At 41.4% G+C, this 57,671-nt stretch carries 41 protein-coding genes and 1 pseudogene (1 of these 42 only partly in view); 18 read left to right on the top strand and 24 right to left on the bottom strand.

The window, feature by feature from the left end; genetic code table 11:
• From AACS98_RS18410 to hemW, 6 genes and pseudogenes are all read right to left on the bottom strand, one after another.
• A protein-coding gene (locus tag AACS98_RS18410) for an alkaline phosphatase D family protein (RefSeq protein WP_066382497.1) crosses the window boundary here: on the bottom strand, positions 1–1,056 show its 5' portion. Its footprint begins 501 nt before the window's first position; 1,056 of the gene's 1,557 nt are visible here — the first part of the coding sequence; the start codon lies at positions 1,054–1,056; the stop codon falls past the left edge of the window.
• A 180-nt stretch (positions 1,057–1,236) separates the two neighbouring features.
• Positions 1,237–3,888: pseudogene (locus AACS98_RS18405) on the bottom strand (non-ribosomal peptide synthetase); the annotation flags it as partial.
• A gap of 171 nt (positions 3,889–4,059) precedes the next feature.
• The gene (locus tag AACS98_RS18400; protein ID WP_066382495.1) at positions 4,060–5,445 is read right to left on the bottom strand and encodes an ATP-grasp domain-containing protein; all 1,386 of its coding nucleotides are present in this window, start codon (positions 5,443–5,445) and stop codon (positions 4,060–4,062) included.
• 3 nt (positions 5,446–5,448) lie between these two features.
• Positions 5,449–6,282 carry an O-methyltransferase gene (locus AACS98_RS18395; protein ID WP_066382493.1) on the bottom strand — a complete coding sequence of 278 codons (834 nt, stop codon included), beginning with the start codon at positions 6,280–6,282 and terminating at the stop codon, positions 5,449–5,451.
• The gene (locus tag AACS98_RS18390) at positions 6,279–7,517 is read right to left on the bottom strand and encodes a sedoheptulose 7-phosphate cyclase (protein WP_066382488.1); all 1,239 of its coding nucleotides are present in this window, start codon (positions 7,515–7,517) and stop codon (positions 6,279–6,281) included. Before AACS98_RS18390 ends, AACS98_RS18395 begins: the two co-directional genes overlap by 4 nt.
• A 1,268-nt stretch (positions 7,518–8,785) precedes the next feature.
• Entirely contained in the window at positions 8,786–9,964 is a 1,179-nt protein-coding gene (hemW, locus tag AACS98_RS18385) for a radical SAM family heme chaperone HemW (RefSeq protein ID WP_369815997.1), read from the bottom strand.
• Positions 9,965–10,215: 251 nt separating this feature from the next.
• Between hemW and AACS98_RS18380 the strand changes: the two genes are divergently transcribed.
• A complete protein-coding gene (locus AACS98_RS18380; RefSeq protein ID WP_066382486.1) occupies positions 10,216–11,292 on the top strand; it encodes a PIN/TRAM domain-containing protein in 1,077 nt (358 codons plus the stop codon).
• Between the two features lie 5 nt (positions 11,293–11,297).
• The gene (locus tag AACS98_RS18375; RefSeq protein ID WP_082803658.1) at positions 11,298–11,486 is read left to right on the top strand and encodes a hypothetical protein; all 189 of its coding nucleotides are present in this window, start codon (positions 11,298–11,300) and stop codon (positions 11,484–11,486) included.
• Positions 11,487–11,552: 66 nt separating this feature from the next.
• On the opposite strand, the gene AACS98_RS18370 is transcribed toward AACS98_RS18375, so the two are convergent.
• Positions 11,553–12,206, bottom strand: coding sequence for a PAP/fibrillin family protein (locus AACS98_RS18370; protein WP_231866920.1), 654 nt, complete (start codon positions 12,204–12,206; stop codon positions 11,553–11,555).
• 91 nt (positions 12,207–12,297) lie between these two features.
• On the opposite strand from AACS98_RS18370, the gene psb34 reads away from it, so the two are divergent.
• The 6 genes from psb34 to AACS98_RS18340 all read left to right on the top strand — a co-directional run bounded on the left by psb34 (position 12,298) and on the right by AACS98_RS18340 (position 19,444).
• Positions 12,298–12,468, top strand: coding sequence for a photosystem II assembly protein Psb34 (gene psb34 / locus AACS98_RS18365; protein ID WP_156481550.1), 171 nt, complete (start codon positions 12,298–12,300; stop codon positions 12,466–12,468).
• Positions 12,469–12,808: 340 nt separating this feature from the next.
• A complete protein-coding gene (locus AACS98_RS18360) occupies positions 12,809–15,040 on the top strand; it encodes an Hsp70 family protein (RefSeq protein ID WP_066382482.1) in 2,232 nt (743 codons plus the stop codon).
• Positions 15,037–15,519: a LysM peptidoglycan-binding domain-containing protein gene (locus tag AACS98_RS18355; RefSeq protein ID WP_066382481.1), complete on the top strand. Its 483-nt coding sequence runs from the start codon at positions 15,037–15,039 to the stop codon at positions 15,517–15,519. The genes AACS98_RS18360 and AACS98_RS18355 overlap by 4 nt, the downstream gene beginning before the upstream one ends.
• Positions 15,519–18,245: a tetratricopeptide repeat protein gene (locus AACS98_RS18350; protein ID WP_066382480.1), complete on the top strand. Its 2,727-nt coding sequence runs from the start codon at positions 15,519–15,521 to the stop codon at positions 18,243–18,245. Before AACS98_RS18355 ends, AACS98_RS18350 begins: the two co-directional genes overlap by 1 nt.
• Positions 18,246–18,258: 13 nt before the next feature.
• Positions 18,259–18,873, top strand: coding sequence for a molecular chaperone DnaJ (locus AACS98_RS18345; protein WP_066382479.1), 615 nt, complete (start codon positions 18,259–18,261; stop codon positions 18,871–18,873).
• Positions 18,866–19,444, top strand: a complete 579-nt coding sequence (locus tag AACS98_RS18340; protein WP_232317176.1) for a nucleotide exchange factor GrpE — start codon at positions 18,866–18,868, stop codon at positions 19,442–19,444. The genes AACS98_RS18345 and AACS98_RS18340 overlap by 8 nt, the downstream gene beginning before the upstream one ends.
• A gap of 220 nt (positions 19,445–19,664) precedes the next feature.
• Here the strand turns inward: AACS98_RS18340 and AACS98_RS18335 are convergent, their stop codons facing one another.
• From AACS98_RS18335 to AACS98_RS18320, 4 genes are all read right to left on the bottom strand, one after another.
• Positions 19,665–20,219 (bottom strand): RNA 2'-phosphotransferase, encoded by a 555-nt coding sequence (locus AACS98_RS18335; RefSeq protein ID WP_066382478.1) that lies wholly within the window; start codon positions 20,217–20,219, stop codon positions 19,665–19,667.
• Between the two features lie 190 nt (positions 20,220–20,409).
• A complete protein-coding gene (gene gloA2, locus AACS98_RS18330) occupies positions 20,410–20,796 on the bottom strand; it encodes an SMU1112c/YaeR family gloxylase I-like metalloprotein (RefSeq protein ID WP_066382476.1) in 387 nt (128 codons plus the stop codon).
• A 4-nt stretch (positions 20,797–20,800) separates the two neighbouring features.
• The gene (locus AACS98_RS18325; RefSeq protein WP_066382473.1) at positions 20,801–22,084 is read right to left on the bottom strand and encodes a vWA domain-containing protein; all 1,284 of its coding nucleotides are present in this window, start codon (positions 22,082–22,084) and stop codon (positions 20,801–20,803) included.
• Positions 22,085–23,338, bottom strand: coding sequence for a vWA domain-containing protein (locus tag AACS98_RS18320; protein WP_066382471.1), 1,254 nt, complete (start codon positions 23,336–23,338; stop codon positions 22,085–22,087). It lies immediately after the preceding gene.
• Positions 23,339–23,587: 249 nt separating this feature from the next.
• Between AACS98_RS18320 and AACS98_RS18315 the strand changes: the two genes are divergently transcribed.
• The 3 genes from AACS98_RS18315 to AACS98_RS18305 all read left to right on the top strand — a co-directional run bounded on the left by AACS98_RS18315 (position 23,588) and on the right by AACS98_RS18305 (position 25,916).
• The gene (locus AACS98_RS18315; protein WP_066382469.1) at positions 23,588–24,250 is read left to right on the top strand and encodes an ATP-dependent Clp protease proteolytic subunit; all 663 of its coding nucleotides are present in this window, start codon (positions 23,588–23,590) and stop codon (positions 24,248–24,250) included.
• A 151-nt stretch (positions 24,251–24,401) separates the two neighbouring features.
• Positions 24,402–24,995 carry an ATP-dependent Clp protease proteolytic subunit gene (locus AACS98_RS18310; RefSeq protein ID WP_066382466.1) on the top strand — a complete coding sequence of 198 codons (594 nt, stop codon included), beginning with the start codon at positions 24,402–24,404 and terminating at the stop codon, positions 24,993–24,995.
• A 291-nt stretch (positions 24,996–25,286) separates the two neighbouring features.
• A complete protein-coding gene (locus tag AACS98_RS18305; protein WP_066382464.1) occupies positions 25,287–25,916 on the top strand; it encodes a J domain-containing protein in 630 nt (209 codons plus the stop codon).
• Between the two features lie 79 nt (positions 25,917–25,995).
• Here AACS98_RS18305 and AACS98_RS18300 read toward each other — a convergent pair whose 3' ends face one another.
• Positions 25,996–27,327: an aromatic ring-hydroxylating dioxygenase subunit alpha gene (locus AACS98_RS18300; RefSeq protein ID WP_066382462.1), complete on the bottom strand. Its 1,332-nt coding sequence runs from the start codon at positions 27,325–27,327 to the stop codon at positions 25,996–25,998.
• A gap of 243 nt (positions 27,328–27,570) precedes the next feature.
• Between AACS98_RS18300 and AACS98_RS18295 the strand changes: the two genes are divergently transcribed.
• Positions 27,571–27,831, top strand: a complete 261-nt coding sequence (locus tag AACS98_RS18295; protein ID WP_066382460.1) for a MoaD/ThiS family protein — start codon at positions 27,571–27,573, stop codon at positions 27,829–27,831.
• A gap of 124 nt (positions 27,832–27,955) precedes the next feature.
• On the opposite strand, the gene AACS98_RS18290 is transcribed toward AACS98_RS18295, so the two are convergent.
• The 5 genes from AACS98_RS18290 to AACS98_RS18270 form a co-directional block, all read right to left on the bottom strand.
• Positions 27,956–30,739: a DUF11 domain-containing protein gene (locus tag AACS98_RS18290; RefSeq protein WP_066382458.1), complete on the bottom strand. Its 2,784-nt coding sequence runs from the start codon at positions 30,737–30,739 to the stop codon at positions 27,956–27,958.
• Positions 30,740–30,754: 15 nt separating this feature from the next.
• A complete protein-coding gene (locus AACS98_RS18285; protein ID WP_066382448.1) occupies positions 30,755–34,510 on the bottom strand; it encodes a hypothetical protein in 3,756 nt (1,251 codons plus the stop codon).
• Positions 34,507–36,066 carry a DUF11 domain-containing protein gene (locus AACS98_RS18280; protein WP_066382446.1) on the bottom strand — a complete coding sequence of 520 codons (1,560 nt, stop codon included), beginning with the start codon at positions 36,064–36,066 and terminating at the stop codon, positions 34,507–34,509. The genes AACS98_RS18285 and AACS98_RS18280 overlap by 4 nt, the downstream gene beginning before the upstream one ends.
• A 118-nt stretch (positions 36,067–36,184) precedes the next feature.
• The gene (locus AACS98_RS18275; protein ID WP_066382890.1) at positions 36,185–36,751 is read right to left on the bottom strand and encodes a DUF11 domain-containing protein; all 567 of its coding nucleotides are present in this window, start codon (positions 36,749–36,751) and stop codon (positions 36,185–36,187) included.
• Between the two features lie 8 nt (positions 36,752–36,759).
• Positions 36,760–39,330, bottom strand: a complete 2,571-nt coding sequence (locus tag AACS98_RS18270; RefSeq protein ID WP_066382444.1) for a beta strand repeat-containing protein — start codon at positions 39,328–39,330, stop codon at positions 36,760–36,762.
• 643 nt (positions 39,331–39,973) lie between these two features.
• Here AACS98_RS18270 and thrC point away from each other — a divergent pair.
• A complete protein-coding gene (thrC, locus tag AACS98_RS18265) occupies positions 39,974–41,278 on the top strand; it encodes a threonine synthase (RefSeq protein ID WP_066382442.1) in 1,305 nt (434 codons plus the stop codon).
• 90 nt (positions 41,279–41,368) lie between these two features.
• The gene (locus AACS98_RS18260; RefSeq protein ID WP_066382440.1) at positions 41,369–41,644 is read left to right on the top strand and encodes a MoaD/ThiS family protein; all 276 of its coding nucleotides are present in this window, start codon (positions 41,369–41,371) and stop codon (positions 41,642–41,644) included.
• Between the two features lie 228 nt (positions 41,645–41,872).
• Here the strand turns inward: AACS98_RS18260 and AACS98_RS18255 are convergent, their stop codons facing one another.
• Together AACS98_RS18255 and AACS98_RS18250 are read right to left on the bottom strand one after the other, a co-directional pair.
• Positions 41,873–45,007 (bottom strand): esterase-like activity of phytase family protein, encoded by a 3,135-nt coding sequence (locus AACS98_RS18255; protein ID WP_066382438.1) that lies wholly within the window; start codon positions 45,005–45,007, stop codon positions 41,873–41,875.
• Positions 45,008–45,486: 479 nt separating this feature from the next.
• Positions 45,487–47,673 (bottom strand): tetratricopeptide repeat protein, encoded by a 2,187-nt coding sequence (locus tag AACS98_RS18250; RefSeq protein WP_066382886.1) that lies wholly within the window; start codon positions 47,671–47,673, stop codon positions 45,487–45,489.
• A 220-nt stretch (positions 47,674–47,893) separates the two neighbouring features.
• On the opposite strand from AACS98_RS18250, the gene AACS98_RS18245 reads away from it, so the two are divergent.
• The 3 genes from AACS98_RS18245 (at position 47,894) to AACS98_RS18235 (ending at position 50,770) form a co-directional block, all read left to right on the top strand.
• On the top strand, positions 47,894–49,936 hold the full coding sequence (locus tag AACS98_RS18245) for an FAD-dependent oxidoreductase (protein ID WP_066382436.1): 2,043 nt from the start codon (positions 47,894–47,896) through the stop codon (positions 49,934–49,936).
• A 175-nt stretch (positions 49,937–50,111) separates the two neighbouring features.
• Entirely contained in the window at positions 50,112–50,438 is a 327-nt protein-coding gene (gene clpS, locus AACS98_RS18240) for an ATP-dependent Clp protease adapter ClpS (protein ID WP_066382434.1), read from the top strand.
• Between the two features lie 5 nt (positions 50,439–50,443).
• Positions 50,444–50,770, top strand: coding sequence for a DUF2103 domain-containing protein (locus AACS98_RS18235; RefSeq protein WP_066382432.1), 327 nt, complete (start codon positions 50,444–50,446; stop codon positions 50,768–50,770).
• A gap of 47 nt (positions 50,771–50,817) precedes the next feature.
• On the opposite strand, the gene AACS98_RS18230 is transcribed toward AACS98_RS18235, so the two are convergent.
• The 5 genes from AACS98_RS18230 to AACS98_RS18210 form a co-directional block, all read right to left on the bottom strand.
• Entirely contained in the window at positions 50,818–51,147 is a 330-nt protein-coding gene (locus tag AACS98_RS18230; RefSeq protein ID WP_066382431.1) for a hypothetical protein, read from the bottom strand.
• 222 nt (positions 51,148–51,369) lie between these two features.
• A complete protein-coding gene (locus AACS98_RS18225) occupies positions 51,370–51,828 on the bottom strand; it encodes a DUF3592 domain-containing protein (protein ID WP_066382429.1) in 459 nt (152 codons plus the stop codon).
• 178 nt (positions 51,829–52,006) lie between these two features.
• Entirely contained in the window at positions 52,007–53,110 is a 1,104-nt protein-coding gene (locus tag AACS98_RS18220; RefSeq protein WP_084386936.1) for an EAL domain-containing protein, read from the bottom strand.
• Positions 53,111–53,859: 749 nt separating this feature from the next.
• Positions 53,860–55,026 carry an ABC transporter permease DevC gene (gene devC / locus AACS98_RS18215; RefSeq protein WP_066382427.1) on the bottom strand — a complete coding sequence of 389 codons (1,167 nt, stop codon included), beginning with the start codon at positions 55,024–55,026 and terminating at the stop codon, positions 53,860–53,862.
• Between the two features lie 78 nt (positions 55,027–55,104).
• Positions 55,105–56,301 (bottom strand): ABC exporter membrane fusion protein, encoded by a 1,197-nt coding sequence (locus tag AACS98_RS18210; RefSeq protein WP_066382425.1) that lies wholly within the window; start codon positions 56,299–56,301, stop codon positions 55,105–55,107.
• 279 nt (positions 56,302–56,580) lie between these two features.
• Between AACS98_RS18210 and AACS98_RS18205 the strand changes: the two genes are divergently transcribed.
• Complete coding sequence (locus tag AACS98_RS18205; protein ID WP_066382424.1) at positions 56,581–57,198, top strand: TetR/AcrR family transcriptional regulator; 618 nt, start codon at positions 56,581–56,583, stop codon at positions 57,196–57,198.
• Positions 57,199–57,671 lie beyond the last annotated feature (473 nt).

Here is a 57,671-nt window from a genome sequence, read left to right as displayed (position 1 = left end):
TTGTGATTTGTCGAGTCCCTGAAGTAGCCAACGTTCCTGTTTTGCGCCTGTCATCGTCGCCTGGGAATCTAAAGCTGCATCACACCGGGGTTTGAGTCCGTCATTACAAGGTTGATCTGTACGGTACTGGCGAGTATCTAGAACATTAAACTCTGCTAAGTCCCCGAAAGTCAACCGCCGATATAGCAGCATACTAGATTTATTCGGTAGGGATGATAAACGCAACGGCATATTCTCATAATATGCTTGATAAGCGTTGACTCGGCGCGTGATAAATGCTTCTCGACTTTGATTATTTTCGGGGATATAGTTGGCGTAATTGTTTTCTACTTCATGGTCATCCCAAGTGACTATCCACGGGAATTTAGCATGAACCGCTTGTAAATTTACGTCGGTTTTATACAAAGCGTAGCGGTTGCGGTAGTCATTTAAGGTAATAATTTCCTCGCCAATGTGCTGGCGTGGCGTATCAGAGTTAGCCCCGTATTCGTAAATATAATCACCGAGATGTACAATTAAATCTAGGTCTTCTTCAGCCATGTTTTTATAAGCTGTGTAGAAGCCGTTTTGCCAATCTTGACAGGAAGCAAAAGCAAAATTTAGCTGTTGAATAGAATTATTCGGTGCGGGTGCTGTACGAGTGCGTCCTATGGGGCTAACTTCATTACCTACTTTAAATTGATACCAGTACCAACGGTTAGGCTCTAGTCCCCGGACATCAACGTGTATAGAGTGGGCGAGTTCTGGGGTGGCTAAAACTGTGCCTTTTTGGACAACCTGAGTCATTTTTTCGTCCCGCGCAATTTGCCACTCTACGGGGACGTTTACGGGTTGCATTCCGCCACCATTCAGGGGTTCGGGTGCGAGGCGAGTCCATAATACTATACCATCGGGGAGAGGATCACCAGAGGCGACACCAAGCTGAAATGGGTAGTTAGAAAATATAGGTTGAGCTATTACAGGCCAGGTTTTGCTAGCGATGACTAAGCCTGTGAATAGTCCTGCACCGAGTAGAAAGTTACGCCGATTGAGTAGGCGATCGCCATTATATTGCATACTTACCCCTACTATGATTTAACAGCTTTTATGTAAACTACCAAATCCGAATCATAGCAGGATTAAGAAGATGTTAAGTCTACAGTGCAGGAAAAATATTTGAACGCAGATGCACGCAGATATAGCTTGCTTCCCGTAGGGTACGCGGATGAATCTGCGATAAATCTGCATTTTTATTCCCTACTCTCTCCGATGAAGGCACGTTTTTAAACTTTGAGCTAAAACCTGGACATGGGGTTCTAATACAAACGTATAATGATTTCCGGGAACATCAATAATATTGATTTCTTCAGCCGCCATTACAGAAAATAATTCTACCCAAACTAAAGTCGGATCGGGTGCCATGATATGTTTTTCTCTGGCTCGAAAAACGGTGACTTTCCCAGGATATGGCTGTCGCTGATAAGAATAGGTGGCTTTTAAAGTTCCGACTAATACATCTAAAATCCGACGATTATTTTGACGTTCCACGCCAGGAGGAAAGATTTTCGCTTTTCTGGCTTTATCAATAATGTAATTGATTTTTTCTTCTAAACTTAAATGTGCGATTTCTGCGGGCGTGACTAGATTATCTAGTCCAAACATTCCTCCGAATACTCTCGAAAGTACACCCACTAAATAAACATCATCAATTGGTTTTTGTTTATCTAATAAAATGGGTACGTAAGAATCAAGTATTGCCAGCAAAGATACTTCTTGTCCTTGGCGTTTTAGCTGTTGTGCGACCTCATAAGCAACCACTCCCCCAAATGACCAACCACCGAGTTGATAAGGGCCTTGAGGTTGAAATTCCCGGATGGTTTTGACATAGAGGCTAGCCATATCTTCGACTTTGGTTAAGGGTTCTTCTTCCCCATAAAAACCTTGCGCCTGTAAGCCATAAAACGGGTGTTCATTACCGAGGTAATGGGCTAATTTAAAATAGCATAAAACATGACCACCAGCAGGATGAATACAAAAGAAAGGCTGTTGATCGCCTTGTGGTTGAATTGGTACTAAAGGCGAGTTATGAATCAGATTATTATCATCAATTGCTGCCGCTAAATCCCTAATGACTGGATTTTTTAACAGTGTCGCCAGAGGTATTTCTTTGTGAAAATGTTCTTCAATTTTCGAGATTAAATGCAAGGCTTTCAGGGAATTACCACCTAACGAGAAAAAGTTATCTTTAACTCCGATTTGTGGTATGCTTAAAATGTCTGACCAAATTTTAACTAATTCTGCTTCTACTGCATTCCGAGGAGCGACAAATTCATTAGTTTCAATGAAATGAGAAATATTCGGTTGTGGTAAAACTTTACGGTCTACTTTTCCACTAGGAGTTAAAGGTAAAGCTTCCAGCATCACAAAAGCGGCTGGAATCATAAAATCAGGTAGTTTTGTTTTCAGAAAATCACGCAAATTATTGATTGTTGGTTTTTCTGAATTATAGGTAATATAAGCCACAAGTTGTTTTTCTTCATTGTGATCAGCACGCGCCAAAATCACAGCTTCTCGCACTTGTGGATGTAAGCAGAGAACATTTTCAATCTCGCCAATTTCAATTCTATAGCCTCGGATTTTTACTTGATAGTCTACTCTGCCAACATATTCAATATTACCATCAGGTAAATAACGGGCTAAATCACCAGTTTTATAAAGCCGTTCCGAGGCTGATTTGGAATTTTTAAAAGGATTAGAAATAAATTTTTCTTGTGTTAATTCTGGACGATTCCAGTAACCACGCGCCACACCTACACCACCGATGTAAATTTCACCGATTTCACCCACATCAACAGGTTGTAAATTAGCATCAAGGATATAAATTTGGGTATTAGCAATGGGACAACCAATTGGTACTGTTGTTAAATTACTATCTTTTTGACATTGCCAAAAAGTAACATCAATAGCTGCTTCTGTAGGGCCATAAAGGTTATGTAATTCGCAGTCAAAATACTCGAAGAATCTATTTTGTAAATCTACAGGTAAAGCTTCACCACTACAAATAACTCGCTTGAGAGAAGTGCATTTTTCCACACCACGACTAGCTAGAAATATTTGCAGCATGGAGGGGACAAAATGCAAAGTCGTAATTTGTTCTTGAATAATTAAATTAATTAAATAATTACTATCTCGATGTCCACCAGGTTTAGCAATTACTAACCGTGCGCCTGTTAATAAAGTCCAGAAGAATTCCCAAACCGAGACATCAAAACTAAAAGGGGTTTTTTGTAAGATACTATCTGTAGAATTTATCTGATAAGTTTCCTGCATCCACAGTAAGCGATTACATATACCCTTATGGGTATTCATTGCACCTTTAGGTTTACCAGTAGAACCAGATGTGTAAATCACATAAGCCAAATTATCTGGTGTTACGCCACTGTCCAAATTAGTATTTGGTTGTGTAGAAATCTTCTCCCATTCTGCATCTACACAAATAGTATCAGCTTGATGCTGGGGAATTTGACTCAGTAACTTTTCCTGAGTTAATAATACATTGACCTGAGAATCTTCTAACATATAAGCGATGCGTTCTTGGGGATATTCTGGGTCAATTGGTACATAAGCACCGCCAGCTTTCAGAATTCCCAATAAACACACAACCATTTCTACAGAACGTTCTACACAAACACCAACTAATGTCTCTGGTTTGACTCCGAGTGTTTGTAAATAATGCGCTAGTTGGTTAGCTCTAGCATTTAGTTCTTGATAGGTTAATTGTTGCTGTTCAAAAGTTACAGCGATGGCGTTAGGGGTGCGTTTTACCTGTGCTGTAAATAAGTTATGTAAGCCTTGAGAAAGGTCGTAATTTCTTTCTATACCGTGGGGATTTATTAGTGTAGTTTGCATTTTTCAATATGAAGAATAATGTTAGTTAATGGCGTTGTGGAAGTGGAAGAATTTACTCACGCAGAGGCGCAGAGACGCAGAGAGTAAGAGGGAAGATTTTGAGGAGTCCTTAAAAAATAGGGTTTTAAGTTCTCCTCCGCGCCTCTGCGTCTCTGCGTGCCATAAAACCTCTTAATCTCCTCCCAATTCCACCAACTTACCGATGTTGAAATCTATCCGCGTCCAACCTTTGAGTTGACGGAGGTTGTTCAATAACAACAGAGGAATTTGCCAATGATGTACCATTAAGAACGGTAGCGGGTCATTTAACTGTAAAATCGCATCAGTTCCCCGCCAAATGTTCGCTAACCATTTCTTTAGCTGGGTGAAGGAACGAATACCAGTCAAACGCCAAACTTCGTGATAAGTCCAATAGGTTGGTTTGCTGGTTGGTAATGGTTGTAAGGTTTGTGTGAATGGTGTTTTACCAATGTAAGCTTCTGCAACTTGGGGGTGGTTGTAGAAGGTGGTAATTGCTGAGTGTGTGCGGGGGTTACACTCGATGACGTATACTTGTCCGTCTTCTGCTTGGATGAAGTCAAAGGAAATTTGTCCTGTTAGCTTCTGTTCTTTGACAAAGTGCTTCACCCATGCCAATATTTCCGGGTTGTCAACGTTTTCATAGTTGACTTGAAATGCTGATGACTCACAGCAACAATGTAGTCTTATTTCGCCATCCCTGACTGTGCTGTGGGTGCAGAATTCTTTTCCGGGAATGAATTCTTGCATAATCCACGGTTTTTCGGGAGTTATGGGTAAACTTCTGACGAATGCTGCTGTTTCTTCGGGGGTGGTGCAGGGGAGTTTGGTTAAGTCCAAACGTCGCACTGAGTCGTAAGGTATGCTTTTGAGGATGTATTTCCGAGTCTCGTCGGAAAAGTCGAAGTTGATGACTTGTTCGGGTGAGGTGATTTTAAAGGATTTGGGTACTGTTAAACCAAGCGATCGCGCTTTCTCTGCTAGTGCAAATTTATCATCCAGCATTTGGGTGATATCTGCATCAAAATGAAATACTTCGCAATAACGCGATAACTCTGGTTTGGCTAGGGAGTCGTAATAACTCCCGACGGGACTGGTGACGGGAATATATACATCAATGTTTTCTCTCTGGACTATATCTACTAAAGCTTTGATATAGTCTTCTGGTTGTTTTTGCGGTGCGGGAACTGTGTAAAATTTATCCACCGCTTGAGAAAATCTATGTCCCGTCAACCAATATTTATGAGTTTCCAGCAGTACCACCCGATGTCCTGCGGCGTGAAATGACCTGGCTAGTTGCAAAGCTTTGGTCATTTTTCCGCCACTGATGAGGATATTTTTTGGGTTGCTGGTTGTCGCGGTTTGGGGACGAAAGATAGCACCCAAAACCAAGTATATGAAAACAATACTGGCATTGATGGGCAATGCTAAAAATAGCACAGCCAAAGTCCCAATATTTTGCATGATTGCGGCTATTTTCGCCTCTAAACCTAGAGACGGTGTAGCCGGTGAGGAGTCAAGAGAAATTGATTGTGTCATAGTTTACACTCTGCGGATAATCGTCAAACCATCGCGCAGGGGGAGTAAAACCTGTTCAACACGGGGGTCTTGGGCTACGGTACGATTAAAGTCAGCAATAGCTTGGCCGTTAACACTGCGCTTTTCAGGAGGTAAATAAACTTCTCCTTGTAGGAGTGTGTTATCTACACAAATAAATCCCTGCGGTGCTAACAAGTTCTTGTCCAGCAGCATTTGGAAGTAAGTAATGTACTCTTTTTTATCGGCATCGATAAATACTAAGTCAAAACTTTCTCCACTGGCGGCTAATTTTTCTAGGGTGGCTAAAGCTGCACCTAGTTCTATCTGTATCTTGGCACCGTAGGGAGATTGGTTAAAAGCTGTCTGTGCTACCTTAGCCGCGTAAGGGTCTACTTCACAAGCTACTAATTTACCATCTTCTGGTAAGGCTTCCGCCATTGCTAAGGCTGAATAACCTGTGAACATCCCAATTTCTAGGGCTTTTTTGGCTTTGGTCATGTAGACAAACATCTTTAAGGTTTGTCCTTCGATATGACCAGACAGCATCTCTTGTTCTAGAGGACGCACTGTTGCACCTTGGGTAAAGTGTTCACCCCAAGCTTCTTGTGCGGTGGTTTTCGCCAGTGCAGCCAAGACGTTTGATTCTTGGGTGGTGCATTCTTCTAGATAAGGGTCGATACCTGCTGCTAATTCCCATGCTTGCTGAATTTGGTCTACTAATTCAGCAGGTAAGTTTTGCTGTTGCTTGACTTGTTCAACAATGGCTTCTAACTTCTGGGTTAAAATTCCCAAGGGTGTGACAGGTCTAGCTGTCGGTTTTGTGATTATATCAGTCATGCTGTAGCACTCCCTACAAGTTCTTTCTGGCTGCTGAGGGGATACATATCTACACCCTCGCCACCACGGGGATATGTGCTGCAAAGTTCTTTATGTTCTGCTAAAGCTGCGGCGGACTCGTCTTTTGTCAGGTCGTTGACGAAGAAGCATTCACCGATGGGTTTGGGCATGGCGGCTCTGAGTAAACCGTCTCTGGTGAGTGTGATAGACTCAGTTGCACGCCATAATAATTCTGCATCTAGTAGGGGATGGTCGAGGGCTAGACCGATGCGACTCATTAATCCTAAAATGCGATCGCGCTCTTGATTAGTAATATAGCCTCTACGTGCTGCCATAGTTGCAGACAACGCCATGTCAATATTCACAGCATGACCGTGGAACATGGGGATACGTGGCGCAAGTTCTAATGTCGGACTCCAAGTATGTCCATAGGCAATTACCCTGTCTAGGTCTAACTCATGCAGGTTGGGAACTTCCAACTCCAACATCTTTTTAATCGCTTTGTAGGTGACTTCGTTGGCTACTGCTTTGATTTCTGGCGTAGCATCAATATTGCCGAAATGCGTATGTAGTAAGTCTTCGCCGTACTTCTCCAACAACTCAAACACTTCTTTGTGTGCAACTACGGCAATTTTGACTAATTCCGCCATACCGTTACGCACTTGGTCTGTTGGTAGAGTCCCCAAGAAGGAGAAGTCTAAGAACACTTTGCCAGAAGCATGGTAAGCACCTAAACGGTTTTTCAGCTTCTTATGGTTAACTGCGACTTTGATGGCAACACTAGCATCAATTAATCCGATTAATGTGGTAGGAATACGGATGTAATTACTGCTGCGGCGGTATGCAGAACAAGCAAAACCGACAACATCTGTAATCAAACCACCACCAACTACTAATACTGGTTCTTTGCGAACTAGCTTGAAGTCTGCAAAGACATCTACTACTTTCTCAAATGTTTGAATTGTCTTGTTTGGTTCGCTAATAGTAATCGGAAAGAGTGTCAGATCAATATTGTGATATTGGAAATATTTTTGAATTTGGGTGCTGTATAGCTGACTCACATTAGCATCGACTATCGCCAAGCATCGCCCAAAATTTTTGTAGACTTCTGCCAGTTCTGGATTCTTAATCTCAAAAACACCATCTACATAAACTAAGTCGTACTCAATTTTTTCGTAGCCTTCTACATGGAAAGATGTTTCTTTCGCTTCTAAGGTGGTTTGAACGATGCTCATATTTTTTGCCTTTTAACTGCAATGAATTACTGTATGCGTTGCCTGAAACCTTGGGAAAATCCAAAAATGGTGAAATCACCAATACAGACTTCAGTCAATTAATCAGCAGCCTAATTTACTCTGATTTTTACTCAAAAACAGAGGGAATAACTGGCAGCATTTGAGGTGGTCAAAACTTAGCTGCACCAGAAGATAACGCTTATTATGTATAGCGTCTGGCTTTCGTATTTAGGGAAACATCTATGAGTCTTGGTTAAACTTTAAGACTCGGCAAATACGAGCAACATTCATTAACTTTCTCCCGTGTTTTAGTAGTGTTACTAGATGGAGTCCAATAATTATTGGGCTGATCGTAGACGGGTATATTATGTCAGTGGTTAGCAGGATTTGTCTGATTTGCTCAAGGAGCTTAAGGTTTTCTTCACATTCGTAAACATAACACTATTTGCGGAATAGTTGCAATATTTTGGAAAAAAATTTCCAAAAAATATCAACTTTGGGCTGAAACTTAGTTTACATAAGCATCATAGTTTTTAGATTGAACTGCCAACCCAATAAATTAGATGTAAGTTTGATATTCATTTCCATGTTCCGTCTCAACACTACTACAAAACTATCAATCCCATGCAATACCCAGGCAAAGATTTCCTGAATTCTTGAGCCAGAATAGGAGTCTAAAAGGCAAATTTAGAGATAATTGTTGCTTGCTAAAAACGCCAAAGTGGAGTGCTAACTATATTGCACTTCTACTTTTATCAGCGCAGCAAAAATGTCTTTGGTTTGGTTGAACCTTAAGGCTGCTACCAACACCTACAACAAAACTTCATGAATTTGCGCTTATTTTTAAGTTGGTAACACCACCGCAAGTCCTAAGTAATAGCGGACTTTTTGCAGTTGGGCAATAGGTTACAAGCTATTTTGAGCAGTTATCTTACTTGCTCCAAAGCTTAAACCATACTTTACATTTCTCAATGTAACATCCTTTGTAAAATATTGCACCTAAACTAAAGATATATTTTTAATCTTCTATGGCTGTTGACTAGATGAAAGGGAACAGGGAAAACTAAGCCACCCACAAGGGCTGGGGTTTCTACCAGCCTTGGGAAATAAGGATTTTTTCTCTGACGAGACGCTACGCGAACGCCCACAAGGGGCTTAGTAAAAGTTCTTCTCCCCTGCTTCTTCCTCTCCCCTACCTCCCCACTGCCTGTGTTTCTGAGGAGAAAAATTCATTAGTCCAGTAAAATTACTGATTGACAAAATGGTTTTTATCCTAGTTGATTAAATAAGTCAGCTAAGACCACATTAGAAAATAAAAACCCCTCTGGATCACACAGGCGTAATCTTTCGTTGACTACTTCTACCCAACCTTTTGTGAAGTAAGGTTGTAGACATTTGTAAACTGCTGCGATTTTCTCTTGACCAAATGTCTCTGTGAGTGATACCAAGTTTACACCCTCAGCCAAACGTAACCCCAACATTAAAGTTTCTAATAATCTGTCTTCTAGGGGTGTGATATCACAATCAATGACACAGCCAGTCTGTACCCATTGGTAATATTCTTTTGTGGTACGGGGACGAGTGAAGCGTTTACCATCTATATAACTGGCTGCACCCATACCAAAGCCATAATAGGGGCGATTTTCCCAATAAACTCGATTATGTTGACATTGATACCCTGGTTGGGCATAGTTGGATATTTCGTAATGTTCGTAACCTACAGATGTTAAAACTTGCTGTGCGGTTTGGTACATTTTGACAGTGGTTTCATCTGTGGGTAGGGGACTGTCACCGGGTTTGTAGTAACGACCGAAGGGGGTTTTTGGTTCAATGGTGAGATCATATATAGATATGTGAGTGGGTGCGATCGCTATTGCTTTTGTAAGAGAATCTTGCCATTGCTCTAAAGACTGATGCGGCAACCCAGAAATTAAGTCTATGCTAAAGTTGGGGATTTCGGCTTGGTGAATTAATTCTACAGCTGCAAAAATGTCTTCGACCGAGTGCGATCGCCCAGCTACTTTTAACAATTCCCCTTGCAACGCTTGTACACCCAAACTGACCCGATTCACACCCGCATCACGATAACCTGTAATATGGGCTAAATCAAATGTCCCTGGATCTACTTCCATAGAAATTTCCACACCCGCACTCATCCCAAACCGCTTGTCTAACACCGCTAAGATTTGTTGTAACTGGTTTGGGGATAACAGCGAAGGAGTCCCACCACCAAAGAAAATTGTCTGTAGTGGTTGACTAAAAGCTGGTGTCATGATGATTTCTTGACACAGCACCTCGACATAATGGGAAATAGTACCAGAATTTTCACCCCGCAGGCGATCGCCCACCACCGACACCGGAAAATCACAATAAAAGCATCGCCGTCTACAAAAGGGAATATGTACGTAAGCAGAACTCACAACGGCTAAATCATTAACTTTTTGCATAATCGTGAACAATAATAAACTTAACTAACAGAAAATTAGAAATAATGAAAATAAGTAGTTTATTTACAGTTATTATCTTTTGCTGACGAAACTATGAAATATCGGAAGAGAAAACACTTTAGTTATAATGTTTGCAGACATTGCCTGCATAAAACCCTAGTCTAAGTCAATATAAGTTAGTCTCTCTTACCGATGAAATTCAAAACTCTCGACTTTATCGGGTAAAACACTCGCAGGAATCAATCAAAACCATGCTTGATGCCATTATTATTTTCTCATTTATCCTGGCAGCAGCAGGAATAGGATTCTACAGCACCGATCTATTACCCAATGGTACGTTAGATCAGGTGACGAATCTAGAAGCTTTACGCTTAACTGTTGCTGTCTTTGCTGCTATTATTGGCGGTGCGATTGGCTTGAGTTTCCAAACGACATATCGCCGTTTAGAAGCACAAGTCCGAGAAATGCCACTGGAAGTTATTTTAACCCGTGCCATTGGCTTAGTAATCGGGTTATTGCTGGCTAACTTAATGTTAGCACCACTATTTTTACTACCGATCCCCACAGACTTTAGTTTTATTAAACCATTGGTGGCAGTTGTCGGTAGTATTATCCTCGCCGTCACCGGGATGAACTTAGCCGACACCCACGGACGGGGTTTATTGCGGTTCATTAATCCTAACACTGTAGAGACAATGGTAGCTGAGGGAACACTCAAACCCGCCAGAACCAAAGTTTTAGACACCAGTTGTATTATTGATGGTCGCATTGAAACGCTGCTAGACACGGGATTTTTAGAAGGACAAATCATCGTTCCCCAGTTTGTCTTGCAGGAGTTACAACAAGTCGCTGACGCAAGCAAAGATCAAAAACGAGTCCGGGGAAGACGGGGACTGGAAATCTTGAACCGTATTAAAGAAGCATATCCCGACAGAATTATCATCAATCCATCGGATTATGAGGATATTCCCACAGTAGATGCTAAATTAGTGCGTTTTGCTCAAGAAATCAACGGGACTCTCCTCACAAACGACTACAACCTATCTAAAGTCGCTAGTGTGCAGAAAGTACCTGTTTTAAATGTGCATGACTTAGTTAATGCTGTCCGTCCTAGCTACTTACCTGGAGATAACCTGGACTTAAAAATTCTTAAAGAGGGTAAAGAACCAAGTCAAGGTATCGGCTACCTCGATGATGGCACAATGGTTGTTGTCGAAGAAGGTAGTAGTTATGTGGGTGGTGAATTACGGGTAGTAGTCACCAGTGCATTACAAACCTCAGCCGGACGGATGATATTTGCTAAACCCCAAGCTTCAGCATTGACGTGAGGCAAATGTCTGCTGTAAATCGAGTTAAACTATGCTATCGGTGCAGTCAACCTGCACCGCTTTTGTATCGGGTGAAATTTGAAGAAAACGGAAAGTGGGTTTTCGTTTGTCCTCAATGTTGGACTGGTGTCAGCGAAAATAACCCATTTTATGTTTATGGTGGCACTTGGAAGGCGAGAAAGCAAAGAAAGTAATAGCATTTCTTAATGAAGATGCCCTTGATTCTGCACTGTAGAGACGTTGCATGCAACGTCTCTACATTATGGGCGACGAAACACAAACATATTACCCGTTGCGCCTTTTCCCACCCTGATTTCATCGTCTAAATATGACGTTATCCATACAGCCTGTTTTCGCAAAAATTCTAAGACTGGAATTGTTAACTTTGGCAAATTTAAGCCAGATATCCCCAAGGGTTTGACAGCTTGCACAGAAAAGCCATGAAAACTCACCATTGCTTCCTGTTGATTATCTCCCCAAGTCCAAATTCCGTCAGCCGAGATTTGCCAGTTTCCTAACAAGGGTAATTGTAACTCAGCACCATTGCTAGCACAGATGTGGTTGCGATCGCCTACAACCAATTTTTGCCACACCCGTTTAATCTTGATTCCACCCCACACCTCAGAAATTGAAGCCAACGGACGAGTAACCACCGTTCCACGAGAAGCATACACCAACTGCCAATTCCCACATAAATCATCTACGTGATTCACACTCAGGGGGTTAGGGATGGGATTGAGCATTTCTAACTGTTGCACCAGTTGATCAATCTTCGGTTCTGGTGATGGAAATAAAGCTTGCTGTACATCTAAGGCTGCTACTCGCTGCAATAGCTCATTTTTTAAGCCGAGTCTCCCGCCATCATTCTCCATTATCTCTTGATATCTCCCCTGATAAGTGAATTTTATCAGCATTATCACCCTTTTCTTGTCAAGTCAGCTTGACAGTTTGTAACATTATTGTTAAATTTATTTACATAAGTTAACAAAAGCTAGAAAAAAAACTATGTATACCACCATCAACGAAGACGGCATCCTGAACAACTACGCAACTGAACCAGAAATGTACTATGCTACCTATCCCAACCAAGAGGAGCAACGCCGCTACAGACTCCAAGGAGCATTTGCTACATTGCTTGTCACCACTTTAGTTTTAGTTGCATTGGGTGTTAGTTAAAATTTTTACTTTTTACTAGGTTTCTCATCGTCATTCGGACTTCTCCTTATTACCCCAGCTTGGCGGCTGGGGTTTTTTGTTGCGGATAAATATAGGATCAGCATTGGTGAACCCCTAATTACCATGACCAAATATCATGAACAATCAGCAATATTCCTACTTATTCCCGATTTTCAGCCCAATATACCAGTAATTTTACTGAGGTATTATATGGCTAAATTTGCGTAATATTGGTTTAATTACGCCTAAGCTGCCTAAAACAACTCTAATTTATACAAGTTATGTTCATGTAAAAGCTTAGGTGTATCAATAATTTATACAAATCAGTATTGGGTCAGCAATGGGTAAGGCAATCGGTATTGATTTAGGAACTACTAATTCTGTAGGTGCTTTTAAGTTAGCAGAAGTAGAGGTAGTGACAGCTAATGACAACACACCACCAGATAGAAAACTGACGCGATCGCTCGTAGCTTCCGACCAAGATAAATTATTAGTGGGGGATCAAGCCTACAATCAATTGCGGGCTGATCCAGAAAATGTGATTATTTCCATCAAACGTTTGATGGGTAGGGGTTTTAGTCACCCAGCAGTACAGGAACAAAAATCAAAAGTGGGTTATAAAATTACCGAACCCAGCCAAGGCACTGATAATAGTATAGCAGTTTGGCTAGGTGGCAAAGAATACAGCCCAGAAGACATTTCCGCCGAAATTCTCAAAAAAGTGGTACGAAACGCCCAAGCTTATCGTCAGGGAATTGGTAAAACCGACGAAGTAATTGATCAAGCGGTAATTACTGTCCCGGCTTACTTTAATGATCAACAACGCTATGCTACTCGTACCGCCGCCCTAAAAGCGGGACTCACTCCCTTAGAATTATTACCAGAACCTACGGCTGCTGCTATCTCCTATGGTTTTTCACCAGATAGCGATGATGTCAAGACAATTTTAGTTTACGACTTTGGCGGTGGGACATTTGACGCATCTCTGCTGACATCTGCTGGAACTTCATTTATTGAACATGGCAAAGCTGGAGACTTATGGTTAGGAGGGGATGACATTGATACTCGACTGATGAACTTTGTTAAAACCCAAGTCGCCACAGAAGAAAAAATTGCTGATATTGAGGGCTTAATTGCCAAAATGCCCTATTATCAACGGGTAAGATTTAACGCTGACCTGAAAATAGCTGTAGAACGTGCCAAAATTGAATTGAGTAGTTCTCAGGTAGCGCGAATTAGTCCAGCTACTCAGTTATTAGATGAATTAGGAATTGCTATCCCCATTGAGGTAGAAATTACCCGCGAGCAATTTGAGGCGATGATTAGCGATTTGGTAGAGCGTTCGGTGCAAATTTGTCGCCTAGCGGTACAAGATGCCGAATATCATTTAGAAATGGTGGATATAGTCCTGTTAGTCGGGGGTTCTGCTCAAATTCCCTTAGTACAACGCAGGGTAAAAGAAACTTTTGGGGCTGATAAAGTAGTTTTGCATCCGCGCCCGATGTATGCAGTGGCGGAAGGTGCAGCGATCGTTGCGGCTGGGCAAACAGAGAAAGTTACAACAGTATCCCGTGATTATTATATCAAATTAGTAGACGATAAGTATTTAGCAGACTTTAAGTATAAAGTCATTAACCGCAATGATATTCTGCCTGTGCAGAAATCCTACACCTTCAAAACTGTGGCGGATGGACAACGGTTAGTTCATTTTAAGTTTTTTAACCCTGATCAGGTGAGACAAGAATTAGATGGGCTAGATGCAGAGGACAGTATCGGGGATATGTGGTTGGGTTTAGATGAGGTTTATCCCAAAGGAACGGAAATTTTAGTCAATTTAGAGTTAGATGAAAAAAATAGCGATTTGAAAATGACAGCTACTCTCAAAAATGATCCTGCTGTGAAAGTGAGTTGTACGTTTTCGCGGGGTCGTGCAGATGAGAAAATTTACAAAGAATTAGAAACTACCATTGCTAAACTCAACAGTCTAGACCTAACCCAAGTTGGTGTAGAAGCAGCATTGAAATTAGCAGTTCCCATAGTCCAATCAGCTAATCAAATTATCGATTATAAAACAGGGCAAGAACGCATTGATTTACGCGATCGCGCCAAAGCCAGTTTACAAACATTGCAAATTTCTATGTCTGAGGAATGTTTGGAAGCAGAATATTTAGCGGCTGAATGCGATCGCCTCCTGAAATTATGTCATTTTCTCATCCCCGAACCACAGCAGCAAAGATTAGAAAAACTGACTGAAAATTTGCTATCGGCAATTAATGCCAATGACCTATCTAGAATGGAATCTTACAGCGAAGATGCTCGCAAAGAACTGAAAAATTTACCAGATGAAGTGCAAATGATTAAAATTTGTTTGGCAGCTATTCGCCAAGCTCAACAAATTGCACCCACCCAAGCTAGTGCAATGTCTAACAAACTCTCTCGTCTACTCGACGCAATGGCAAGAGAAAATCAACAAGAAGCTCAACGTTTGTGGGAAGAACTACTTCCAGATGTTGAACGTTGGCTAGATCATGATTTACCCAGTAACATAATTGTCACCGGACTTAGCCGATGAAGATTAATCTTAATTGTCCTGTGTGCAGCTACCAAGGTATTACAGGTGATATTTGTCCTAATTGTGATGCTGACTTGAGTTTAATTCGGATGCTACAAGAATTACCTCAACAGCAAACTAGAGCAGTTTTCTCCTGGAAAATTATCTTGTTGATGTTGCTCATTGGTTTAGGTTTAGGATTAGGAACAAGCATGATATTTTCACAACCCCAGTTGAATACAGTGGTTGTTTCTCATCCCATTCCCATTGAGCGCACTAAAACTACTCCTCCCGTTGTTGTCAAACCCCAGCCACCACCAGCACCAACGACATACACAGTAAAACCGGGAGAGCATCTGAGTGCGATCGCAGAAAAATTCTGTGGTAAAAATACTTCTTGGCAAATCATGGTAAAAGCCAACCCGCAACTTCAAGGTAGGGAAGATTATATCAATGTGGGAGAAGTATTAAAAATTCCCAATTGTCAGGAGGGGATTTAATGAACCTTCTGGAAATTATCAATCAATTCACCAAGAATATTTTTGGCATAGGAATTGTTGACGCTTGGCAACAAGCACCACAAACTAAACAAGCTAGTCAAAAAGCAGCAGAACTAGCACAAAAAAAACACCTGCGACAAGCTATCACCATCGGCGAAACCGCCCTGGCTTTTTGGTCAAAAAACCCCGGTTTTTGGGAACGTTGGCTTACTCAATTACTGTTAGGAAATCTGCTCAAGCAACTAACTCAGCAAACGCAAGAGTGGCGTAAACAAGTAGCAACAGCTAATAAACTCGCCGCTAATGCTAAAAATCTCCTGAAACAAGATACAGGTGATCCTTGGGAAACACAAACACTCGCAAATGCCATCAATATTTATCAACGCTGTAGCAAAATTCTCCACGATGAACGGCTATTGCAAGCTATCAACCGATGTCAAGGGGAACTAGACAAACGCCAACAGTTTCAAGGATTAGTACAACAGGCGCAGTCTCAAGCAGAAAATCGCTACTTTAAAAATGCGATCGCCATTTATTCCCAAGCTCAACAACTTTACTCTACACAGGCTCTCACAGAGGCGATTGCTAACGCGACAGCCCAAGCTACACAAGAAGCAGCTTTTGAAGCTAGTTTACAAAGGGCGCGACAAGGGGAAAGCGAAGGAAAATTACGAGGTGCGATCGCGCTTTTACAATCGGCGGTAGCTAAATTTCCCCGCACCGACGGACAAGTTTTATTAAACAAACTCCAATCAATTATCAAAGGTAGAGAACTTTACCGTCAAGGTTTAGCAGCAGAAAAAGCCGGAGATTTCAAAACAGCTATTTCTCTGTATGAAAATGCTCAATATCTATTACCAGATGTCAGCAACTGCCGAATCAGGTTAGCATTGGTAGCAATTAAAATTCAAGATTGGGGACAAGCAATATCTCACCTAGAAGGTTTAGATAGTGAACAAGCTGCATATCTGCGGGGGTTTGCTTACGCCCAACAACAAAATTTACAACTAGCATATCGGGAATGGCAAAGTTTATCTAGTAAAAACATCGCCCCACAACGAGAAATTCTCAAAACTCTCAGCCAAAGACAACGCTTGCTATATCTCCAAAATATTGAACAATTAGTTAAAGCTGAAAATTTGCCGCAAGCCAAAACAGCTAGTACAAAATTTATCGAAAAATTTGGTTATGATTCATTAGTAGAAGAAAACCTTCAGCAACATATTCAGCCACGTTTAGAAATAGCAGTTTGGCAAAGTGCAAACTGGGAAGTGATTAGTGAACAAGCTGAAAAAGACTGGATGGAACAACCTAATATTATCACCTTACATAATTGGGCAGTTGCCAATTATTATCATGCTCAAACAGACTCTAGCAAATTATCGCATTTAATTATTTCTTTGGCAACTGCCTTAGCAAATTTGCATCAAGACATCAATCTGCAAGATGTACCTTGGCTGGGAAATAAATCTGTTGATTTTGCTGCCATATCGGCACAATTAAAACACAGGTTAGAAGCAATGATTGATATTGTCAAAGATAGCAATCTTCATGATTATTTTAACCTGCGTGATACTTGGCGTTTGGAATCAGTCGCATTAGAATTAATTGGAAAAACGCCAGTAAACGGTGTCAAAATAAATGATATATTTGTAACTCCTGGTTGTTATCAACATTATATTTCTGGCAAACAAACTTCTTTAAATAAGATAGATACTAGCGAAAAAATTCTACATTGCTTATACACAACTTGGGGTTTAGCAGTAGCAGCTTGTATCGTTGGAGATAGCCAAAGGGCGATTAAATTAAAACCGACGAATCAAGCCAATTCTGAATTAGAAATATTTGCTCAACAATTTGTAGCTTACCATGAAGGATGCTATTATTTACAACAACAAACATGGCGGGAAGCAATTAATCCCTTTAAGCAAGCACAGCCACAAATTCAAACTAATCAAGAATGGCAAGAAGAAATAGATAGACTTTGCAGTTTACAGCGTAGAAATATCTCAGAAAACACAGAACATCTAGCTTTCGCTCAGTTTTGGTACGATGTGATTAATAGTGCCAATGCTAGAGCTTATTTAGCTGAATATAAAGCAGAACAAGTCAGAGAGGAAGTTGCTAATGAGAAAATCACCAAACAGCAAGCTTTAGAAAAACTAGAGAGAATTAAACTAATTGATGTGGAAAATCCGATTGTGCTTGACTTAATGCAGAGCATTGAGAATGCCATAGCACTAGACGCAATTAAAGTATTTTTTGACAAAAATGATTTAGAAGGTGCTGTGAGGTATGCTAAACAAAATGGTCAAACAAAGGTTAAAAATATAGTAGCAGAAATTTGCATTGATATATTAATTGATGGATTTAAAACTAGAAAATTAGGATTTAGAGATATTTATGAGTTAGGCAGTTGGGCTTATGAACTAAATCCTGAGAATCCCACAGTGCGGCAGATGTATATTATAGCTCAGGAAGTGCAAGAAATTGGCAATTTGATCAAGCGCGATCGCTATGAAGAAGCTGTTCGCCATGCTCAATATTCCCAATATGATGGTATCCGATACTATGTCGGGGATTATTTCATGATGATATTAATCAAAGGAATTGAAAACAATGCTTTATCGAGTTATTTAGTGCATCAACTATGTCGGTGGGCTTGTGAATTGTGTCCTGATAATACAGATTATCAAGCAATTCGTCGTCGGCTAAATGGTTTTTGAATCAAGGTGCAAGATGGAACAGAATCCTTATGATATTTTAGGTGTATCGCCAGCAGCGTCAAAAGCTGAAATTACGAAAGCTGTGGCAGTAGCTATGAAGCGCAAGCAATATCCTGTAGATGTCATTGCTAAAGCCCAAAAAAGCTTAATGAAGTCAGAGGAGAGAATTATAGCTGATTATTTACGTCCGATATTACCTGCCATCAAACGTTTTAAAACCAGTGATTTATCAGCGTTAGCAGAGTCCGCGCCGAATTTAGTGATATTACCAGAATTTGATGGCTTAGAACAAGCGATCGCCCACGCCACCCAAGAAGAAAACCAAGAACGAGAACCGTTAACGATACCCTTAGCAAAACTATTCAGCGAGGGTGTGACAGCTTGCCAAGAGAAACGTTACCCCAAAGCCATAAAATATTTAGAAGACTACTGCCAGATTTGTACAGAACGCAATACAGAGACTTATATTCAAGCGCAAATGTGGCTAATTAGAGCATATCAGATGGGTGGACAACTACAACGAGCGATCGCCCTCTGCCAAATGTTAGTTAATCATTCCCATCCTCAAGTGCAAACTTGGGCAAACAAAACCTTACCTATGTTATCTCAAGAGATGTCCCGTGTCTGACTCGCCATCCATGTATCTCAAAGTTACCAATTGGCTGAAATCCAAACTTCTTGGTGTTAACCCGGAAGTATCCTCATCTGCTCAAGATGTACTTTCACTCAGCAAAAACCACTATATTCTCACTTCAGAACAACGAGAGAAATTAATAGAAGAATTCAGCAACTTACAAAAACAAAATACTTTACTCCAGCAAACTTTACGCGAACAACAAACTCAAGCAGCAGCTAATAGAGAAGATTTATTTTTAGAACTATTAGAAGTGACTGACGCGCTAGAAGCATTGCTCAACTACTTAGAAAACAACCCAGAACCCAACCCGGAAATTTTCCAACGCTTACCCAAGTCTGTAGGAATAGTTTATCGGAAATTTCTCAGCGTACTCAGTAAACGTCAAGTTGTACCGATAGAATTATCAGGAAATCAACCCGACTTTAATTTATGTAGAGTAGTAGATAGAGAAGTGAGAAATGATGTAGAAGAACAAACAATTACTAAAATTGTCCGTCCAGGTTTTATGATAGGTGAAAAAGTTTTACGTCCTACAGAAGTAATTACATCTAAGTCAGAATAGTCCTCAACTTTTTGTAAGTAGGACTTACGCACTTGTGAGCATTACAGTCTTTTGTAGGGTGCATCAGAAAATAAAATTTGCTAAAAATCAACTGCTGTTCAACATCTGGCCTACCCTAATAATATGCCAATTGTGTCAGTCCTGGTAATATGAACAAAGCCTAGCCAACTAGCATCATATTTTCAGTTAGTAGTCAGGACTTTAGTCCTGTTTTTATATCTCACTCAGCAACCATAACAGTCAAATACTCCGGTGGTACATGATCTACTAACCAAACCCCATTTTCTGAGCAATAAAAAGTAAATCCTGCTTGATACATCACCATCGCGTCAACCGAGAAAATAACTGGACTACCATGACGTATTCCGACTTTTCTGGCTGTTTCTATATCTTGAGATAGATGTACATGATGACGCGACATCTTCAAAATTCCAGATTGCAAAATTGCTGGTACTGATTTTTCTCCTGTACCGTGATACAGAATATCTGGGGGAATTTGTCGTTTTAGTTGCAAGTCTACTGTTACACTGTGTCCCTGATTGGCTCGGATTTTTGTTCCGGTTTCATCAAATGAGAATCGCTGTTTATCGCTATTTTTTACAACTTGTTCTAATTCGGTACGGGAAATAGGAAAGTTATGAGATGCACAAGCTGTAAGTAATTCATCAACTTCTACCCAACCACCAGCAGTTAAACTGAGTTTAAGCAGTTCTGGTGTATGCCGCAAATGCTTGCTTAAAAATTTGCTGATTTTTATCTCGCGTGATTTATCCATATCTAGTATTAGACATCTGACGAAAAATTTTTATAGATATTAAGTAACTCAACTTAGTAAGTAGGCTTAATTAATTGTTAGATAGTGGAACAGGCTTCTAGCCTGTTGACAGGCTGTCCGGCCCATCCGTAATACTCAGATACCCGACTTCTCAAAGAAGTCGGGTATCTATCCCATCAGTATTTTATCTTTAACACTCATAAATTTCTAAAGGCAAGTTATCAGGGTCTGGGAAAAAAGTAAATTTTTTACCTGTAATTTCATCAATTCTGATATTTTCTACCTCGACATGATGAGCTTTTAAATAATCAACAGTTTCTTCTAGATTTTCAACAGCAAAAGCTAAATGTCTTAAACCACAAGCTTCTGGATTACTACATCTTTGGGGAGGATGGGGAAATGAGAATAATTCAATTTGGGTAGTTGCGTTAATTCGTAAATCTAATTTATAGGAATTTCTGGCAGCGCGAAAAGTTTCTTTAATAATAGGAAAACCGAGAACTTCTACATAAAACTTTTTTGAGCGTTCGTAGTCTGAACAAATAATAGCGATGTGATGAATGCCAGTAGTTTTCATGATGTCAAGAAGTCTGTAAAATTGTCTTGGCAGCCATGCGTGTTTTTTTCAGGTCAGCATCGGAAAGTTCTTGACCAGATTGTAGACGGGTGGCGGAGGTTTGTAAAACTGTCGCTGCATTCTGATCACCGATTTGTAAAGCAGTTTTGGCGGCAGTTTGTAACATTGTCACCGCACCAGAGCGATCGCCTAGTCGTAATTTAGTCTCGGCTAACTGGGCTTGGCGATACTTAGCTAAGGTCAAAATCCACTGATGCACTTGGGAGTTGAAATCTGGTTGATATTCTGGTAAAATGTGGGCATATACTGGCCAAATAGTCGAAAAAATTCCCTCTTGTTGCCTAGAGGGGTCATCATAGCGGATCTGCACTTTGCCAATGACTTGCTGTCCTGGCGGTAACTGTCCTAAATACAAATTCAGCAAAACCACCCGTTCCATATTCGTCATCAAATCACCCAAGCGGACAATAAAATCGCCATCTGGGGATGTTTCCACGGGTAACTCAATAATGTCTGGGGAAACTTGCGCCACGGGTTTGAGTTCAGCTAACTTGACATCAGGAGCTAAAGATAGTAACAGGTAAGCATTGGTGAGTCCCACCGACTGCACGCGTGTAAACAGACGATTAAATTGATGGGTTGCTTGCTCAGGTCGCTCAATATGGGCGAGAGTGCCGCCGCCAGCATCAGCAATTTTTTCGAGTAAATCTTGATTCCAGCTATTGCCGAAACCGAGACTATTAATCGTTAAGTTAATTTTTGCGGCTTTGTGAGCCAGTTCCAGACACCGTTTACTGTCATCGCGGCCGATTTCCCATTTCCAAATTTTCAGACTGCTTTCACCGTGACCATCAGTGAGGAGAAACGCTTGGGAAACCGCGCCTTTTGTCCCCTTCATTAATTCCGTAATTCCCAGTTGCAAACCCTCAGCAATGGTTGTACCACCACTAGCAGTTAATTTATGCCTAATTTGAGATTTGATGGTTTCACGGTCTAAAACTGGTTGATTGGGGATGATCACCTCAGCCGAACCCGCAAACGCCACAACTGAAATGCGATCGCCTGGCTCTAGTCTGTCTAATAAGCGTTCTACAGCCTCAATCACAGTTTTCAGGGGTTTGCCGTGCATGGAACCACTTTGATCCAAAATTAAGCAGAAATTAAGCGGCAAATTCTGCTGAAACTTTTCAATATTCGCAGAAACAGAAATTGCCAATTGACGCTGACTGGTGAGTTGAGCCGCATCAACATTGTAGTCACTTAACGCACTGAGCAATTGGACTTTCATCTAAGAAGAGGTATCTTGCAAGACAGTTTTGGAAACGATTCTGGTTTTCTTGCGATCGCTTTCTGATAAATCTTCACCAGATTGCAGTCGAGTGGCTGAGGTTTGTAATACAGTCGCCGCACCCCTATCTCCCATTTGCAGAGCAGTTTTCGCAGCCGTTTGCAACATAGTAGCAGCACCAGAGCGATCGCCTTGTTGTAGTTTGGCTTCTGCAATTTGGGTTTGACGATACTTAGCTAATGCCAGAATTGACTGCTGTACCTGGGCATTAATATCTGGTTGGTAGACCCGCAAAATATTAGCATAGATGGGGACATTAGGCGTGAATAACCCGACTTGATTTTGGGACGGGTGATCATAACGCACTTGGACATTCACAATCGGCTGTTTACCTTCCGGCAATTGTCCCAAATAAATATTAGCCAAAATCACCCTTTCTACATCCTTCATCAAATCACCCAACCGGACAGCAAAGCGGCCATCAGCTTCTTGTTGCACAGGTAACTCAATTGTGTCTGGTGCAACTTGGGCAATAGGTTTGAGTTCTGCAAATCTGACATTGGGCATCAGAGAGAATAGCAGATAAGCATTAGTCAAACCCACAGTTTGAATCCGACTGAACAAGCGACTAAATTCATCTACAGCTTGTTCCGGTTTTTGGATATAGGATAAAGTACCCAAAGCCGCATCAGCAATTTTTTCTAAAACATCTTGATTCCAGTTATCGCCAAATCCCAGAGTATTTAACGTCAAGTTATAGTTAGCCGCCAACTGGGCAAATTTTAAACAGCGATTATTATCACCGTGTTCATTTTCCCCATCGGTGAGCAAAAACGCCTGAGAAACCGTGTCTTTTTTGCCTTTGGCTAACTCCTCAATTCCCAAGCGCAAACCTTCATCGATAGCTGTACCGCCATCAGCCGCCAGACGGCTGATTTGTTTTTTGATTTGTTCAGGGTTGTCAATGACTTGATTAGGGACTAAGACCTTAGCACGATGATCGAAGGCTACCACACTCAGGCGATCGCCCACTTTTAGTTTATCCACCAACCGATTCGCCGCTTGTTTAACAATTTCTAAAGGTCGCCCATTCATCGAACCACTATGATCCAGAATTAAGCATAAATTCACCGGCACATTTCGGTCTTGTGGTTCCGCACTCGCCGAAACCGAAATTGCCAACTGACGCTGACTGCTTGCTTGACTTGCGTCAATATTGCCATCATTGAGGAGAGGTTGCAAATTAACTTTCATAATCCAAACATCACAAACAGGATATATACATTTATGAATAGCTTCAAATCGTTACAGCAATGCTACGGAAAAATTAATTTCAGCAATCCATGAAGATATTTCAGATAATATATTCAGAATATCTTAGAAGCCAACCATTGGCAGATGCCCAGCTATCTTGCCCATAAGTGAGAAAACCGCACTTGCAGATAGCTAGCATCGCGCTAGGATGTATTACAGTTAACGGCATAATTCAGGCGATCAGTTGCTATGGACATTTCCCCCATCAAGGCTGTTCAAGCCCCTTACTACGGCGATAACTTCTACCGGACACCGCCGCCAGATTTACCTTCCCTACTATTAAAGGAGCGAATTGTCTATCTGGGAATGCCACTGGTGCCTGCTGTCACGGAATTGATAGTTGCCCAACTATTGTATTTGCAGTCCGACGACCCCGAAAAGCCGATTAAAATTTATATCAACTCTACCGGCACCTCCGGTTATAGTGGCGAACCCATCGGCTTTGAAACCGAAGCCTTCGCCATCTATGACACGATGAAATATATCAAGCCTCCCATTCACACCATTTGTATTGGTTCAGCGATGGGTATGGCGGCGATGTTACTCAGTGCTGGCACAAAAGGTTGCCGTGCTAGCTTACCTAATGCCTCCATTATCTTGCATCAGCCCAAGAGCTACGCCCAAGGGCAAGCAACCGATATTCAAATCCGGGCTAAGGAAGTTCTGGCTAACAAAGCCTCAATGGTTGATATTTTGTCGCGTAACACCGGACAAACCCCAGAAAGAATTACTAAAGACATGGATCGTCTCTTTTACATGACTCCTTACCAAGCCAAAGAATACGGCTTGATTGATCGAGTCTTTGAAAAAGAAGAACTTGCCAATCCTCCACTACCCGCTAGTGTTCTTTAAAGCAACATTAGTCAACAGTCAATAGTCAACAGTAATGACTAATGACTAACGACTAATGACCCTTACGGGTTCGCCAGTCGCTCATGGGGGAAACCCCCAAGACCGCGCTGACTCACTAATGACTAATGACTAATTACAAACGGAGTCAAATATGCCTATAGGAGTGCCTAAAGTTCCTTATCGGATGCCCGGAGGACAGTTTACAGATTGGATCAGCATTTACGATCGCCTGTACCGAGAACGTATTATTTTCCTGGGGCGTGATGTTGATGATGAAATCGCCAACCAAATCATTGCCGTAATGCTGTATCTGGATTCGGAAGACCCAGGTAAGGATATTTACTTATATATCAATTCCCCTGGTGGGATGGTAACATCCGGCTTGGCAATTTATGACACCATGCAGCACATCAAGTCTGACGTGGTGACAATTTGCGTCGGTTTAGCCGCTTCAATGGGTTCTTTCTTATTGGCAGCCGGGACAAAAGGCAAACGCCTAGCATTGCCCCATTCTCGGATTATGATTCACCAACCCTCTGGCGGTACTCGTGGACAAGCCACCGACATCGAAATCGAAGCCAGAGAAATTCTGCGGATTCGTAACCAGTTAAATAACATTTATGCTAACAACACTGGTCAACCCCTAGCCAAAATCGAAAAAGACATGGATCGTGACTTTTTCATGTCCGCCCAAGAAGCCAAAGAATACGGCTTGATTGACCGTGTGATTGAAGAACGGATTTAGGATTAGGGACTGGAAGGGACTGGTGACTGGGTACTGGGAGCAAGGGAAAAGAACTTGTACCCAGTCAACAGTCAACAATTTTGAATTTTGAATTTTGAATTTTGAATTTTGAATTGATCTGCCCCAATCCCTAGCAAAAATGTCAATTGCACTACATAATTGATTCGGAAGATACTGAGTTTGGCGCATCGTCCAAGCTGATAAACTATAATAGAAGATTATTTATTATTAAAATTTCATGCTGGCAGCTAGTAGCTGATAGCGGAAATATTCAACCACTAATAGATCAAGATGGATCTTGGAGATTGCTACCGTTTATTGGGTTTAAGGTCGGGTGCTTCTTTTTCCGACATTAAAGCCTCCTACCGACGACTCGCGCAGCAATATCACCCGGATATTAATCCAGGGGACAAAAAAGCTAAAGATAAGTTTATCGCCTTGACAGAGGCATATAGATTCTTATTGACAGTAGTACCACCAGAAGAGACTGCCCAAAGTGTAAAGCAGTCTTATACATCTACGTCTAGTCGCCAACAGACTCAAGCCACCAAGCCAGAAACAGCACCTAAAGCCACCACCGCCACCACGGAAAAGCCACCCACCCAACCGCCTAATATGGCGGAAATAGAGCAACGGCTGAAGTGGAAGACTTACGAACAACTGCAACGGTTTTTAAAAGAACGGCGATTTCCCCAAGCGATCGCCTTAGCAGAAGCCTTAGCCGCACGTTTACCCAAAGACGCAGAAGTACGCCAATGGCAAGCGATCGCCTATCAAATTTGGGGACGCGCTCTAATTAATGAAAACCAATTGCTCAAAGCCAGGGTTTATCTCAAAAAAGCCTTAAAAACTGATCCTCACAATAAAGCCTTATGGGAAGAAGTACAGCGTGATTTCCAGAAGTTAGAGCAGATTTTTTAGTCATTAGTTATTAGTTATTAGTCATTAGTCATTAGTTTCTCGCCTCCGCTCCCTCCGCTCCTCCGCTCCTCCCCAGTCCCTACCTTTGGGCGTGGATATAATCTACAAAGTAAAATTTGGGAGTTAGCCAGAATTTGAGCCAAGCATAGACAGCAAGGCTTAAGAGTGCTGTAATAATTAGGGGTAAACCTAACTTTAGTCTGACGCTATCTGGGAGGATGGCAGCCCCGGCGACTGTAATGGCAAAATATGTGAGTAAGATGAATTGCGATCGCTCGATATTTTTCAGGGCTTGACGGCAGCTACTACAATGTTGGGTATGTTGTTTGTAACGATCTAAAATCACAGAGCGATCGTCATTAATGGTTAAGCTGTCTGTAGGATTAATTCCTACCTCTTGCCAAGGTAACTTGCCCTGACAATAGCGATCAAACCACCTCCGAAACTCTATCACTAAACGGTCAGCACTGGTAGGCATTTTGTAGGCAGTTTTCCAGCTTTCAGTTGATTGTTTTTGTTGCAAAATCTTCTCTTGCTGGAGTAGTAAAATCATATCTCCATCTAAAACCGCATTACGGTTAGTGATGTGATCCCACCACCGGGGGGTAAGTCGATGGAGTTTAGTCGCAAAATTGCGGCTAAATTGGGCGACAATCCGAGATTTACCCGGAGCTACAGGAATACAGTAAGTAATCAATCCTACTTGTTTGCCAGCATTACCGAAACTAATGGCATACTCTAAACGACAAGGTGGCTCAAAGGTAATGGTGCTGTTAAAATTGCCCTTAACATGGGCTTGAATTAAATCTGCTGTAGATTGCACAATTTCCATAGGAACAGGTTTTGCTTGTTCTCGCTTACCCTGTACCCCATGATGAGCAAAGGGAACATGACTAGGATCTGCCACATTTTCTACTAAAGTTTGCCAGTCATAAGCCAAATCACGCACAAAAGAACTCCAAACAAAACCTTTGCTTGTATCTATTTGCGGTGATAAAGGTAAAGCTTGAGTAGCTGCTAATTCTGGTGATTGAGCATCCAGCCAAACCCAAAGCAAATCATTGGCTTGGCGCACTGGTAATGTAGTCACACAAAAACTGTGTTGATTTTGGGTAACAAGTTCTGGATTTTCAGCTTGGGGGATATGAGTACAAATTCCTTGCTGATCAAATTGCCAACCGTGATAGCTACACATTAAATTTCCCGTCTTCTCATCCACTCTTCCCTCACTCAAGGGAGCTAGACGATGGGGACACTGATCTAAAAACACTCGGTAAGTTTCGGAAGTTTTAGGTTTCCAGATAACTAACCGCAGTCCTAAAATAGTAACTGGGGTTGGTCGTTGGGGGTCTAAGTCTTCAATGGGTGATACAGGATACCAGTTTTGCAGAAAATTGAATTCAGCTTGCATATTGTGAAATAATTACATAAATTTTAAAAAACGTATACCACCAGAGGTAGAGGTAATAGTCAACATTTTTGCTAGTCAGAGTCAGCTATTAACTAGCTACTGCCTAGACTCAACTTTAATGATGACCGAAATCGGCAAAATATTGTTGGTGTGTTCTGTGTTTTGAAAACAATTCTTGTACTGTGGTAGTCTGCGTTTTTCAAACAAAATCCTCGTACCGTCAAATCGGTAGGGAAAAATTTTATGTGCAATTGTGCAATCACCATTACCGTCAAATTGTTTGCCGCTTATCAAGAAGCCTATGGAGTTTCAGAATTGGTATGGGAATTTCCTGATGGTACACCTGTAAGCGCAGTGTGCGATCGCCTGATTGCTGAACACCCAGAACTAGCTAAATGGCGAGATGTCACCCGTTTTGGGATTAATTTAATGTTTGTTGAACCGGATACCGGCTTAAAAAATGGTGATGAAGTCGTGTTAATTCCCCCGGTGAGTGGTGGTTAGGAAGAACTAGGGGGGTAGGGGGTAGGGAGCAGGGGAGCAGGGGGGGAAACACTAATGACTAATGACTAATGACTAATGACTAATGACTAATGACTAATGACTAATGACTAATGACTAATGACTACTACTTAACCTTGGCGCGGAAGCGCACAAAGCCATAGGAATTAGTTGGTGTACCAGAGCCAGTTGCTTTTGGTAGATTAGGTACATCGGGATTGCGGGTTATATTGACTGCTACAGCACCATTAGTATTATTGCTAGGACAATAAGTTGGTGTATTGGGGTCATTGGCTGGGTAAAAAGTGCCGCGATCGCCATCTGCTACACTACTCAAAAATACTGTATTCAAGCCTACAGCCAAAGCAATACCATGATCAGCCCCAGCTAAACCCCCATCATTAGGAGTTTGATTATTAAAACCATTAGTCAAAAACGTCACATTATTAGGAACTAAATCACAGAATTTTACATTATTTGCATTGACTTGACCATTAGACAGGAAATAAATCGTATACTCTAACTCATCACCTGGTTGAACATTACCAGCATTGATCAAACCCCGTAAATAACCCACTGGCCATTTAGAATCATTATCATCAGTATCCCGTGGTGCCGCTACATAGTTAGTAGCAGTTGGCGGAACATCACTACGACCATCTACAATATCAGTGAAATCTTGGTCATTAATCCGGGTGATCCGTTTGACTAATACTATATTAGGTGGATTGGTAGGCGCAGTAGCTACTGTTAACAGAGTCGGATCATCATCTCCGGTTTGAGTCGGATTATTACCTACATTTGAACCATCATCAGCAGTTTGGGCAAAATAATTTCCTACAGTTGGCGGATTACTACTACTACCAGATGAATCTGCATCAGTTAAAACAGTACCAGACGTTGCTTGAGCATTATCGGGAGTATTAAAAGTAGCACTAGCTTGGTTACTAATCGGATTACCACCATTATTATGATTAATTTTGGCAGTAATTTTAATGCTGATAGTATCTCCAACTCGCAAAGTGCCGCTATTAGTTAAAGCTCCAGTGCCATTGTAATTAGGATTGAGCGTGATATTATTGCCCGCAGTAGCACTGGTAATAATTGCACTTTGATAAGTTAACTGTGATGGTAAGTTATCAGTAATTATAAAATTAATCGCATCACTATTACCAGGAGCTAGGTTAGAATAAGTAATAGTATATTCTACAATATCACCTACATTTACAGTTTCCCCTCCATCACTATCTACCGCAAAGCGCACAGATTTAGTTGCTCTGACATTGGCTTGTTTGTTAGTAGTAATTACTAAAGGTGTAAATATAACTTGACTGGGGAAGAATGTCCAAGTGTCTATACCTTTAAAATCACCATAGTTGCTACTAAAAGCGTGTCTATATAAAGCATTATTACTGTCTACTCCTCTAGCAGCATTCCTGGGATTACTAGCCCCTGTACCATCTAAGCTGACATTGGTACCATTAGCAGTTGTATAGTTAGTATCATTATAATAAATTGTGGTAGACCCAATATTTTGTCCATTTTGATCTTGAATTATCGGGTAAGGGGCTGGTGGGTTTTCCATCGTAATTTTAAACCCATTCGGATTATTTTCGGCATCAAGTAAGGGAAAGTGGTATTCACCGCCTCTCGTAGTAATTTGAGCATCATAGGGCTGATTTCCGGGACGGGGTTGTAAGTTCACCCCATTAACATCTTTCCCATCCCAGAAAACTACAACCTGCCCGGCAGACATGACATTTTGTAATACCCGGTCTGCACTAGGGTCAAAAATGCCATCGGTATTACTATCAATAATAATTTGATAACTACCACTGCGAGCCACATTAAAACTAAAATTTCCTCCCACACCCACAAAAGTCTGATTACCACTGCCACCGCTTCCACCAGTAAACAGAAAATTTTCGGGGACTGCTGGTGGTGTTGCATTTAAAGGAACTCCTAAAGCATTAAGCGTTACCGTCGCTGGGCGGTTAATGAAAACATAATGGGTAATATCAGTAATTGTGTCTGGGACATCAGGACGCTGGACAGCTACATTACCATAAAAGTTTAGGGGACTCAGAGGAGCATCTGGAGAATTGGCAGAGTGATAGAGTGTAGAATTATTCGTTTGATCAATAAATCCCCGGCTATTAGCAAAGAAGATGAAACCAAAGGGATCTAGTCCATTCATATCGGTTTCGTAGCGATAGCCATCGTTTGTTTGAATGTAGAGTTTAGAATTGAGAGAGCGACCATTACTACCCATATTCAGGGCTAGATAATTAGCAAATACCCGTCCAGTTTGAGCTACACCATTATTAGCCACGGTAATATCCCAAGCTGCTATCCCGCCGTTTTGAGACGCATCTGTAGGAAATTGGGCGGTAGCCAACCTAGCAGGGGGGTTTACGCCATCCAGAGGGCTAGTAAGGGGTTTAGGAGAGCGAAATTCTACTTCATAAATACCTGTTTCCGTAGCTACAAAGCTACAGGGAGTGTAACCACCAGTCCTTAAAGGTGCAGGGCCAAGGTTTTCTTTAGTTAGTGTGTTAATGTGACCAAAGCCACCATTTACAACATCACAAGCACCGTTTTGACTGCCAAAGGGACTGCGGTAAATAATATCTTGATTATTGGCAACAGGATCAGCATTGTAAACACTAGAGCCAAGATAAACTGTTTCTCCAGCTTGAACATAGACTTTAAGTGTATTTTGTCTGAGAATTCCCGCAGTTCTATAGGTGTTTGCGTCTAGCCATTCTAGGTAAGGTCTATCTCCACCATCTGCAACTAACTCTTTACTTCCTTCCGCCCAACTCGGCTTGATACCTGCTCCTAAAATACACAATAAAGCTAGGCTACCTAAGTATAATTTTTGGTGGTGATTTGATAACGACTTGCCCATACTTTTGTCCTACCGTTAACGCGCCACTGGTTTCTGTAATCCAAACCCATCAAATAATTCGTTAAGTTTCAACGTCAAACCCAAATACAGCCCCCCCGCAGAACGTGTACCCGAAAAATCTCGGTCATCGACTTTACCAAACACATAACCAGCTGCCAGACGCAAATTAGGACTTAAATAATAACCTGCTTCCACTACCAAGCCTGTCTCAGTATAGTTAGCTTGACCAATCACACGCGCTTCACCCACTAAATCCCAGCTATAGCCGAAGCGATAGGTAGCACGGAATTGTCCCAGATTGACTGTACTTGTACCTGCTAAATCACTAGCTAAATAAGAAGTGCTATTTCGCAACGCATATTTACCATAAAATTCCCATTGCCAATTGGGTGCGTAAATGGCTTCGACAGCAAAGGTATGGTCTTGTGAACCTGTACCACTACCTAAGAAAATGGTGTCAGGGATAGTTGCGGGATTTTGCCGATATTCATAACGCAATAAGGCGTTAAATTTATCGTTTTTGGGGTGACGATAAGCTAAACCTAATTTCAAATTCGCTGTATCACCCAGTCCAGTCAGTTTTTGATTGGCAGAACTGGCTTGCTGATAGCGGACTAAAGCTGTTAACGCACGGGAAATTTTGCCCACGGCGGCGGCGGAAATTACGGTGTTAGAACCACCGGAGGAAGTGCGATGTTCATAACGTGCGCTAGCTTGAAACTCAGGATTATCCGCATATTCCAAGCCGATACTGTAGCTATCGCCGCCATTAAAGCCGATACTAGAAGCACTTTGTCCCGGTGTAAACGGTTGGGCAAATTGTTGACCTGCGGCGGTACGCTGGAAGAAGTTACCAAAAACGTGTTCGTAAGCTAAATTGAGTCTCAACCCTGGTGCAATCATCCAACGGTTATTTAAACCAATTGCACCTTGAGTAGTCATTTCGTTAGCACCACCGATAATTGAGTAACGAGCCGTTAAAGTGGTATCTGTGCCAAGTTTGTGTTCACCGTTAATATTTAAGCTAGTAATTGAGTTACCAGAATTTTGACCGCTACTGTAAAACTGTTGAGCTAGGCTAATATTCACACCGGGAACAACCGCCCAGTTTAGCCCGAAAATAGTTCTGTCTGCATATACGATGTCTTTTTGTGAAGATAAAGTTAGCTCATTTTGAGCTTGGAAAGTCAGGTTATTGGTGAGGGAATAGGTGAAACGACTACGCAATTGCTCGGTTGTATTTTCTACAGCGTTTGTCGCTATTCTGTCTTCTCGATGACGACGAATCCAATCGACATCTATGGTGGCTTTCCCGAATCTTTGTTGAATTCCCGCCGAAATGGTGGTGAGAGAATTATCCACTTGGCTACCGGGTATAGCTTGAGAACGGGGTGAAAATAATTCTTCAAATGTATCTAAAGGTTGGGGTGCAATGCCAAAGTTATCTTCATGGTCGTATAGCACCCGAATATTTGTGGTTTTAGAGACTCTCCCGATTAATTGTCCACCATAGCGAGTCTGACCGGGAACAAAACTAATAGTAGCGTTATTAGCAAAACCTGTAGCAGCGTAACGATAGTAGGCGCGACCTTGTAAACCTGGAAAAAATCGCCCTTCGGCTTCTAAACGGTAAGCTTCGCCGCTTACCCGTCCCATAATGTCAGAATCATTGGTAGAATGGGCGTATTCTGCGGTAAATTTACCTTGAGAACCAAGAGCAATCATCCCATCTGCACCATATAGTTCAAATCCCCGTATTCCTTGGGTTTCTCGCAGGTAGGTAGCAGCTATCCAACTTTCTTGGTTAAGGGTGCGGGAAAAGTTATATTGCAGACGACCTGCATAAATTTTGTTATCGGAGTTGTTACTGTCGTATTGATAGCTAACCACAATTCGCCGGACGAGAACTTGTCCTGTTGCGTCAATGTCGGTACGCAGAATTGGTTCTCGAAATAATAGAGTCCCGCGATCGTAATCTATTTCGTAGTCTGGCCCCCGGTTTAATGCTTTCCGTTCTAATACAGTACCAGGGCGGTTTAATTCTTCTAACTCAATAAAGACATTTTCACTTCCAGGAACTACTAAGCGACGCGACAGAAAGTAATAGCCGCTAGTACCATCAGGTGCAATGGTATCTCTTTGAAAAGCTTCTAAATTATTACCGTAGAAGCCTGTAATTTGCAGATTGCCTAAGTTGTAGTTAGCTTTAAAGCCGTGGAGTTGACGAGTTACAGCTGTAAACTGCTGGGATGGACGGGCAAATTCTTCTGTACTGTAGTCTCCCCACATCGCATAATCAGGTGCAACGCCAGGAATGCGTGTGGAACGTTCAAAACGCAGATAGACACTATCAATGGAAGGCGTAACTACATCAACTTTGGAACTATCACCATAAACAGGATAGTTTTGTTCACTAAATTGATAAGTACGAAATAGGCGGTTGTCACAGTTGCAATCTTCGTTGAGACTACGAGAACTGTTATATGCACCAGTAAACAACCACTCGCCAATCCTACCCGTAGCAAAAATAGCTGAGTGAAAATCTAATTGGGTAGTTCTCTGGCTATCAGGACGGAGAAAATCACGAAAACTGCCGTAATAATTCGTCCCTCTTGCGCCTAAACGCACATCAATCACCCCAGTCACGAGGCTAGAACGCAATGCGGTTTCAAATTGTATTTGAGTAAAGGCTTCTAAATCGTTAGCTACTGCCCGAATGCGTACAGTTTGGGCTTTGAGGTTTGAGCGTAAGGTAGCTGTAAATTGTCCTGCTTTTGCTTCTACCTGAAATCCTGGTTGTTCGGGTTTGAAGTCTGTTCCAATTAACTCTCCCGCCGTTGGGATGATAGTGACTACTGTATCTTGATAGGAAAGATTTCCATTGCTATCTAATAGTTGACCTTTAATTGTGGCTGTTGAACGTGCATCAGCTAAAATCCGAGATTCAACTGTTTCTATAGTTAATTTGCTGGCTGTTCCTCGTACCACTACCCGCACTGTTACGGGTGGTTCGGAACTGCCGATGATTTGTGCAGAAATATGATTTACACCGTCGTTGAGTGGGACTCCATACCATGTCTGCGTTACTAAAGCAGTATCCGCATCGGTTTCTGTGCGTCCCAGCAAAGAAGAGTCTACTAATTCCCCATTTACCCGTAGTTCTATGGGACTACCTTCGGGAAACTGCACCGTTATCTGAGTGGCGCGGATATCTACAACATTGTCAGGAATGGGAGTGAGGATTTTTAGAGATGGGGGACTGGGGACTAGGGATTGGGAATTATTTTCTTTGTATTCATCGCCTGTGTTTGATGGTGTTGTGATTAATTTACGTAAGCTATTGGGTAAGGCTGTATCCTTTCCTGGTTGAAAGGATGGAATTTCTGTGAGTCTGCTTAAACCTTGAGGTACTTCAATATCAGCTGACGGTTGAAATGGTGGAATGGTGTTTTGAGCAAACTGAAAGTTTTCCTCGTGGGGTGTGGTGACTTCTGCTGTTAAGTCTGGCGGTGTTTGTTGTTGGCGGGAGTGCGTACTGAATTCGGTTGTTTGACTTAAGCCTCTTACCCGCTTCCCTAGTTGAGAAGCGGGAATATGTCGAGATGTTTCCTGAAATGTCGGTGCATTTGTCAGATTGGGGTTGTCTAAATCTGATGCCATGTACAGATGATCATTACTCTTGGCGTGAACTGTCGCGGGATACAAAACGCTACTGAAAGCTCCTACCATCACCCCCATTAACCTTAAATGGAAATTAGTCACAGGTTTCATGGTTTAACTACCTCCTCTGAGATGGGAGTGAGAGCGAAATTCATGCGGACTAAACCCCCTGGTTCTAAACGCACTAGGCGCGCTTGGCTGTTGCGTTCTCGGAATTTTTTGTTAGGGGCTAGTTTGTAGCCAGGAACACTACTCAGGTCTAATACTCCTGTGTGACTTCCCGGTAAAACATTAGCTAGTGAGAATAAACCATTGGCATCAGTAGTAATGCGGTTGCCATCTTGTAAGAAAATTACTGCATTGGCAATTCCGGCTTCTCCGTCTTGTTGTTCCCCATCAAAGTTTTTGTCGATAAACACTCGACCGATAATTGTGCCACAGTCAGCAACTATACCTGGGCGAATCCTGAGTTGGTGGGTGACTGGCCCATCTTTGATGCTAAAGCGATTATCAGCACGTTGAGCATTGGCGATCGCACTATTCCGACCTGTACCACGGAGAGAATCGGGTGTTAATTGGGCAGCATAGGCAATATTTAGCACCTGCCCAATGGGAATATTGGCATCTGTACGTAAGCTGACTGTACTACCGTTGCGTGTGGATGTGATGGTAACTGGCTGACTATTAATTTCTCCCTGGACAGATTTAGGTAAAAAGTTAAATCCTAATGGTAAATTATCGGTGATCATGAGATTATTTAAAGCCGCATCAGAGAGATTTCTGACTGATAGGCGATAAATCACAGTATCTCCTGGTTCAGCTGTAGCGCGATCGCCTGTTTTGATCATCTGCATCTGATTGGCTTGGCACATATTAGTGGTAAATTCAAAAGTTAATAAGTCCAATCCCACTAACTCTGCATTCGGAACTAAAACAATTGTGCCTTCTACTCTATTTTCACCCGTCAGTCTAATTGGTTGACCATCTAAAGCAGTAGCCAGATATCGCACAATATTATTAGCTGTACCTGTACGGTTGAGAATTTCTATCTTGATGCGTCGTTGCTGATAAATAGAATTAGCTGGGGGATTAACTACAAAAATATAGGTTTTACCTGGGTCAGTTTGACCTTTATTCGGATCAAGTAAGAAATTATAGACACCAGCCGGATTATTTGTAATCAAATAGGGATTAAGATTTTCACTATTTGGTGCTTTACCACCAGGAATATTATTATTAGGAATATCAGGGACTTCTGTACGTGTTAACGAAACAAGTTGTCCTAATTCTGTGCCGGTGGCATCGTTGGGGTTAGGTTCATATACACTCACAGAAAAACCTGTGTAGTCTGGTAAAAGCGCACCTGCACAGCCTAAAATCCGTCCTAATGGGTCAACTAATGGGTCAAAATTCAGATTAAGTTGACTGGTATTACCTTGATATTTATTGTTACTGGAAATATCTGTATAAGTATAAGTAGCTTGATTGATCAGATTAACAACAGGAGGTGCTTGTGATAATGCTGGTGTGGGTACGATAGTCTGCCAGCAACTTCCCAGGAGAATAGTTGCTGTTAACTTTTGCACCCAATTACTACCAGAAGTGTTTTGTTTGCGTTGACGAGGACGGAACACTGAATTTATCTCCTCTGAAATGCCTTCACTCATCAAGGCATCTATAACAAAGTAAAAATTAATACTAATCAGCCGGTGTTGAAAAATGAACGCATAAACAACGGCTGACTATAGAATCAAGTTTTCCCAAACACAGCACCAAAGTTATTAATTAACGTACTTGAGTTTGATAAGTTGCTGTGACTACTGCCTTGGCTGCTATTGAAGGTATTTGTAACCGAATGTGAGTGTAAGCAGTTGCGGGTGCTGGTTTGGTTTCGACTTTGCCATCAGTCAGGGTAACTTTAATGATCGGATTTTCTACAAAACTGCGTCCGCCATCGATGCTGTAGGTGATTTTGGCATCTTGATTGTTGATATTGGCAGACTTCAGCACATATACCATACCGTTGGGGATGGATTGATTGAGAGTGAGATTTTTCAGGGGGCGATCGCTTGTATTTTCCCCAGTTACGGTATACCGTAATCTATCCCCCGGTTTAACCTGTGCTTGACCTTTCAAAGCTTGCCAAGTCACTTGCTGCTTACCTTGTTGATTCTTTGTTAAAATCTGCTTTTCTGCTTTTAAATGCAACTGTAAAGGCTGCTGCTTTTGGGGACTTTGAGCAAATGCACTGTGAGATGACCACCAACTAACTACCCCTGGTAAATGAGTAGGAAACGAAAGCGTTGTCAGCAGTAGACCGGCACTTACCCCGGACATCAAGAAATGTTTTATCTTCATAATTAGTTAACCTTGCGTTGGAAGGTAAATGTTCCTGTCTGACCAGGGGCAACTGGATTAGTGAGAGTATTTATATACTTGGTGATATCGCTATTTGCACTACTACCACTTTGTTCACCAGCCAGCAGATTATTAGCAGAGGTACCACTGAAGTATTGAATTGTGCCAGCACCTTGAGCCGAACCAAGCACGTGACTGGTATCAATTATGCCGTTGCTAGGTGCGTTATCTATTGCCCAGTTATTGGGTGATGCTGTACCATCTTCAGTAATCACCACATTGCCAGCATTCAAGATTACATTACCAGTACCGACGGCTGGCTCAGAAATGTTTTTGTACTGAATTACGTACTCAATAATATTTCCAGGCGCGGGTGTCTTGGGTGTTGTACTTAAAGTACCATCTGTACCTTGAACTGCTGGGCCAGTTCCCTGTAAAATCCGGGACTGTTTGATCAGTTGTAAGAAGCCAGTGTATACCCGGTCAATGGTAATGTTAAACGCTGCATCATCAGCCAAACCGTTACTATTGCTGTCAATAAATGCTGTAATTGGTACAGGAAAACCGCTTTCAAAACCAGGATCAGTTGACAGTGGAGTAGTAGGTGGTAGGTCAACGGTGACAGTGTAGTTAGCTGTACCGTTGGCTGCTACATTATCAATTCTGACTGGGTTAGTAGCACTGACTGGGTTGCCTCCGACAAGACCAGTACCACTGGTAAAGTTAAATTGCGTGCCATTGTATGTATAAGTAGCAATTGTGGCACCATTGTTAGCAGATATAGTCACGACTGTATTTACTTGTAAGTCACCTGTGTTAGCTGGTGGTGTAGGTAGTAAAGAGATATTGTCTGCTTGAGTACCACTATTTCTCACAGTGTTAGTAAAATTAATTACATTTGGGTCAAATGTTGAACCTGGAGCAGTATTAGCCGGAACATTGGAAGACCTATTAGTAAAATCATCATTATTGTCTGTCGGGCCAACCGCATCTGGCGAACCGTTTGGCCCGTTCACCACTGAGGACACATTCACGCTAAAGACGTTAGCTTCACCACCTGCATTTGCACCTGGATTGTTAGTATCACCAGTATTATCACCAGCAGTATCCGTTCCGGTGGTGTTTAAATCACTTGGGTCAGTTTTTGGATCAGTGATATAACCGTCAGGTACAGTAGGCGGTAACTGATCAGGTACATTATCCCCATTAGTGTCTGTGTTTGATGGGGGTGTCATGTTACCTGAAGTTCCGTCAAAGTTGCTGGGATTTTGATCACCAGACTCATCCAACACAGGAGCATTTGTTTCTGGGGTTTTACCAAAAACTTGAGCAATGTTGGCTATGGTTAGAGGAGCAGTTTGTCCTGTTCTCACTCTTAACTGCATGGAGAATGAGGTTGACTGGCCATTAGCAGCAAGGTAAGTATTGGTATCACCGTCTGTAGTGGGTTTAATAAAACCAATGCGCGTTACTGTACCTAAATCTCCTGGTTGTACTGTTGTCCAGGTGGCTACATTGGCAGATGTGGTGACAGGAGTCGTAGAGTAGACTACTTGCCAACCGGTGGGAACTGTTGGTGCTACTGCTAGTTGCGTCCCAAAAGGAATAGCATCAGCAACTAAAATATTACTCCCAGGAAGACCAGGTACGGTAGAACCCGCTAAAGGTGAGGGAGTGATACTTTGTCCTGTCACATCGCTAGACTCAACTCGCAGACTCAAATTGTAGTCGATGGTATCGTCTGTGATATCTCCTGGTGTACCGTTATTGCTATAATTGCCACGAGTTTTGAGTATGGTAGCCAAAGAATAATACTTCGGAGAAACAGTTATGGAGGCTGCTGCACTGCCTTCTACTACACCATTAGCAGGTAAACCTGTAACTTCTTCAGGTGTACCATTCAGGTTATCTACAGTATAAACGTCTCTGTTGTCATTCACCGATCCGGCTCGTGGAGAATTAGTTGCGGTTTCAGCCGGTGTAGTTTCCCCTAAAGTAACTTTAATCGTTTGACCAGGTGTAACACCGGAATTTACTGTTACCGGTACTCTTACCTGTATTGTTCCATTAACTGGTATGGAAGCTGTAGTAAATCCACCATTAGGAACATCTGTCCATGATGTCCCATTGGTACTGTATTGTAATGTGCCTACTGTACCTGGGCCTGTAATACCAGCTTGGGTAGGAATTTGGAAGCGAGTTGGATCATTACCAACGTTGGTGATCGTAAAGGGATAATATATGAGATCACCCGTTTGAATAGTTCCAGCGTTGTTATCTACAGGTGTACCAGCTACTACAGAAATACCCGCTACTTCCGCCACAGTCACGGTTACGGTGTTAGAAGTAGTATTTAGTCTTCTAGGGTCATTAGGATTATTCGGATCAGGTGGGTTATTAGGATCTTCGTAAGTAGCTGTTGCTTGGTTGTTGATAACTGTACCTGCGCTAGTTGTTTGAGCTAAAGCAGGGGAGACAAATTGGAAAAAACCGCTTGCTAGAAGTGCGGTTGTCACTAAAGCCGGGTGAAGTCTTGATGTTTTAGCCTGATTCAATTTTTGACGGGATTTCATCGTGTGTAGTCACTGGATAGCATGATCCTGGGTATCAAGCACAATAGATGCAAAATACCTCTAATTCGCCAAATTATAAAAGTGCTGAATATTACAGGTATTTATCTACTAATTAGTTGAATTCACAGTAACTAAAATTACTGTGTTTTGCCAGAATATTTTGTTTACTGGGTTAGTTGTTAGCAGTTTCTGGTTAATGCAGTTTGATTTACTGATATAAATTTGATGACTCGGCACATAGCGATCGCTTGAAAATATTAAATCAAAGTCTGCTGATTTTAAACCAGTGTAAATACTGCTATTAAAAGCTCTGAAGAAAAATAAAACTGTAAATATACTTAAGTAATCCTAGTTAATTTAAGTGATTTTATTATATGTAAAAACACTTTTTATTCTGTATATTTCCTGGTAAAGTATAACATAACCTATTTAGACAGGTTAAGGCGAAAGATTAATTTCTCTAATTTCTTAAAATTGATTTTTTGTTTTGAATTGGTAAATTTAGTGTAAAACCAGTCAAAACCCTTGTATATTAAATGGTTTAGTCAAATCCGACAAAAATAGTCGGGTATGTTTGACGAGTATTTTTACTCGTGATACTATTCAGGCACAGTTGACAGACAAACAGGGAAAGATAGTTACTATGACTCAGGCAGTATCCAAACCTACCACAGCCACCAACGCCGCTTTTAGTGCTTTGAAGTGTAAGGAATGTGGCGCGGAATATGAACTCAAGGCTAGTCATGTATGTGAGTTCTGCTTTGGGCCTTTGGAAGTGAAGTATGACTACAATGCTTTGCGTCTGTCTGTAACTCGTGAAAAAATTCAAGCGGGGCCTAATTCGATTTGGCGTTATCGTCCCTTTTTGCCTGTCGCAACTGACAATGTAATTGATGTGGGAACAGGTATGACTCCCTTGGTGCGTTCCCACCGTCTAGCCCGTCGCCTGGGTCTAAACAAACTATATATTAAGAATGATGCGGTAAATATGCCCACCCTCAGCTTTAAGGATCGGGTGGTGTCTGTCGCCCTTTCCCGTGCTAGGGAGTTGGGTTTCACTACAGTTTCTTGTGCTAGTACGGGTAACTTGGCTAACTCCACAGCTGCGATCGCCGCCCATGCTGGTTTAGACTGTTGTGTATTCATCCCCTCAGACTTAGAAGCTGGTAAAGTTTTGGGTAGCTTAATCTACAGTCCTACCCTGATGGCTGTGAAAGGTAATTATGACCAAGTAAACCGCCTCTGTTCAGAAGTAGCTAATACACATGGTTGGGGTTTTGTCAATATTAATTTACGCCCCTACTATTCTGAGGGTTCTAAAACATTAGGCTATGAAGTGGCAGAACAATTAGGTTGGGAACTACCAGATCATATAGTTGCACCTTTGGCTTCTGGTTCACTATTCACCAAAATTTATAAAGGTTTCCAAGAATTTGTAGAAGTTGGTTTAGTAGAAGGTAAGTCAGTCCGCTTTAGTGGCGCACAAGCCGAAGGTTGTTCACCTATCGCCGAAGCATTTAAAGAAGACCGCGACTTTATTAAACCAGTTAAACCGAATACAATAGCTAAATCAATTGCGATTGGTAATCCCGCAGATGGTGTTTACGCTGTTGAGATTGCCAAGAAGACTGGCGGTAATATAGAATCTGTCACCGATGCCGAAATTATCGAAGGTATCAAGCTATTAGCTGAAACAGAAGGTATCTTCACCGAAACGGCTGGGGGAACTACCATTGCTGTTCTGAAAAAATTGGTAGAAGCTGGCAAAATTGATCCAGATGAAACCACTGTGGTTTACATTACTGGCAACGGTTTGAAAACCCAAGAAGCTGTACAAGGCTATATTGGTGAACCTTTGACAATTGATGCTAAACTAGATAGTTTTGAACGTGCATTAGAACGTTCTCGGACTTTAGACCGCTTAGAATGGCAACAAGTTCTGGTTTAGTTATTAGTCATGAGTCAATAGTCATTAGGATTGGAATAATGACTATTGATAGCTAACAAACATCTCACAACTGATCACGATTAATTCACTATGGCTGTAAAAGTTTTAGTACCCACTACTCTGCAAACTCTCACAAATAATCAAGCTACTCTAGAATCTAGTGGGAGCAACATTGCTGAACTGTTAGACGCTTTAGAATCAAGCTTTCCTGGTATTAAAGCACGGTTGTGCGATGACAATGGACAGCCAAGACGTTTTTTAAATTTATATGTCAACAGTGAAGATATCCGCTTTTTGGATGGCACAGCTACACCTTTAAAAGATGGTGATGAGGTGAGTATTGTTCCTGCTGTGGCGGGTGGTTGATAGGGTGCTATTTGCTTATACCGAGTTGCAGTCATAGAGAGTAGGGGTTTAGCATTGCTAAACCTCTACAGAGATAATGCAACTGAGTAACAATATCTTTATCAGCAAAAAGGTTTTTAGTCTCTCCCCCCTTCGCAATTAGGAGAGATTCAGATGTCAACTGTTTTTAGCATGAGTAGTGAAGATTACTCATGCTTTTTGTATATGTTACTGATGGTTAGGCAATGGTTAGGCAATAAAGTCGATTTGGATAATCATGTCATCAAAATCGCGATCGCCACCATTGGGTAAATCTTCAAACCCAAACACATTATCGCCTAATAAGCGGATATGTTCCGAGCGATCGCTGTTAGCACCCAAGAAGGGGAAGTAAACTTGACTGATATCAAAGCCATTACTCAAGTTGTCATCATTGGCAACAATAAACGGCACTAGAATACTATCCCCAGTCAGCGTGACATTGTTAATCACATTCGCTGATTTAGTAATCGAGACATTCAACCGTTGATTAACTGCCAATTGAGTATAGTCACTATCACCAGGTAAAGCAATTGTACCATTAGCGCGACGAATACCGCCTTGCTCATTGACTGCTGCATAGAAGCCGACAAAATTAGAGAAAGCCGCCTCGTTATTAACTGTAATTCTCACCAGACTGTCTGCTTCTCCCCGCAAATCAATCACTTCCAAACCTGATTGCATTTGTAGTGCTGTACCTTTCTTCATCAATCCGGGGGGTTGTTCTTTTATTTGTAGCACTAACGCATCAAACGCGCCTGTGCTTCTGTCTTTAAACTTGAGTCGGAAGTCTGCTGCTGGGAAGTTTTCCACCTCTACACCATTGAGATTAGAGAAAAACACTTGACGAGTTAACCCGTTTTGCAATTCCTGAACAGTACCATCAGCAATTAACATAAAGCCGAGACGAGTTCCTGCGCCAAATTCCAAAGCACGACTTAAACCACTCACAGAGAAACCACTAGGTAAACCACTAGGGTTATCGCTAGCCAATACAGAAAAAGCTACCTGTGTCAACCCCGAAGTAAAGCGATGGTTAGCAATAATTTGAGTCAGATAATTAAGATTATCTGGACTAATCAAAATCGGATTACCCTGGTTATCTGTAACTATGTTGCCATTGTTATCTCTTTGAAAGATGTTACCGTTGGCATCATCCACCGTAAACATTAAGATTTCATTTGTCTGGTTAGTGCTGACGGTGTTGACAGTTAACTCAATAGTTGTGTCACCCCGCAAGCGGAATAAACCATTTTTGCCATCTTGGTTTTTCTCAAAGCCAAACTGTGGCTTTAAGTCAATAGCAATATTACCTGTATTAGTTATCCCATCAGCATCAATGACAGTGATTTCTAAATCGAATTTTGGTTCTTGCTCAAATCTATCGATATCAATATCGTCACTGTCGTTAACCTGAACTTGTCCGGTACTGCTGTCAATTACAAAAGCAGGATTACCATCATCATCTAAATCCAGATTACCACCTGTAATCGCATAAGTGAGTAGATCATCGTCTGAATCTGGGTCATCAACTAACACATTACCGACAATAGTACCGGCTGGACTTCTTTCCAGCAAATCAGGTAAAGCATCATTCAGAAAGACTGGTGGTTCACCAATATTGATTTCAAAAGCTAGAATTTGATGATTCTGGGGGACAAAACTATCAAAGTTGTCATCACTGACGATAATTAAGGAGCGTTTACCATTGGGTAATACAGGCCCTAGTGTCATCCCTTCTATATTATCAATCTGGATATCCAGAGTTGATAAATCGAATAATAAACGTTTGCTGACTGGGGTAACATCTGCATCTGAGACAGAGGCAAGATTACTGATATCGGGCGAGTTTTGTAGACGAATTTCGTAGATTTTGCCGCTATAGCCTCCCTCAGCCGTAAAAGCTCGCTCTAATGTTAGTAAACTACCTGTATTATCGATAGCTACCAAATCCACTAACCCGTTAGTATCAACGCTGTTACTGTTGTCTACAGGGGGAATTGCATCAGTTTGGTAAAGAAATTCTTTCACCACCTGGGGAACAGTACCAGTGACATCGTACTGGATAATTCTCACGAAACTGCCATCTGTAGCGTTGGCTGTTTCCCCATCTTGAATTAAAGCATTTTCGGTGGCGGTAAATAAGAAGCGTTGATCAGGGGTGAGGGTTAAACTTTCAAAAGCTAGGTTATTGCGAATACCTTGGTTAGCTTGGGGAAGGAATTTCTCAGGAACTACAAAGTTTTGTAATTGTCCCCCGGCTAAGGAAAACTCACGCACAAAGGGAGCAATAGAATTATTAGCATCCCCTTCTGAGGAGACAAATACAGTACCATTATCAGTCCAGGCAATGCCTTCTGGATCTAGACTATTGGCAGCAAAAGGATCACCGTTTTCATCTAATAAGCTAGTGACGCGGGTGATACTGACATCACCATTGTTTAAACTACCATCGCTGAGGTCAATGGTGAGACTGTAAAATCTGGCGGGGTTAATGTTGCTGCGATCGTCGGAAATTGCATGATAGACTTGCTCAACTGGATCATAGGTAATCCCAGAGAGTCCGCCAACGGTGGTATTATTTCCTGTTACTGGGTCAAGAAACTGAATTCTGCCTTGGTTATCTGTGGTTAAGCCATTATCATCTAATAAGTCTTGCCCAATAAAGGTAATTCTTGCCGCACCTCTGACTTTATCATCTAGGGGAGCAATACCCGTGTTGTTGCCAGCATTGTTATCAATTAGAACATTATTGGCAGTCAGATCCTCTGGCTGGATGTTTTCGATAGTCGCTAGGGGAACGGTGCTATTTGTTGTGTTGATAACGACATGATTACCGTCAGCAGTGATGACTAAATCATTGAAGCTTTGCACACCTTCTAAATTGATGCGGAGGGTGTCTTCAATGGGGTTAAAGTCGGTAATGCGGTTAGGGTTGGTGGGACGTTCCGCATTAGCTAACCAAAATACATCATTACCCAATCCACCACGTAGGGTATTACCACCTCTACCTGCATACAGGGTGTCGTTACCAGAACCACCAGAGACTAAATCATCTTGGTCAGGGAATAAGATATCATTTCCAGAACCGCCAAACAAACGGTTAGCACTGGAGACATCACCTTGGGGGTCAGAGGTTAGGGTATCATTGCCATAATCACCAAAGGCGCGATCGCCAATTTTAACAAACAGTTCATCGTCACCCAAACCACCACTAACAATTTCGTCGCCATTGTCAGTGATGACATCGATGTTATCATTACCTGCTAAACCAAGGACAAGATCAGCATTGGCATCTTGGATATTTAAACTATCGCTGTTGGTAGTGCCTTTGATGATAGCCATAACTTCTGCAATTTCCTCACAACCTTAAACTGAACGTGAAAAAGAATATACCTGCGGTTTGCAAATATTTCTCCGTCGTACATAGATGATTGGTGAAAGATGAAGTTTATTGATGCTGTTGTCATGATTTAGCTCAATTTAATCAACAAACCCATTAAAGTTGGCTAATCTCATGCTTCAGCAGTTGAATTTAACTTTCACCACTTGACTAAAATCTCATGTACTTCACTGACGGAATACCACGCCTGATAAAATGACACGTCTAGGTTAAGAATTGGCTATCTGATAGGTAGTGTTTAGTTAAGAATTGATGTCAAGCTGCGGCAATTTTTAATAATTGAACGCAGATGGACGCAGATGGACGCAGATGTAGAAAGATACCGCAGGGTAAACGGATGAATCTGTATTCTATCCGGTGGCAATCTGCTATAATTTCGCTCTGTTAACTATACAGTTACACCTGAGTGTAAGATATTGAGTTATTGCAGGGTTTCATTGGCTATTAATTTTTTAAAGTCCTCATCATCTGCAATATCATCAAAATCTATATCGGTTGCTGCTTCTGCTCGATATTTGGGATTTAAGCTAATGGCTGTTTCTAGGCTTGCCAGGGATAATTGTAGTTCTCTTTGCAGTGCAAAACAGGTGGCTTTGTTATAATAGGCTATGGCATAGTCTGGTTTAATTTCTATGGCTTTGTCAAAAGATTTGATGGCTTCATTATCACGCCCTAATCTGACGAGAATGTAACCGCGTTTATTCCATGCTTTAGCAGAGTTGGGTTGTAATTCTAGGGATTTGTCGAAGGAGGCGATCGCTTCTTCGTATTGTTCTAATTCTATCAGAGCTAGACCGCGATTCATCCAGGCAACCGCATCATCTGGTTGAATTTTTACCGCCTGTTCAAAAGATTGAAATGCGTCTTGATGTCTTCCTAAATAGCCAAAAGCGACACCGCGATCGCACCAAGCTTGATGATATTCTGGTAAAATTTTAATGGCTCGATTATAAGCACCTATAGCTTGTTTATAGCGTTGCAATCTGGCGAAAGTTAGACCGCATTTTAACCAGATTACCGCATTATCTGGCTGGGTTTTGACCGCTTGTTCATAAACTGCGATCGCATCCTCATATTGTTTTTGAGCAAACAAAGCATCACCCTGTTGGATATACTCCTCAGCATTGCTTTGTCTTGCTTCAGGTTCTCTTGTTGGTTGTGTTTCTTGTCTTACTTCCTGTGCGGGGGTAGCTGTGGGTTTAACCTCCGACAATTCCTGTAAAATTGTATCCTTACGTTGTTGAGCATCTAACTGCAACTCAGACAGTTGAGAAACGAATTCTGTTTCTAACTTCTCCAGCTTTTCTAAAATCACAAATTTTTGCTGTTGAGCATTTAATTGTAACTCGGAAAACTGGGAAACAAACTCTGAACCTGATTGTTCTAAATTTTCGATAATTTGCTGCTTGCGATGCTGCACCTCTACCTGTAACTCAGCTAATTGAGCAGCAAAATCAGACTGTAACTTTGTTAACTCTTGCGTAATTTGTGATTCTACTTCCTCAATTTGCGCTTTAAATACATTCTCCAATTCTAAGAGATTTTGTAATACTTTCTCTTGCTGACTCTTGACTTCTGACTGAGAATTATCAACCTGCTGCGCCAATTGTGACTGTAACTTAGTTAAATTTTCAACTATATTATCTCGATGTTGCTGTGTCTCAACTTCCCAAGTTGATAGATGAGATTTAAACTTATTAGCGATAACTTGCAGATTTTCTAGCTTAATATCTTTTTGTTGCTGTACATCGTCCTCTAAAGCAGCCAAATTCACCGCAAATTCTGATTGTAAATTCATTAAGCTCACAAAAATCTCATCTTTCTGCTTATCAGAATCAGCATATAAATTTGCTAACTGAGTTTGAAATTCAAACTTAGTTTTTTCTAAATCTTCTAGAACTGAATTTTTTTGTCGCTCAGTATCTTGCTGTACCTCTGAAAATTGATAAGCAAGCTCTGATTCTACCTTCCTGATATTTTCTACCGTGCTATCTTTTTGATGCTGAGTATCTAGCTCAACTTGAGATAATAAATTTTCTATCTTTCTTTGAAAATTTGTAACTTCCGTAGTAATTTTAGTTAAATTATCCGCCTTAGCTTGCAAAAGTTCTGATGTAACAAAATCTAAATTATCATGTTCAGTTTTAATTTTTTGTTGTAAAGCTTCCGCTTCCTTTTCTAAAGCGCGAGTAATACCTTTAGCTTCTTGAATCAGATTTTCCGCATCTTGCTTAACGAGAGTTAACTGTCCTTCTAATTTTTCCACACCTTGCAACTGTGTCATAGCTCTATCCACAATTTCGCGAATAGCGACTCGCCGCAATAGCCAACATAAAGCAATGATGACAACTGGAAATAAACTTAAAATAACTAACGAAATATTCAGCAAAATCGTAGTACGGTTAAAGGCTCGCTCAAAATCTGCTGGTATTTGCTCAGTAACATTGGTTTGTGCTGGAACTTGCGCTATTATCTCAGAATTAATCTGTTGTTTAGAGGTGGATGGTGTAGTTTGTCCACTGCTCATCTCAGCAGACAGCAGCAAGGGTGAAAAGACGATGACGCTTTTCACAAATAAGGATAAAATAATCTGGTTCTTGCTCTTCATCACAACCATCCTGATATATTGGTCAGTTTTTCCAGTGTGGTTATTTCCTAATCTATAACAGAATTTGCTTGTTAACGGTGGGTAGTTTGTAGTGAGGACTTTAGTCCTCTCTCAACCATAAAGGGCTAGAGCCACTTACTACAAACTTTCAAGTTGTCATGAACCTTCATAGAATGATAACGTCTACAAGTTCGGACAGCATAGACACAGTTATCAGATCATGAAGTGCAGACACCAATTAACCTCACTCATCAGTCTTAGCTTAATCTCTAGCTACTTAGTACCATTATCTGCCGTTGTCGCTGCACCACCGAGAAACGCAGATAAAACGGTAAATTGTGACATTTTAGTAGTAGGTGGGGGACTTTCTGGTGTTGCTACAGCTTATGAAGGTTTGCTAGCCGGAAAAAAGGTTTGTTTAACAGAAATAACTGACTGGTTGGGGGGACAAATTTCTTCACAAGGGACATCTGCATTAGATGAACGTCCCACTCAACGCCGCTTGCAATTCTATTCTCGCGGTTATTTGGAACTGCGAAACCGCATCCAGAAGAAGTACGGTAAACTGAATCCTGGGGAATGCTGGGTGAGTGACTCTTGTTTTCTACCGCGTGATGCTCATGAAATTACCAGGCAGATGCTCAAAGATGCGGAAAAACGAGGTAGAGGTAAGCTGGAATGGTTTCCCAACACGGTGGTTAAAGACTTGGAAATTTCGCCAGCCGGGAAAAATGCTCATACAACTGGACAATTAATTAATAGCGCGATCGCAATCCAACATCAACCAGCCAAAGGCGCGCCACCTCTCAACACCTTTCCCCTCTCACAAACTATTGAAGACGCTTATCGTTATCAAAATTCATCTCGGTTTACTAAAACTATCATTCGCTTAGTTCCCAAACAAACCAAAGGAAACGCACCTAAATGGTATGTCGTTGATGCTAGCGAAACCGGAGAAATTGTTGGTTTAGCCGATGTTCCCTACAGACTCGGTATTGACGGACGTTCCTTCCTAGAACCTTCAGCTTCTAGCACCAGCAATAACCCTTATTGTACTCAAGGCTTTACTTACACCTTTGCAATGGAGGCGACAGCAGAACCCATACCGCAAAAAATGCCCCCATTTTATTTACAATACTCTCCCTATTTTAGCTATGAATTACAACGTCTCGCAGACTTTGGTTTAGTCTTCACCTATCGCCGTATTTGGAGTCCCACCGCAGGAGAACCTAAAAGATTCGGCGGTATAAATTTTACAGCCCCCACCCCTGGCGACATCTCCATGCAAAACTGGACTTGGGGGAACGACTACCGCCCCGGTACAGCTAAGGATAATTTAATTTATACTCGCCAACAATTACAAGCGACAGGACAATTAAAACCCGGTGGTTGGCTGGGTGGACTGCGGACGGAAACTTTAGGTAAAGCAGAGGAACACGCCTTATCTTATTATTACTGGTTAGTAGCTGGAACTACAGACTCACAGTTAGGGTCAGGTGTGAAGCGTCAACAAACCAATAACCGCTTTTTATCCGGGTTAAATTCCCCAATGGGAACAGTCCACGGTTTATCGAAATATCCTTATATGCGGGAAGGGCGACGTATTATCGGCCGTCCGAGTTGGGGACAACCGGGAGGCTTTACAATTTGGGAAATTGATATTTCACGCCGCAACTATAATGATCAGTATTATCGCCAAACCCTGCCACCAGCTATGTATCGTCAGTTAAAAGCAGCCTTGGCAGGTTTAGAAGCGACTTCGGTAATTTCTGGGCAAATTCCCCCAGAAAAAGTCATGCAGCGAACTCGTTCTACCATTTTCCCCGATGCTGTAGGTATTGGTCACTACGCCATTGACTTTCATCCTTGCATGGTGAACAGTCCCCCAGAAGCCCCCGGTAATAAAGAATATCCTGGTGAAAGGCGCGGGGCTGGACAAGCATACCCTTTCCAAATTGCACTCCGGGCGATGATTCCCCAAAAAATTGATAATTTGATAGTAGGTGGTAAAAGTATTGCTACCAGTCACATTGCGGCGGCGGCTTATCGGGTGCATTCCTTTGAATGGTCTGCCGGTGCGGCGGCGGGAACAGTTGCGGCTTTTGCTTTAAAAAATAACGTTGCACCCTACCAGCTTGTAGACGACTTACCCAAAGCCGAACCCCAATTACAAGCCCTCAAACGACTATTAGAACAAAACAACAACCCTACTGCTTTCCCTGATACTTCCATTTTTAACGAAAATTGGGAAGATTGGCGGTAATTAGTCATTAGTTATTAGTCATTAGTCATTAGTCATTGGTCATTAGTCATTGGTCATTAGTCATTAGTTTCTCTCCCCCAGTCCCTTCCAGTCCCTTCCATTCCCCATTCCCCAACATGGACTAAACTAGATATTTGTAGTGTAGTTTTGTAAAATTCTGTTGGTTAACTGCTTTATGCTTAAAACACTTTCAGCAGTGGCTTTCGCTATGGCTACAGCACCAACTGTAACTCCAGAAAAGTCTAGTCAAGTTGTCAAGAAGCCTTATCCGAATTATAAGGTGATTGTTTTAAACGATGATTTTAATACTTTTCAGCACGTGGCTGAGTGTTTAATGAAGTATATACCAGGGATGACCAGTGATTTGGCTTGGGACTTAACTAATCAGGTACATTATGAAGGACAAGCTATTGTCTGGGTAGGCCCGCAAGAACCAGCAGAATTGTATCATCAACAATTGCGTCGGGCTGGATTAACGATGGCTCCATTAGAGGCGGCTTAATTCTCATGGGTAAACCCTCCTCAGAAACCCCAAAAGCTGCTGCTCGTAAAGATGGTAGATTAGTCTGGAACCACTCAACTCATCTTCCCGGTTTGATTCCAATTTTAGAACGCCTGTGTCAGCAAGATGGCATCAACACCATCACGCCCGGCGTAATTGGCAGAGTTAAAGGCCATGCGCCAAAAATGCAATTGCGTGTGTCTGTACCTATTCGTGGTGGTTACAAAGTAATTGCGCGACACGGTAAGACGGTACAAGAGGTATTTATCCTGACTACTTTAAGTCAGGATAAACTCACAGAATTAATTGCGATCGCCATGAAGAATTCCTGATATTTTACAATCAAGGTCTTAAAACCACCACTATTGATGATTACTGTCTACTCTTCAACTTCGTGGATGGCAAATCTGTGTAGTGGCAAACTGACGATACAAGAAAAAGTTAAAAAATATGACAAAGCAGTAGTTATTTTTAAAGTCATGATTACAGGTTCAAAATTAGAGAAGACCATCTTCTCTAAACCAAACGCCACACAATAAACCAGCCAGTAAGTGAAGATCATTCTAAATAAAATCACTTCTGTTTCTGCGCGTTCATCATTCTGACTGTTTTTTTCATCCCACAGTAATAATAAACCAATAATACAAGCCACAAATGAAACAGCAACTACAAACCCGTGACATAATAAACTGCTTGTGTGCATTTGCATTCATCCCTATTTTTCACAATTGAAATTCAGTCTAAAGGAATATTCTTTGGGATTACACAAAATAGTTACAAACTGCAATATAACAATGCAAAATATGTAAACAAATGCAACAACAAATATATTAGTTTGAAGTAACTAATATAACTTTAAATATTGTGAAATTAAGTATATATTTTTTGAGTTTGGAATATTGTTGTGATTGTGGCGATCGCCATACCTCAATCACGATTTATCTGACTTAAAACTTAGCATCCAAGGAAAAGATTTCACTAACGCCACTCCTCCAATCACTACAAAAAGTGAACCCATACCAGTAAACATCACAGGTAGGAACCATAGACTCAACCAAGAGTTAATCATAGCCGAATCCCGCTTTTGCGGATTGTACAGCACTTCAACCTGCTCACCTCTAGTGTGTGCCGGTGGATTACTACCTGAATTAGCTGCAAATGTAATAGGATCACCAGAGGATGGAGTAAATCTTACCACTGGATAGTAGACAACACTCCTACTACTACTAGATGAACGTGGAATTAAATCAATGACAGTTCCTTGAGTAGTTACAGATGTAGCTACAAAAGAACGAGTATTTAACGTAATTATGATGCCTGTAACGGCGAAGATACTGCCAACACCAGCAAATATAGAGCCAAACATCCGAAAAAACTTTGTATCATCCATATTTTTCAACTTAGGTATAGCGTATTACAATCTTTTATTAAAATGACTATAAACAAAAAAAGGCAGGAAAACCTACCTTATAACCCAAAAAAAAGCAATTTGTAAGCAAATACATCATTTAATATGCCAAAAAGTTATGGCAACAATTTGACAAAACTACGACGACTGTGTGAAGAACTTAGAAACTAGATGTAGCTAGAGTTTCATTGACAGGTATAGGACTGGGTTTAGCAATAAGATATCCTTGAGCAAAAGTTGCGCCTCGTTCTCGCAACCAATTGAGTTCATCAATACACTCAATTCCTTCAGCCACAGTCAGAATGTTTAACTGTTGTGCAATTTCTAAAACTTTTTCAGTAATCGCAGCTTTATATGGATCTAAATGTACATTTCTAGTTAACTCCATGTCCAATTTAATCAAATCTGGACGTAACTGATGCAGTAAGTTCAGGCTAGAATAACCAGAACCAATGTCATCAAGAGCAATAGCAAAACCCGCATCTCGGTAGTATTTGAGAACAGCCTTGAGATGCTCTAAATCTTGCGGCGTGTCTGACTCCACCACTTCAAAGACAACCCGTTCATAAGAAATACCTGCTCGGTTGATGGCTTCTACTGTACTCCGTAGACAAGACACCGGATCATAAAGTGCAGTTGGTGAAAAATTGATGAAGACTTTTCCACTCACTTGATGACGGCTGAACTGAGCAATGGAACTGAGGCGGGCAATGCGATCTAGTTGCGGTAGAAGTCCGGCTTCCGTCGCTGACTCTATAATTTGCGCTGGGGGTATTAAATTGCCTTGTGCATCTATCCCCCGCAACAGTGCCTCATATCCATAAATTTGGGATGTATTCTTCATGGAAACAATTGGTTGGAAGTAGCTGGTGAATTGTTCCTTTTCCAACATTTCCAGCAACCAGTCAGACTGAGTGAACTTGATAAACTGTTGCAAGGAGGCTATGTCACTAAAATCTTGGAGTTGAGGTTGAATAGTACCTCTAATAAATAAGACTTGTGTTTCTTTTAATTCTATCGGTGTGAGGAGTTGCCCTACACGAGAGGCAATTTCTTGGGCTTGCCCAATTTTACAGTCCAAACTCAACATCGGTTTGTCATGTATTAATTCATACTTAACAGCACATTGCTGTAAGGAGTTAATCACTTTCTTTAACGTATGTTCAACGGGAAACCAGACAAAGAGTTTGCCAGCTTCCTTGGCGTGACAGCGTGCAGTATGGCGACAGGTACAAGTTTTGTTGTTCAATGATGTTTTGCTCATAAAAAACTCATATTTATTCTTTAAACTCTGGAAACAGATAGAGCATTAACTATATACCGAAACTGAGCAATTAATGCAATCTATGAATTATCAAATATTTTAAATCGGCTCGACCATGTAGATATTACTTAAAGCATAAATTTTTTGTTTTTCATGTTTTTCAGTTGATATTTTTTTATAAAGAGAAATTAACAATATATAATTAAAAAAAATAATTTATCTTATTTATTTATACTGGCTAAAGTGGATTCATAACTTACATTGAAGCGTTGGACAGAAAATATATTTTACTCTGTAAATAATAGAGTCTTATTAGCTTAAATATGCTAAAATAGGCAGCTTTTATCGGCTGGGTACAGTACACCTTTCAAGGGAACACAACCAGAGGCTAGAAGAATGTACCTGATCAAGATGAACTGTGTGTAAATTGAAAAATATAGAAATGCGTTCTAATTGTCAGTTGCAAGTGGGGTAAGTCTTCGTGCTAATTGGCAGATGCTTATTCTGATTGAGAAATGCCGTCAGTAATTAGCTAGTAGGAAGTCCAAATTATAATTTGGCATTTGTTAAGTTATAAATTGATGTTCAATCAAACTGGCTGACGCAGTAAACTATTACCCAAATCGTCTTGAAGATGGCGCATGGAAATGAAAATGAACAGCGTCAGGCAGTAAGGTAAAATTCAGTCAAAAGTCATCATCCTAAAGACATAATTATTATGGGGAGAAAATCTACTTTGTATACCTTGTCTAAAACATATCTGCGGGATCGGCGGCTTGGAGTTTACGGGTGGCGATCGCTCCCGAAATTACACACATAATAATAGTGAGGATTAATACCTGTAACGCCCGCATTAATGTCATATACATGGGTAGGTTGGTGGCAGTGCGGGTTAATTGATAAAGTCCTAAAGAGACTGTTAAACCTGGAATAAAACCCAACAATGCCAAAATCAAGGCTTCTTCAAACACTACACCCAGTAAATAATAATGGCGATATCCTATAGCTTTGAAGGTGGCATACTCTCTCAGGTGAGCATTGACATCTGTAGATAACACTTGATAGACAATAATCACACCTACAACAAAGCCCATTGATACCCCAATATTAAAAATAAATCCTATCGGGGAATTAGTACGCCAAAAGTTATTTTCAAATTCGATAAATTCTTGATGAGTCAGCACATTGACATCTTGTGACAAACGTGCTTTTAAAAGTGCTTGCACCTGCTGGTGATTTACCCCAGGCTGTAATTTAATTAAACCTAAACTGACATTAGCCGCCTGTTGTCGAGGAAAGAAGCGCAAAAAATTTTGATCACTGGTAATTAGCGTCCCATCAGCCGCAAAGGAAGCTCCTAATTTAAATAAACCGCTAATAGTAACTGTGCGCCGTTCTAATTCTGTCTTGACTGTTTCACCTTGTTCAATTTGGGCGATAGTTTTTTGATAATCTCCTCTAGACGCACGGTCAAATAAAACTGTATCTGGTAACTTAATTTCTGCAAGTTTGGCGTTAACTTCAGGAAAATCAACAGCAGGTTTATCGGGATTGATACCTATAACTAAGATTTCTGTATCGCGACGGGTTTGGGGATTTTTCCACACCATGTTACTTACATACATGGCCTCAGCCGATTTCACCCCTGGTACATCCATCGCTTGATATAATCGCCGCCGAGAAAATGTAGAGAGGCGTTGCAGGTTACGAGTTTGAGAACCCATCAGAATAATATCAGCTTGTAAACTGCGATGTAGGCGAGTGTTACTGTCATACAACGCCGCTTGAAATCCTAGCTGCATAAACATCAGCAAGTCCGCAAAGGCAATACCTGACAAAGCTACTAATAGCCGACTTTTTTCATGACTTAGTTGCAACCAACCTAAAGGGGTTCGTCGCCGCAGTTGTTGAAACATAGTATGGGGACTGTGGGATGAGGGGGATGAGGTTAATTAACAGAACAATCTTCTACCTTCTGCCTTCTGCCTCCTGGTTTATAATTCGATGACTGCTTTAACTTGCATATTTGTTAAATCGGCAGCTTTTTGGCTGGAGGTAGAATCTAGGCGGATGTGGACTTCTACTACTCGGCTGTCAATGTTGCTGGAGGGGTCTGTGTTAACTACGTTTTGTCGGCGTATTTGTAACCCTTTACGCTCAACTTTTCCCTGCATTTCTATGGGTAGATAATCACCGATGACTCGCACTTTCTGCCCTGGTTTGACTTTGCTGATGTCGCTTTCGTAAACTTCGGCAATGACGTACATTTGGCTGGTTTGTCCAATGTCAGCAATGCCGTTATGAGAAATTAATTCTCCAGGGCGACTGTGAATTTCAAATACTTGTCCATCTTGGGGCGATCGCACGTAAGCTAGGGTAAGATTAACTTTAGCTTGATTCATCGCGGCGATCGCTCGATTAACTTCTGCTGCGGCTGCTGCCACATCTACACCCCGCACTTCAGTAATTTGCTCTAAGGTGGCTTCGGCTGCTTGCAATTTTTTCTGGCTACTTAAATTCAGCCTTTGCAACTGTGCTTGGGCTTCTTCCAGGTTTTTTTGGGCAGTTTCTAAACTCAACCGTTTACTATCTCTTTGAGAAGCCGAAATTGCCCCTTCTTGATATAGTTGTTGATAACGTTGTTCTTCTACTTGGGCATTCTCTACCTCGGCTTGTAGTCGCGCTACTGTAGCTGTCTGCGCTGCTATGTCACCCTTAGCTTCTATTTCCAAACGTGCTATTGTTGCTTGTTGGGCTGTAACCTCTCCCCGTTTCGCTCCGGCTTTGATGCGGTTGAGGTTTGCCTGTGCTACTTTTACTTGTTCCTTGGCTTCTTTTAAGGCTGCTTCTAACCTATCACGGCTATCTAAAACTGCTATTAACTGTCCGGCTTTTACCCTGTCCCCCTCCTTGACTAATAATTGCTCTACCCGACTGCTTTCATTAGATGTGGTTGCAGCTAGTTTAATCACTTTTCCCTGTGGCTCAATTCGTCCCAAGGCTGTCACAGTTTTTAGCTCGGATAATAATGTTGTTTGTGCTTGTACCTTCTGATGAGATGCTTCCCGAAATTTTATTGTTATGTAAACACTGATTCCTATGACAGAAAAAGATACAAAAATAGCTAAAAAAATGAATGGACGTACAATCGATTGCGGGAAAACTGAACGCTGTAGTTTTGAATTCTGCACAATCGCATACCTTTATGGCAATTCCCAATTCGCTGACTAAAATCTCATCTCGGTAAATGTCCTGAAGCATTTTCTCTAGTTATCAACAAACAGTTTTTTGTGAACATTTCCTGAGTTGATTACTGCGTAATTGATAACTGATACAGCTACTCTTATATGCTTAATACCTGTTCAATATCTGAACTGATATATACAAAACTAAACGGTTTAGTCTTATAATCTTGATTATACTAAACCGAGTAGTTTAGTCAAGCACCACCCACAAGGAATCATCAAAACATGGCACGCCCTAAAAATGGGGAAACAGACCGTTCAAATTCTAGCGATAAAGTCGAGAAAATTCTGCAAGGAGCGATGCAGCAATTTTTAGCCTACGGCTATGCGTCTACAAGTATGGATAAAGTAGCCGAGGCGGCGGGAGTGTCTAAGGCGACGGTTTACAGTCACTTTCAAGATAAGGAAGGGTTGTTTAGAGCCTTGATAGAAAGATTAGCGAGAAAGCGGTTTCAGTTGATTTTGGGGACACAACCTTTAAAGGGAGAACCTTATGTAGTGCTGCGACGACTAGCGAAAACAGCACTAAATCAGATGATAAACGACCCGGAATATCAAGCATTTGAACGGTTGTTGATGGGGGAGTCGGCGCGGTTTCCAGAGTTAGCGCAGGTGTTTATTGCTAGCATTGCCAAACCAGCGATAGAAACCATCAGTCAATATTTAGCTGCTCGTTCAGAGTTGAATATACCAGATCCAGAGGCGACGGCGAGGATTTTGATTGGTTCATTGGTGCATTTTGTGATTACCCAAGAGATTATGCACGGTAAAAATATTATGCCTATGGAAAGCGATCGCCTGATTGATGCCTTAACCCATTTAATTGTCAACTGCGTTAAGTGAGCGAATAGAGACAAATAAATGCAAAATGCAAAATGCAAAATGCAAAATTATCGCATTAAATAATTCTGCTGTTAATAGCCATAATATTTAAAATAAACAATAATTCAATAAAAGGTACTAATCAATACGACTTTATCTAGCAATAACATTAGGATGGTTGAATATTAAGGATTGAATATTATCTATTTATCTGTTGATTGTCAAGATAAGTAGTCATAGACAGAATCAGTTCTGATAACACCTCCCTACTTCTCAGCATCGGAATGGTAATTTTGAATTTTGAATTTTGAATTTTGAATTCCCCGCAGGGGTTGACTAGCTCTTATGTGTAAAAATGAAAATAACTTACTAATAAAGGTGAGCGAAGCTCGAAAAGCTAGATAAAGGATTGACCGAAGTAATGGCAGACGAAACCAATCAAAATCAAGCGGGAGACGCTATTCCTAGCACTGTTGACAAAAAAGCCCCCACAG

It is taken from the genome of Anabaena sp. CA = ATCC 33047, assembly GCF_963870205.1.
GTDB lineage: Bacteria > Cyanobacteriota > Cyanobacteriia > Cyanobacteriales > Nostocaceae > Trichormus.
The sequence above is the reverse complement of the archived record's forward strand: the minus strand, read 5'-3'. Positions and strand labels throughout refer to the sequence as shown.

Bases quoted from the DNA above. Each gene is read 5' to 3' on its own strand.
- AACS98_RS18400 (WP_066382495.1), bottom strand. From the start codon at position 5,445: ATGACACAATCAATTTCTCTTGACTCCTCACCGGCTACACCGTCTCTA.
- AACS98_RS18395 (WP_066382493.1), bottom strand. From the start codon at position 6,282: ATGACTGATATAATCACAAAACCGACAGCTAGACCTGTCACACCCTTG.
- AACS98_RS18390 (WP_066382488.1), bottom strand. From the start codon at position 7,517: ATGAGCATCGTTCAAACCACCTTAGAAGCGAAAGAAACATCTTTCCAT.
- hemW (WP_369815997.1), bottom strand. From the start codon at position 9,964: ATGCAAAAAGTTAATGATTTAGCCGTTGTGAGTTCTGCTTACGTACAT.
- AACS98_RS18380 (WP_066382486.1), top strand. From the start codon at position 10,216: ATGCTTGATGCCATTATTATTTTCTCATTTATCCTGGCAGCAGCAGGA.
- AACS98_RS18375 (WP_082803658.1), top strand. From the start codon at position 11,298: ATGTCTGCTGTAAATCGAGTTAAACTATGCTATCGGTGCAGTCAACCT.
- AACS98_RS18370 (WP_231866920.1), bottom strand. From the start codon at position 12,206: ATGCTGATAAAATTCACTTATCAGGGGAGATATCAAGAGATAATGGAG.
- psb34 (WP_156481550.1), top strand. From the start codon at position 12,298: ATGTATACCACCATCAACGAAGACGGCATCCTGAACAACTACGCAACT.
- AACS98_RS18360 (WP_066382482.1), top strand. From the start codon at position 12,809: ATGGGTAAGGCAATCGGTATTGATTTAGGAACTACTAATTCTGTAGGT.
- AACS98_RS18355 (WP_066382481.1), top strand. From the start codon at position 15,037: ATGAAGATTAATCTTAATTGTCCTGTGTGCAGCTACCAAGGTATTACA.
- AACS98_RS18350 (WP_066382480.1), top strand. From the start codon at position 15,519: ATGAACCTTCTGGAAATTATCAATCAATTCACCAAGAATATTTTTGGC.
- AACS98_RS18345 (WP_066382479.1), top strand. From the start codon at position 18,259: ATGGAACAGAATCCTTATGATATTTTAGGTGTATCGCCAGCAGCGTCA.
- AACS98_RS18335 (WP_066382478.1), bottom strand. From the start codon at position 20,219: ATGGATAAATCACGCGAGATAAAAATCAGCAAATTTTTAAGCAAGCAT.
- gloA2 (WP_066382476.1), bottom strand. From the start codon at position 20,796: ATGAAAACTACTGGCATTCATCACATCGCTATTATTTGTTCAGACTAC.
- AACS98_RS18325 (WP_066382473.1), bottom strand. From the start codon at position 22,084: ATGAAAGTCCAATTGCTCAGTGCGTTAAGTGACTACAATGTTGATGCG.
- AACS98_RS18320 (WP_066382471.1), bottom strand. From the start codon at position 23,338: ATGAAAGTTAATTTGCAACCTCTCCTCAATGATGGCAATATTGACGCA.
- AACS98_RS18315 (WP_066382469.1), top strand. From the start codon at position 23,588: ATGGACATTTCCCCCATCAAGGCTGTTCAAGCCCCTTACTACGGCGAT.
- AACS98_RS18310 (WP_066382466.1), top strand. From the start codon at position 24,402: ATGCCTATAGGAGTGCCTAAAGTTCCTTATCGGATGCCCGGAGGACAG.
- AACS98_RS18305 (WP_066382464.1), top strand. From the start codon at position 25,287: ATGGATCTTGGAGATTGCTACCGTTTATTGGGTTTAAGGTCGGGTGCT.
- AACS98_RS18300 (WP_066382462.1), bottom strand. From the start codon at position 27,327: ATGCAAGCTGAATTCAATTTTCTGCAAAACTGGTATCCTGTATCACCC.
- AACS98_RS18295 (WP_066382460.1), top strand. From the start codon at position 27,571: ATGTGCAATTGTGCAATCACCATTACCGTCAAATTGTTTGCCGCTTAT.
- AACS98_RS18290 (WP_066382458.1), bottom strand. From the start codon at position 30,739: ATGGGCAAGTCGTTATCAAATCACCACCAAAAATTATACTTAGGTAGC.
- AACS98_RS18285 (WP_066382448.1), bottom strand. From the start codon at position 34,510: ATGAAACCTGTGACTAATTTCCATTTAAGGTTAATGGGGGTGATGGTA.
- AACS98_RS18280 (WP_066382446.1), bottom strand. From the start codon at position 36,066: ATGAGTGAAGGCATTTCAGAGGAGATAAATTCAGTGTTCCGTCCTCGT.
- AACS98_RS18270 (WP_066382444.1), bottom strand. From the start codon at position 39,330: ATGAAATCCCGTCAAAAATTGAATCAGGCTAAAACATCAAGACTTCAC.
- thrC (WP_066382442.1), top strand. From the start codon at position 39,974: ATGACTCAGGCAGTATCCAAACCTACCACAGCCACCAACGCCGCTTTT.
- AACS98_RS18260 (WP_066382440.1), top strand. From the start codon at position 41,369: ATGGCTGTAAAAGTTTTAGTACCCACTACTCTGCAAACTCTCACAAAT.
- AACS98_RS18255 (WP_066382438.1), bottom strand. From the start codon at position 45,007: ATGGCTATCATCAAAGGCACTACCAACAGCGATAGTTTAAATATCCAA.
- AACS98_RS18250 (WP_066382886.1), bottom strand. From the start codon at position 47,673: ATGAAGAGCAAGAACCAGATTATTTTATCCTTATTTGTGAAAAGCGTC.
- AACS98_RS18245 (WP_066382436.1), top strand. From the start codon at position 47,894: ATGAAGTGCAGACACCAATTAACCTCACTCATCAGTCTTAGCTTAATC.
- clpS (WP_066382434.1), top strand. From the start codon at position 50,112: ATGCTTAAAACACTTTCAGCAGTGGCTTTCGCTATGGCTACAGCACCA.
- AACS98_RS18235 (WP_066382432.1), top strand. From the start codon at position 50,444: ATGGGTAAACCCTCCTCAGAAACCCCAAAAGCTGCTGCTCGTAAAGAT.
- AACS98_RS18230 (WP_066382431.1), bottom strand. From the start codon at position 51,147: ATGCAAATGCACACAAGCAGTTTATTATGTCACGGGTTTGTAGTTGCT.
- AACS98_RS18225 (WP_066382429.1), bottom strand. From the start codon at position 51,828: ATGGATGATACAAAGTTTTTTCGGATGTTTGGCTCTATATTTGCTGGT.
- AACS98_RS18220 (WP_084386936.1), bottom strand. From the start codon at position 53,110: ATGAGCAAAACATCATTGAACAACAAAACTTGTACCTGTCGCCATACT.
- devC (WP_066382427.1), bottom strand. From the start codon at position 55,026: ATGTTTCAACAACTGCGGCGACGAACCCCTTTAGGTTGGTTGCAACTA.
- AACS98_RS18205 (WP_066382424.1), top strand. From the start codon at position 56,581: ATGGCACGCCCTAAAAATGGGGAAACAGACCGTTCAAATTCTAGCGAT.